This window comes from Leisingera sp. ANG-S5 (genome assembly GCF_000813925.1).
In the GTDB taxonomy this organism is placed as follows: Bacteria; Pseudomonadota; Alphaproteobacteria; order Rhodobacterales; family Rhodobacteraceae; genus Leisingera.
Window position 1 is genome coordinate 57,672 of record NZ_JWLH01000006.1, and the last position, 41,459, is coordinate 99,130.

The 41,459-nt window shown below is 63.2% G+C and carries 33 protein-coding genes and 1 pseudogene (1 of these 34 only partly in view); 24 read left to right on the forward strand and 10 right to left on the reverse strand.

Translation table 11 applies throughout. The features are described from left to right. A protein-coding gene (locus RA25_RS11760; RefSeq protein WP_039172503.1) for an OmpA family protein crosses the window boundary here: on the reverse strand, positions 1-288 show its 5' end (the start). It extends 753 nt beyond the left edge of the window; only the first 288 of its 1,041 coding nucleotides appear in the window; it begins with the start codon at positions 286-288; the stop codon falls past the left edge of the window. A gap of 188 nt (positions 289-476) precedes the next feature. Between RA25_RS11760 and RA25_RS11765 the strand changes: the two genes are divergently transcribed. After that, entirely contained in the window at positions 477-1,970 is a 1,494-nt protein-coding gene (locus RA25_RS11765; RefSeq protein ID WP_342586128.1) for a caspase family protein, read from the forward strand. Positions 1,971-2,287: 317 nt separating this feature from the next. Here RA25_RS11765 and RA25_RS11770 read toward each other — a convergent pair whose 3' ends face one another. The 6 genes from RA25_RS11770 to RA25_RS11795 form a co-directional block, all read right to left on the reverse strand. Next, positions 2,288-3,694: a DUF4384 domain-containing protein gene (locus RA25_RS11770; RefSeq protein ID WP_039172509.1), complete on the reverse strand. Its 1,407-nt coding sequence runs from the start codon at positions 3,692-3,694 to the stop codon at positions 2,288-2,290. Beyond that, positions 3,691-4,098, reverse strand: a complete 408-nt coding sequence (locus RA25_RS11775) for an ExbD/TolR family protein (protein ID WP_019294466.1) — start codon at positions 4,096-4,098, stop codon at positions 3,691-3,693. Before RA25_RS11775 ends, RA25_RS11770 begins: the two co-directional genes overlap by 4 nt. Continuing rightward, positions 4,095-4,508 (reverse strand): ExbD/TolR family protein, encoded by a 414-nt coding sequence (locus RA25_RS11780; protein ID WP_039172512.1) that lies wholly within the window; start codon positions 4,506-4,508, stop codon positions 4,095-4,097. The genes RA25_RS11775 and RA25_RS11780 overlap by 4 nt, the downstream gene beginning before the upstream one ends. 17 nt (positions 4,509-4,525) lie before the next feature. Continuing rightward, entirely contained in the window at positions 4,526-5,143 is a 618-nt protein-coding gene (locus tag RA25_RS11785) for a MotA/TolQ/ExbB proton channel family protein (protein ID WP_039172515.1), read from the reverse strand. A 3-nt stretch (positions 5,144-5,146) separates the two neighbouring features. After that, a complete protein-coding gene (locus tag RA25_RS11790) occupies positions 5,147-5,566 on the reverse strand; it encodes a hypothetical protein (RefSeq protein ID WP_039172517.1) in 420 nt (139 codons plus the stop codon). A 64-nt stretch (positions 5,567-5,630) separates the two neighbouring features. Continuing rightward, a complete protein-coding gene (locus RA25_RS11795) occupies positions 5,631-6,476 on the reverse strand; it encodes a hypothetical protein (protein ID WP_039172538.1) in 846 nt (281 codons plus the stop codon). Between the two features lie 192 nt (positions 6,477-6,668). Between RA25_RS11795 and tssA the strand changes: the two genes are divergently transcribed. The 22 genes and pseudogenes from tssA (at position 6,669) to RA25_RS11900 (ending at position 36,996) form a co-directional block, all read left to right on the forward strand. Beyond that, positions 6,669-7,736, forward strand: coding sequence for a type VI secretion system protein TssA (tssA, locus tag RA25_RS11800; RefSeq protein ID WP_019294461.1), 1,068 nt, complete (start codon positions 6,669-6,671; stop codon positions 7,734-7,736). Between the two features lie 71 nt (positions 7,737-7,807). Then, positions 7,808-8,323: a type VI secretion system contractile sheath small subunit gene (tssB, locus tag RA25_RS11805; protein ID WP_039137234.1), complete on the forward strand. Its 516-nt coding sequence runs from the start codon at positions 7,808-7,810 to the stop codon at positions 8,321-8,323. Positions 8,324-8,338: 15 nt separating this feature from the next. Further along, complete coding sequence (tssC, locus tag RA25_RS11810; RefSeq protein ID WP_039150165.1) at positions 8,339-9,835, forward strand: type VI secretion system contractile sheath large subunit; 1,497 nt, start codon at positions 8,339-8,341, stop codon at positions 9,833-9,835. Between the two features lie 79 nt (positions 9,836-9,914). Then, the gene (locus tag RA25_RS11815; protein WP_152610560.1) at positions 9,915-10,403 is read left to right on the forward strand and encodes an Hcp family type VI secretion system effector; all 489 of its coding nucleotides are present in this window, start codon (positions 9,915-9,917) and stop codon (positions 10,401-10,403) included. Between the two features lie 92 nt (positions 10,404-10,495). Beyond that, positions 10,496-11,299 (forward strand): type VI secretion system accessory protein TagJ, encoded by an 804-nt coding sequence (locus RA25_RS11820; protein WP_039150167.1) that lies wholly within the window; start codon positions 10,496-10,498, stop codon positions 11,297-11,299. Beyond that, a complete protein-coding gene (tssE, locus tag RA25_RS11825; RefSeq protein ID WP_019294622.1) occupies positions 11,292-11,789 on the forward strand; it encodes a type VI secretion system baseplate subunit TssE in 498 nt (165 codons plus the stop codon). Before RA25_RS11820 ends, tssE begins: the two co-directional genes overlap by 8 nt. Beyond that, positions 11,789-13,666 (forward strand): type VI secretion system baseplate subunit TssF, encoded by a 1,878-nt coding sequence (gene tssF / locus RA25_RS11830; RefSeq protein WP_019294623.1) that lies wholly within the window; start codon positions 11,789-11,791, stop codon positions 13,664-13,666. Before tssE ends, tssF begins: the two co-directional genes overlap by 1 nt. After that, positions 13,630-14,685: a type VI secretion system baseplate subunit TssG gene (tssG, locus tag RA25_RS11835; protein ID WP_039150170.1), complete on the forward strand. Its 1,056-nt coding sequence runs from the start codon at positions 13,630-13,632 to the stop codon at positions 14,683-14,685. Before tssF ends, tssG begins: the two co-directional genes overlap by 37 nt. A gap of 1 nt (position 14,686) precedes the next feature. Beyond that, positions 14,687-17,410 (forward strand): type VI secretion system ATPase TssH, encoded by a 2,724-nt coding sequence (gene tssH / locus RA25_RS11840; RefSeq protein ID WP_039172519.1) that lies wholly within the window; start codon positions 14,687-14,689, stop codon positions 17,408-17,410. Positions 17,411-17,446: 36 nt separating this feature from the next. Then, positions 17,447-18,694, forward strand: coding sequence for a hypothetical protein (locus tag RA25_RS11845; protein ID WP_237754623.1), 1,248 nt, complete (start codon positions 17,447-17,449; stop codon positions 18,692-18,694). A 64-nt stretch (positions 18,695-18,758) separates the two neighbouring features. Next, a complete protein-coding gene (locus RA25_RS11850) occupies positions 18,759-19,613 on the forward strand; it encodes an ion transporter (protein WP_019294627.1) in 855 nt (284 codons plus the stop codon). Then, a pseudogene (tssB, locus tag RA25_RS23255) lies at positions 19,606-20,103 on the forward strand (type VI secretion system contractile sheath small subunit); the annotation flags it as partial. The gene RA25_RS11850 and the pseudogene tssB (RA25_RS23255), both read left to right, overlap by 8 nt. Positions 20,104-21,186: 1,083 nt before the next feature. Further along, positions 21,187-24,639: a type VI secretion system contractile sheath domain-containing protein gene (locus RA25_RS23470; RefSeq protein ID WP_342586129.1), complete on the forward strand. Its 3,453-nt coding sequence runs from the start codon at positions 21,187-21,189 to the stop codon at positions 24,637-24,639. A gap of 64 nt (positions 24,640-24,703) precedes the next feature. Next, on the forward strand, positions 24,704-26,815 hold the full coding sequence (locus RA25_RS11860; RefSeq protein ID WP_039137223.1) for a type VI secretion system Vgr family protein: 2,112 nt from the start codon (positions 24,704-24,706) through the stop codon (positions 26,813-26,815). A gap of 10 nt (positions 26,816-26,825) precedes the next feature. Beyond that, entirely contained in the window at positions 26,826-27,434 is a 609-nt protein-coding gene (locus tag RA25_RS11865; protein ID WP_039137220.1) for a DUF6931 family protein, read from the forward strand. A 16-nt stretch (positions 27,435-27,450) separates the two neighbouring features. Beyond that, a complete protein-coding gene (locus RA25_RS11870; RefSeq protein WP_039137217.1) occupies positions 27,451-27,753 on the forward strand; it encodes a PAAR domain-containing protein in 303 nt (100 codons plus the stop codon). Positions 27,754-27,761: 8 nt separating this feature from the next. Continuing rightward, a complete protein-coding gene (tagH, locus tag RA25_RS11875) occupies positions 27,762-29,228 on the forward strand; it encodes a type VI secretion system-associated FHA domain protein TagH (protein ID WP_039137214.1) in 1,467 nt (488 codons plus the stop codon). Positions 29,229-29,275: 47 nt separating this feature from the next. After that, entirely contained in the window at positions 29,276-30,616 is a 1,341-nt protein-coding gene (tssK, locus tag RA25_RS11880) for a type VI secretion system baseplate subunit TssK (RefSeq protein ID WP_039137211.1), read from the forward strand. Between the two features lie 14 nt (positions 30,617-30,630). Beyond that, positions 30,631-32,058: a type VI secretion system protein TssL, long form gene (gene tssL / locus RA25_RS11885; protein WP_039137208.1), complete on the forward strand. Its 1,428-nt coding sequence runs from the start codon at positions 30,631-30,633 to the stop codon at positions 32,056-32,058. After that, a complete protein-coding gene (gene tssM, locus RA25_RS11890; protein WP_039137206.1) occupies positions 32,055-35,627 on the forward strand; it encodes a type VI secretion system membrane subunit TssM in 3,573 nt (1,190 codons plus the stop codon). Before tssL ends, tssM begins: the two co-directional genes overlap by 4 nt. Continuing rightward, entirely contained in the window at positions 35,627-36,274 is a 648-nt protein-coding gene (gene tagF / locus RA25_RS11895; RefSeq protein WP_039150189.1) for a type VI secretion system-associated protein TagF, read from the forward strand. Before tssM ends, tagF begins: the two co-directional genes overlap by 1 nt. Next, on the forward strand, positions 36,274-36,996 hold the full coding sequence (locus RA25_RS11900; RefSeq protein ID WP_052254227.1) for a PP2C family protein-serine/threonine phosphatase: 723 nt from the start codon (positions 36,274-36,276) through the stop codon (positions 36,994-36,996). Before tagF ends, RA25_RS11900 begins: the two co-directional genes overlap by 1 nt. A 37-nt stretch (positions 36,997-37,033) precedes the next feature. On the opposite strand, the gene RA25_RS11905 is transcribed toward RA25_RS11900, so the two are convergent. After that, entirely contained in the window at positions 37,034-39,208 is a 2,175-nt protein-coding gene (locus RA25_RS11905) for a serine/threonine protein kinase (RefSeq protein ID WP_039137197.1), read from the reverse strand. Between the two features lie 44 nt (positions 39,209-39,252). Next, positions 39,253-39,828 carry an OmpA family protein gene (locus RA25_RS11910; protein ID WP_039137195.1) on the reverse strand — a complete coding sequence of 192 codons (576 nt, stop codon included), beginning with the start codon at positions 39,826-39,828 and terminating at the stop codon, positions 39,253-39,255. Between the two features lie 182 nt (positions 39,829-40,010). Between RA25_RS11910 and RA25_RS11915 the strand changes: the two genes are divergently transcribed. Further along, the gene (locus tag RA25_RS11915) at positions 40,011-40,853 is read left to right on the forward strand and encodes a M15 family metallopeptidase (RefSeq protein WP_039172524.1); all 843 of its coding nucleotides are present in this window, start codon (positions 40,011-40,013) and stop codon (positions 40,851-40,853) included. Positions 40,854-40,871: 18 nt separating this feature from the next. Here the strand turns inward: RA25_RS11915 and RA25_RS22130 are convergent. Beyond that, positions 40,872-41,459 (reverse strand): hypothetical protein (locus RA25_RS22130; protein ID WP_052254224.1); only part of this gene is annotated, 588 nt, incomplete at its 5' end.

Here is a 41,459-nt window from a genome sequence, read left to right on the forward strand (position 1 = left end):
GGTGAAGGTTTCAAAGAACAGGAACCGCATCCGCACGTTGCGCAGGTCGATGGAGGTGTCGACAGAGTCCAGAGCGATGTGGATCTTGGCCTCCCCGGCCTCGGAGATGCTGCCGGAGAAGGCGGCGAAGCGGCTGGATTCCGCAATGCTGCCTTTTTTGATCGATATGAATCGGATGGCAGAGGATTCGGGGGTCAGCTGCCAGCCGCCCTCGAACGGGCCGGCGGCCAGTGCCGGACGGATGAGTAGCAGGAAAATTGTTATGATTGAAAGGGTTAAGCGGTACATGCGGGTCCATCCGGGTTTCTGGAAGTGAGGTCCCGGCCTGCGGGCCAGGGCAGAAATGATGCGCCCAGACTAACCGCAGAGTTGCTGCCGGGCGCAAGGGACGCGATAGTTTGGTAACCAAATACCCTTAAGAATTGGGAAGCAGCCCCTGCGCGGACGGATGCTGGGGCGGGAAGTGGAGCAGACAGGTGCAAGTTTTGATGATCCGGGTCCGGCTGATGCTGCTGGCAGTTGCGGCGGCCTGCTGGGGCGCGATGGCGCTGGCTGAGGAGCGGCTGGCGCTGGTGATCGGCAACTCCAGCTATGGCGCGGTCTCAGCGCTGGACAATCCGGTGCGCGATGCGCGGCTGATGGCAGAGGTGCTGGAGGGGCTGGGCTTTGACGTGACCCTGGCGGCGGATGCCAAGCAGATCGAGATGAAGCGCGCGATTGCCCAGTTCGGCCGCAAGCTGCGCAGCGCCGGCGAGGATGCGACGGGGCTGTTCTATTACGCCGGCCACGGGGTGCAGAGCTTTGGCAGCAACTACCTGCTGCCGGTTGATGTGGCGCTGGCGGATGCGGCGGATCTGGACCTTATGGCGATTGAGGCGCAGTCGGTTCTGCGGCAGATGGCCTCGGCCAGGAACCGCACCAATATCGTGATCCTGGACGCCTGCCGCAACAATCCGTTTGAGGCGGTGGCGGATCTGAATGCAAGCGGTCTTGCGGAGATGAAGGCGCCGACCGGCACCTTCCTGGCCTATGCCACCGCGCCGGGTGATGTGGCGCTGGACGGGGAGGGGGCAAACAGCCCCTTCACCGAGGCGCTGGCGCGTGAAATCTCGGTGCCGGGGGCGCCGGTGGAGCAAGTGTTCAAGCAGGTGCGCCGGGCGGTGCTGGAGCAGAGCGGCGGCAGGCAGACACCTTGGGACACGTCCTCATTGGTGAGTGACTTCACCTTTGCGGCGGCGGCGCCGGAGCCAGTGATAAGCGCGGCGGAAATGGAAGAGGCGCAGGTCTGGGCTTCGGTCAAGGCGTCGCGGGATGCGATGCAGATCATGCTGTTCCTGCGCGGCTATGGCGATGGCCGCTATGCTGATGAGGCGCGGGTGCTGCTGGCGGAGCTGGTGCAGGAGGAGCTGCAAACAGGTGGGGCGGCGGTTGCAGAGGCGCCCGCGGACCCGGTGCAGGACGCGGAGACGGCAATGTACCAGGCGGCGCAGGGGGATGGCAGCAAGGCGGCTTATGAGGCTTACCTGATGGCTTACCCTGAGGGGCAGTTCGCTGAAATGGCCGCGGCTGAGGTTGCGGCGCTGGCGGCAGGCACCGGGCAGGACCCTGCGGCGGGCGGTGACGCGCCGGCTGTGGTGCCGGAGGTGGAGCAGGAGGCGGTGCAATTGGCAGAGGCTGGGCCTGTGACCTATGCAAGCCCGCTGCACACGGGTGTTGCGGAGATTTCCGGGCTGACGCTGGCGGAGGTGGTGACCCGCTCGCCGTCGTTTCCACCCGTCGAAGGCCTGCCGGACAGCTACTGGAAGGGCCAGTCCTGCGGCAATTGCCACCAGTGGACGCGGGAGCGGCTGTGCACCCAGGGCAACACCTATCTGAGCCTCAACATGCAGCGCTCCCTGGGCAAGCAGCACCCGTTTGGCGGGGCGCTGAAACAAGTGTTGAAGAGCTGGGCCGCGGGCGGCTGCCAGTAGGTTTTCGGGTGTTGATCAAGCAGGGCAGGGGAGGGCTCCCGCCCGTGCAGGTGCATTTTGGCAAATGCGCCTTCGCAGTTGGGCGTGGCGCTGTGCTGCGCACAGCGCGGGGGCGCTTCAGCAAACCGCGTATTTCCTGGTGGAAACGGGGTTTTCCCGGCTGAGAAGCGCTTAAGGGCAGGTTTGCCCTTAAGGCGCTATGTCCATGGTGTTCCGTCCTTTTCCGCGTCAAGGGTAAACCGCGCGTGCCGCGCGGCTGCTGGCGCAGCCCTTGACCCGGAAAAGGACGGTTCTGCCGGCGCGGGAGTGCTTGGGCGTCACGGGGCGTGGGTGGTGATCAGGAAATAGACCCATTCGCCTTTGAAATCCGCGTGTTCGGCGCGGGCGGCGGCCACTTGGGCGCGCAGGAATTCCAGATAAGGTTCCGCGGGTTCGCTGAGGGGGCGGAGGCTGTCATAGAGCGGATGCGAGGCGGCGAAGGCGACGGCGATTTCCTGGCCGTAGGGCGGCGCGACGGTGATTTGCAGTCCGGGGTCTCCGGCCTCCTTGGCGCCGACGCGCAGGGCGGTTTTTGGGGCGGCTTGCGCCAGCGGCACCAGCTCGTTTGGCGACAGATGCAGCACCGCGCCGCCGGCGTCGAAGTAATCCACGTAGACATAGGCCGGGTAGTCCGGCGCGGTGAGGTCGAAAAACAGCCGCGCGCCGCCGGAATAGTCGAGAACGCGGGCGTGGGCGTCGCTGCCGACCAGCAGCGGATTGGTGATCTGGTCGGTGCTTTGCGGCAGGCCGACGTTCGAAATACCCGCCAGAGCGCCGCATTGCGGGCGGGGCAGCAGGCGCATCTGGTCCGATACCGTGATGTCAGTGCCCATCTGTGCCTGAAGGGCGGCCAGGACCGGGGAGCGGAGGCCATCCTCGGGCAGGTGGCCGCGGACCTCCAGCGTGGCGGTTTCGGGGACAAAGGCAACCTGCAGGCGGGCGCAGGGCACGGCGGCAAGGATGCCGGAGACGCCGTCGCGCAGTGGATCGCCCTCTGCCACTGCATCGCCGGGCTGCATGAAGCTTTGGAAGGCGGCGAGTGAGACCGGGTCGATGTCGCCGGAGCCGCCCTGGAACGCCAGTGCGGCCTTAATGCGGGGGGCGTCCGGGGTTGCAGGCGGGGTTTGCTGCGGATTGAGGGCAGTGCCGGGCAGGGCGGTGGCTTGCGGCTGTGCCTGGGGGCTAGGCTGGCTGGCTGGCGCGGTCTGCGGCAGGGCGGCTGTGTCCGGTTGTACGGCAGGAATGGTGGCCAGCGGAGCTGCGGTACCGGTGAGCGGCAGGGCAGGGGCCATTGCGGCGGCGGGCAGGGCGGCAGCCGCGGGGGCGGCGCTGGCGAGACGGTCTGCCGGTGCCTGGGCGGACGCGGCAGGGGGAGCCTTGGCTGCCGCCGGGGTGAGAGTGTCCGCGGCTGGGGCTTTGGGCTGCGCCTTGGACTGGGGAATGCTGCCTGCGGCGAGGCCTTGGGATTGGGCTTTGCTTTCAGGGGCTTGTTCGCTCTCTGCCGCTTGCGGCACGGCCTCAGACCTTGGGATGCGGTGGGCCTGGAGGTTGAGGCTGCTTTCGGGTGTGGGCTGCTGCGGCAGCGGGTCTGGAGTGAGTGAGATCAGCAGCGCGCCGGCGCCCGCAGCGTGGACCAGGGCAGAGGCGGCAAGCCCCAGAGCCCATATCGCCGGGGCGCGGCTCATCCGCCGGTTTCCGGGGTGACCACCAGCACCACGTCAGTGAATCCCAGTGCTTCGCCCTGGGCCACCAGCGGCAGCACGTTGCGCAGTTCGGCTGTGCGGTGGGCGTTGATGCGCAGGCGTAAGGCAGGGTCGTCTGCCAAGAGGGCTGAGAGGGCAGGGGAGAGGGCGTCGCGGGCAATCGCTTCGCCGTCGAGGGCCAGGTCGCCGCTGGCGGAGACCGCGAGGGTGATGCCGCCTGCGGGCATGTCGCGGCCTGTGACCGCAGTGGCGGGGCGCACGTCGAAGGGCGCGGTGGCGTCCATGCGGCCGATCAGCATGAAGAACACCAAGAGGAAGAACACCACGTCGATCAGGGCGATGATGGTCTCTGAATGCGGGTTTCGGGCGGGGCGGTTGAGTTTCACTGTGCCGCCTCCAGCCGCAAGACGCGCAGGCGGGTGACCCCGGCCAGTGCGGCGGCGTCCATCACGGTGATCAGCGCCTGGGTTTGCGCGGCACCGGAGGGGAGGATGACCACTTGGGTGAGGGGTTCGTTTGCGACTGCCGAAGTGAGAGTGGCCTGCAGTGTTTCGCTGTCCAGAGCGGAGCCGCGCAGCACCGGCACGCCGTCAGCGCCAAGGCGGATCATCAGGGTGCCGACCGGGGTTTGGGGACTGCCCGCGGCGGTGGCCTCGGACGGTTTCACCGCCGGGATCATGTCAAGGTTCAGATAGGTGGAGGTCACCATGAAGAACACCAAGAGGATCAGCATGACGTCAATCATCGGCACCAGCGAAATCAGGGCGCGGGGTCGGGCGGGCCGGTTGATCATCATGGCGGCGTTCCCCCGTGTCAGCGCGACCCGTCGATCAGCAGCAGGCGGCCGGCGGCGCTTTCGATGGCCTGGGCGGCGGCGTCGATGCGGGCGGCGAAAAGCCCTGCGGCGATGGCGGCGGGGATGGCGACCAGCAGGCCCGCGGCGGTGGTCAGCAGCGCCTGCCAGATACCGCCGGCCAGGACCGAGGCATTGGCGGCGCCCTGCGCCAGTTCCAGTTCCTGAAACGACTGGATCATGCCGAGGACGGTGCCGAGAAGGCCAAGCAGCGGCGAGACCATGGCGATGAGCTCCAGCAGGCGGATGAGGGAATTCATCCGGCTGACTTCCTCATTGCCGCGGCGGGTGAGTTCGTCCTGCAAGAGCGGGCCGCGCAGGCCTTCCTGCAGGGCCTGCATGGCGTAGGTCATCACCCGGTCTGCCGGGGATTTGCCGCCCGCAATGCTGTCCTGCGCCTGTTTGCGGTCGCCGTCTTTCCATCGGGTCAAGGCCTGTTCGCGGGCGTCCGCACCGGAGCGCACCGGCCAGAGCTGGATCAGTTTGACGGCAATCACCGTCAGCGACAGAAGCGACATCAGGGCCAGGATCACGATCACTGGCCCGCCGGTGCCGAGCATATCCCAGGTGCCGGCCATGGCTTATTTCACCAGCGGCGCGGCAGCGCGGGAAGTGAGCTCGAGGATCGGGAAACAGTCCATCTGATCCTCGTTCTGGGGTTGGCAGGAGGTGATGTCGTGCAGCAGGATTTCGGAGATGTTGCCGCAGGCGGTTTCCGGAATTTCGAACAGTTTGAGGGTGGTGCGCTGGACGGGCAGGGGGGCGGCGTCGATCGACAGCAGGCGGTCGATCACGCCCTGGCCATCGAGGATGGCGAGCGACATCTCGAAGCCCTCAAAGCTTTTGCCGGTCTGGTTGCGGAACAGGAAGAAGGCGCGGCAGCCGCCGCCCTCGATTTCTTCGGTCTTGTTCAGCTCAACGTGCAGCGGGCCGGTTTCCGCGGCGGCGGTGAGCGGCAGGCAGATCAGGGCGAGGGCAGTCAGTAGACGGGTCATGGGCATCACGGTCTCCGGGGTCCGGTGGATGCCCGGCCCGCAACCGCTGCGGGCCGGGCTGCGTTCGGGGTCAGACCAGGGCGGTCAGGGCCTTTTCAATCTTGTCCATCGCGTCGCGGGCAGAATCGAGGTCGCGGCGTTTCAGGTGCCGGGCGGCCACATGCAGCGCGCGGCCCAGCCGGTCGCGGACCTTGCCCGGGGCGCGGGCGACATTGGCCTGCAGAGACTGGGCGCGTTTGACCTGGGCGCCAAGGGAGCGCTGGTCCATTTCGCGCTGGCCGCGCTTCATCGATTTGGCCTCATCCTCGCGGTCGGCGCCGATGCGGGCCACGGCGCGTTCGATCACCACGATCATCGTCTCGGCCTCCTGCAGGCGGCCGTCGTTGATCAGGCTGACCGATTTGGCGAGGGCGCGTTTCAGCTTCAGCTCCAGCGGGCCGGGGGCGAGGCCGATGCGCGGCTGGATGCGTTTCAGGCGGCGCTTCAGCGGCGCGATGGCCTTGGCGTCGATGCCGGTGGCGGAAATGTCGGAGGCGTCTTCCTCTGTCACCTGGCCGCCGGAGGCCTCGGGTTTGAGGCTGTCCAGGAGGTTGCCGCCGTCATCGTAGAACAGCACGTTGACCTTGGCCGGGTTGCGCTTGAAGAATTTCTTGAGCTCGCTGACCATGCGCTGCGGCGCGCTTTCGCAGATCATCTCCATGTCGCCGGAACGCACCACATAGGTGCCCCAGGCCATGGGCGGGCCGCCGCCCGCATTCTTCATCGGTGTTTTCAGGGTTTCCGGTTTCTTACCCGGCTGAATCATCAGAAGCGGGTCCTTGCTGGCGTCCAGGCAGAAGGCGAAACTCATCCGCTTCTTCGCCCCCTCGCGAACCATCTCTTTGACTTCTTTGCCAGAAATACGATCAATACTCATCATTCAGCCGCTGTTGAATGCTTGGAAAAGGTTTGACATTAGGATGGCGATAAGGCTCTCTTGGGGTCAAGTTATTGTTTGAGGTTTCCGCAGGTTTAACCACCAGGCCCGAAAAGAGTGGCACCTGCTTTCCGTTACGTTACCACACAGGAACGTGACCAAAAAAGAATGCACCCAGGGGGGCGAAAGAAGATGGATCCTGCAGTATTGCTGCAATCCAAAGGGGATGATGCCCCTAGCGGTGAGAACCTCGAATATGACCCGGCTTTCACCGAGATGGAGCTGGCGGCCCAGCCGGGCGAAGAATCGGTGGTGGGCAACGAGACCATCGAGGCCACCGATCCCGACTACCGCGAAGTTCAGAAGAAGGCGCTTGAGGTGCTGGAGCGCAGCCACGATTTGCGCGCTGCCGTTTTCCTGGGCGACGCGCTGCTGCACTCCGAAGGGCTGCCCGGTTTTGCCGATGTGACCACCTATATCCGCGGCTGCCTGGAAGAGTTCTGGGAGACCTGCCATCCGGAGCTGGACGAGGACGACGGCGATCCGACGATGCGGATCAATGCGATCCAGGATCTGTGCGGCCAGCCGGACGGGATGGCGGGGGCTTCGCCGCTCTACCGGTCGCTGCGCCGGGCGCCGCTGAGCGAGAGCCGCGGCTTTGGCCGGTTCTGCCTGCGCGACATTGAAATTGCCGAAGGAGTGATGGCGGCGCCGGAGGACATGGAACATGTGCCGGACAGCGCCACCATCGGCGCGGCGTTTCAGGACAGCGACGAGGAAATCGTCGCGGCGCGGCTGGCTGCGGTCAAGACGGCGGAGGAGAACGTGCGCGCGATCTCTGCCGTGTTCGACGAGCAGACGCCGGGGCAGGGCCCGGACCTGAGCGCGCTGATCAAGCTGCTGCAGCAGATCGGCAAGCGGATCGGCACCTATGCCAATCTGAGCGCCGAGGATGATGCTGCGGAAGATGAGGCGGCAGAGGACGGCGCGGAGGACAGCGGCGGCGCAGCGCCGGCTGCTGGCGGGCGGGCGATGCCGTCTGCGCCGGGGGCAATCAACTCGCACGCGGATGTGTCCAACACGCTGGACCGCATCATCAGCTATTACCGGCGGGCGGAACCTTCCAGCCCGCTGCCGATCCTGCTGGAGCGGTGCAAGCGGCTGGTGGGGGCCGACTTCCTCACCATCATGAATGACATGGCCCCGCAGGGGGTGGAGAACGTCCACCTTATCGGCGGGATTGACGAAGACGACGACTGACGGACACGGGGAATTTCTGCGGCGGAACCTGCTGCGGACCCCGTGAAAGCAAGACGAGTAAGGAGACCTAGATGGCCGGAAGTTCACAGAAATTCATTGCCCGCAACCGGGCACCAAGGGTCCAGATCGAATATGACGTGGAGCTGTATGGCGCCGAGAAGAAGGTGCAGCTGCCCTTCGTGATGGGCGTGATGAGCGACCTGGTGGGCAAATCCGAAGTGGAGCAGCCCGCCGTTGCGGACCGCAAGTTCCTGGAAATCGACGTGGACAACTTCGATGACCGGATGAAGTCGATGGCGCCGCGCGCGGCCTTCACCGTGCCAAACACGCTGACCGGCGAGGGCAATCTGGCGGTCGACATCACCTTCGAGAGCATGGACGATTTCAAGCCCGCCGCGATTGCTGCCAAGGTGGAGCCGCTGCGCGAGCTGCTGGAAGCGCGCACCCAGCTCAGCAACCTGATGACCTATATGGACGGCAAGACCGGTGCCGAGGATCTGATCTCCAAGATCATCCAGGACCCGAGCCTGCTGAAAACCCTGGCCGCGCAGCCGAAACCCGGCGGCGAAGCCGACAGCGAAGAATAAGAGCGGAGGACGAAGATGGCTGAAGAAGAACTCCAGGCGGAAGCCGCTGCTGGTGAAGCCGCCTTTGGCTCTGCCGAATTCGCGAGCCTGCTGCAGAAGGAATTCCGTCCCAAGTCGGACCAGGCCAAGACCGCTGTTGAAAGCGCGGTCAAGACCCTGGCCGAGCAGGCGCTGGCTAACACCGCGCTGATTTCCGATGACGCGCTGCGCTCGATCGAGAGCATCGTTGCGGCGATTGACGAGAAGCTGACCGAGCAGGTGAACCTGATCCTGCACAACGAGGAATTCCAGCAGCTGGAAAGCGCCTGGCGCGGTTTGCATTATCTGGTCAACAACACCGAGACCGATGAGCAGCTGAAGATCCGGGTGATGCCGATCACCAAGAAGGAAATGTCGAAGACCCTGAAGAAGTTCAAGGGCACGGCATGGGATCAGTCGCCGATCTTCAAGAAGATCTATACCGAGGAATTCAGCCAGCTGGGCGGCGAGCCCTATGGCTCCCTGGTGGCCGACTATCACTTTGACCATTCGCCGCCGGATATCGAGCTGCTGGGCGAAATGTCCAAAATTGCAGCCGCCGCGCATGCGCCGCTGATCACCGGCGCCAAGCCGACGCTGTTCCAGATGGACAGCTGGGCGGAACTGTCGAACCCGCGCGATCTGACCAAGATCTTCCAGACCCCGGAATATGCCGCATGGCGCAGCTTGCGCGACAGCGAAGATGCGAAATACGTCGGGCTCGCGATGCCGCGCTTCCTGGGCCGTCTGCCTTATGGCTCCAAGACCGATCCGGTTGAGGAGTTCGCATTCGAGGAAGACACCGCAGGTGCCGGCAGCGAGAAATACGGCTGGGTCAACGCGGCCTATGGCATGGCGGTGAACATCACCCGCTCGTTCAAGATGTACGGCTGGTGCTCGCGCATCCGCGGCGTCGAGAGCGGCGGCACGCTGGAGAACCTGCCCAGCCACACCTTCCCGACCACCGATGGCGGCGTCGATCAGAAGTGCCCGACCGAGATTGCCATCGACGACCGGCGCGAGGCGGAACTGGCGAAGAACGGCATGATGCCGCTGATCCACCGCAAGAACACCGATGTTGCGACCTTCATGGGCGCGCAGTCGCTGCACAAGCCGGCCGAATACGACGATCCGGACGCCACCGCCAACGCCAATCTGGGCGCGCGGCTGCCGTATCTGTTCGCCACATGCCGGTTCGCGCACTATCTGAAGTGCATGGTGCGGGACAAAGTCGGCTCGTTCAAAAGCCGTCAGGACATGGAGTCCTGGCTGCAGGACTGGATCAACAACTATGTTGATTTCAACGCAGACATCTCTTCGGAGACCGAGAAGGCGCGCAAACCTCTGGCCGCAGCTGAAGTGGTTGTGGAAGAGGTCGAGGGCAACCCGGGGTATTACACCTCAAAATTCTTCCTGCGCCCGCATTACCAGCTGGAGGGGCTTTCCGTCTCGCTGCGTCTGGTATCGAAACTGCCCTCGGAAAAAGGAGGCTGATTTTCCACTCCCCAGCCTTAACCAAGCATAGTGCAGTAGAGTTCAATATTTTTGAAAGGATAGCAAAATGGCTGCAAACATGTTCGTACAGATCTCGGACATCGAAGGCGATGCAACCGAGGAGAACCACAAGAAGTGGATCGTGATCCAGTCGGCGAGCTGGAACGTGGAGCGCGCGGTTGAAATGACCGACCTGGGGTCCACCCAGCGGATGCACGCGAACTCGAACTTCGGCAAGATCGAGCTGACCTCGCAGATGGGCAAGGCATCGAACGATCTGGCGCTGTCGGTTGCCAACGGTACCGTCCGTCCGGAAATCATCATGCACTGGTGCCGTTCGGGTGACAGCGCCAGCCAGGGCCTGCTGGTCTATTCGGTCTGGAAGATGAAAGACGTGGTTGTCGACAGCTACTCGATCTCTGCCAGCGAAGACGGCATTCCGGAAGAAACCTGGTCGCTGGCCTATGCCGCGATTGAGCATGAGTACAAGTCGACCAACCAGAAGACTGGTAAACTCACCACTGAAGGCACCTTCAAGTGGAACGTGCAGACCGGCAAGGTCGAGTAAACCAATTGGCGGACCCCGGGTATATTACATGCCCGGGGTCCGTTTTTTCTGACGTATTTGCAGCATCCATCCCCGTTGCGGAGTAGAGCCCCATGACCCCCGAAGAGCATCTGAAAGCTGGTGATCCCAAGGCGGCGCTGGAGGCGCTGCAAGCCAAGATCCGCGCGGATGCGAGCAATCCGAAGCTGCGGGTGTTCCTGTTCCAGCTGTTGTGCGTGCTGGGCGACTGGAACCGTGCGATTGCCCAGCTGAAGGCGGCGGCGGGACTGGATGAAGGCGCCACGGTGATGGCACAGGCCTACCGCGAGGCGATCATCTGCGAGGTCTACCGCGAGAAGGTGTTTGCGGGTGAAAAGTCGCCGCTGATCCTGGGCGAGCCGGAAGAATGGCTGGCACATCTGATCGAGGCGCAGAAACTGCTGGCAACCGGCAATCCCAAAGAAGCCGCCGAGCTGCGCGCCAAGGCGTTTGATGCCGCGCCGGCCAGCCCGGGCGAAGTGAACGGCAAGCGGTTCGAATGGATTGCGGACGCCGACATGCGGCTGGGTCCGGTGCTGGAGGCGGTGATCAACGGCAAATACTACTGGCTGCCGTTTTCCAAGATCGTCGCCTTTGAGGCGGAAGAGCCGAGCGACCTGCGCGATGCGGTCTGGACAGCCGGCACGCTGACCCTGGCGGGCGGCGGTGAAGTGGCGGCAATGATCCCGACCCGTTATCCCGGCAGCGAGAAGGCCGACGGACTGTCGATGCTGGCACGCGCCACCGTGTGGGAGGATGCCGGCGAAGAAACTTATACCGGTCTGGGCCAGCGGCTGCTGGCGATCGGCGATGAGGACATTGCCATCATGGACGTGCGCACACTCCGGATGGATGGGCACGGCGAAGAGAATGGCTGACAAGACACTGGCCGAGCGCCTGCAGCCCTCGCTGCTGGACCGGCTGACCGACAATGCGCCTGGCGATCAGAAGGAAACCCGCGAGAGCCGGGTGATCGACCTTGTGCGGCTGCGGGAAATCATTCAGCGCGATCTGTCCTGGCTCTTGAACACCCAGAATGTCGAAAGCCATTTTGATGCGGAGAAATACCCGTCGGTGTCCAAGTCTGTGCTGAACTACGGGCTGATCGAGGTGGCGGGCGAGGCCTCGACCACCGAGAAGGCGGAGGCGATCCGCCGGTCGATCAAACGGGCGATTGCCACCTATGAGCCGCGGATCATCGAAGGCTCTGTCGACGTGCGCCTGCAGGATGGAACGGATGCGACCGAGATGACCGTGGGGCTGGAGATCCGCGCCGACATGTGGGCACAGCCGATGCCGCTGGAACTGTATCTGCGCAGCAAGGTTGATCTGACCACCGGCGAAGTTCAGATGGAAAGGGCCATGTGATGGATACACGGCTGCTGACCCATTACGAGAATGAGCTGAACTACCTGCGCGATATGGGCGCGGAGTTTGCTGCCGCCTATCCCAAGATTGCGGCCCGGCTGGGCATGGAAGGGGTCGAGGTTCTTGATCCTTACGTGGAGCGGCTGCTGGAAGGCGCCGCGTTTCTGACCGCGCGGGTGCAGCTGGAACTGGAGCTGCAGTATCCGAACTTCACCTCCAACCTTCTGGAAATCATCTACCCGCATTACTTGGCGCCGACGCCCTCGATGATGATCGCGGCGTTTGAGCCGGATGTGGCGAATTCGGCGGTGAAAAGCGGCTATGTGCTGAAGCGCGGATCGACCCTGCGCTCGCGGCTGACTGAGGGCGAGCAGACGCCTTGCGAGTTCCGCACCTCTGCCGATCTGACCATGTGGCCGATCCAGATCACCGAGGCGCAGTATATTGACGGGCGCGGCGAGCTGGTGGCGGCAGGGGTTGCCACCGGGTATGACGCGCGGGCAGGCATCCGGCTGCGCATCAAGCGGATCGACGGCGATCCGATCAGCAAGCTGGAGATGGACAAGCTGTCGCTGTACCTGACCGGCGAGGCGGGCAACAGCTGGCCGCTGCTGGAACTGCTGTGCACCCAGGTGCAGGGGATTGTCGCCCGCTCCACCGACCGGCGGGCCGACTGGCAGCTGCCGCTGCGCGGTGCCAAGGTGGCGCACAAGGGATTCAGCCCCGAGGAGGCGCTGCTGCCGCTGCCGCGCCGGGTCTATGACGGCTACCGGCTGCTGCAGGAATATTTTGCGATGCCGGAGCGGTTCCGCTTTGTCGAGCTGCAGGGGCTGCAGGCGGGCCTGGAGAAATCCGCGGGCGATGAGGTGGATCTTTATATCCTGCTGCGCGAAGGGATGCCGGAGATTGCGCCGATCGTGGTGCCAGAGGTGTTCAAGCTGAACGCGGTGCCGGCCGTGAACCTGTTCGAAAAGCGTTGCGACCGGGTGCGGATTTCGCCGATTGATACCGAGCATCATGTGATTCCGAACCGCACTGCGGGCCTCGATTTCGAGATTTACGGATTGCAGAGCGTGACCGGGATCAGCGGCGAGGGGGAGGATGACGTAATTTTCCGCCCGTTCTATTCCGCCAATGATTTCACCGCAGCAGGCGAGAGCCACCCGGCCTATTACACCGTCAAGCGGCGGATGCGGCAGCGGTCGGAGAAGGAGCGCCTGCGCGGGGTGCGCAGTTCCTATCTGGGATCGGAAGTGTTCCTGACGCTGGTGGACCGGGCGCAGGCGCCCTATTCCGCCGGGCTGGAGCAGCTGGCGGTCAACGCACTGTGCACCAACCGCGATCTGCCGATGCTGCTGGCGACCGGCAATGACGATGTATTCCACCTGCCCGAAGGCGGCCCGGTCAAGAAGGTGACGCTGCCGGTGTCGCCGACCCGGCCGCATCCCACCCTGGCGCAGGGCGATACCGCTTGGCGGCTGATTTCGCATCTGAGCCTTAACTATGTCTCAATCGCGGAAACCGGCAAGGGCCAGTCGGCGGAGGCGCTGCGCGAGCTGGTCGGGCTTTATGCGCCCTTGGGCGACCGGGTGACGGAAAAGCAGCTGGAGGGCATCCTGTCCGTCGGCGCCCGGCCCATCGTGCGGCGCATGACCGACGAGGTGCTGTCCACTGCGGTGCGGGGTCTCGAGATCACCCTGGGCTTTGACGAGAGTTTTTTCGAGGGCAGCAATATCTATGCGCTGGGAGCCGTGCTGGAGCGGTTCTTCCGCGGTTATGCCAGCATCAACTCGTTCACGGAGACCGTCCTGAAAACCGAAAAACGCGGGGAAATTGCCAGATGGCGACCGGAAAAGGGCCTCGGCCGGATGATCTGAGCCTCTATGGCCGGCTGGCCATGGACCCTGAAAAGCACCACGTTTTTCAGGCCCTGAGGGTATTGGAGGCGCATTTCGATGACGCCCCGCGCCTGGGCGAAAGCCGTCGGCCGCGGCAGGACCGGCTGCGTCTGGGGCAAGAGGCGGAACTGGCGTTTCCGCCCTCGACCATTGCCGCGTTCAAACCGGCGGAGGGGGACAAGCCGGCGGTGCTGACCAACCGGTTCTTCGGGCTGTTTGGCCCGCAAGGCCCGCTGCCGCTGCACCTGACCGAATACGCCCGCGACCGCAAACGCAACCACCGCGACCCGACGATGGTGGCCTTTGCCGATATGCTGACGCACCGGCTGATGAGCCTCTTGTACCGGGCCTGGACGCAAGGCTCGCCCGCGGTCAGCTTTGACCGGGCGGATGACCCGATGGCGCGCAAGGTGGCGTCGCTGATCGGTTACAACGGCTTCAAGTTCACCAGCCGCGACGACATGCCGGATCTGGCCAAGCTGCATTTTGCAGGCCATCTGGCGAAGGGGGCCAAGAACGCCGAGGGGCTGGTGTCGATCCTGTCGGCGTTTTTTGAGGTGCCGGTCTCCCTGGAGGAATATGTCGGCAGCTGGCTGGAGCTGGAGCCGGACGACCGCTGGCAGCTGGGCTATGGCGGGCTGGGGCAGACCACCAGCATCGGCGACAAGGTGTGGAGCCGCACCGCGAAATTCCGCATCCGCATCGGGCCGCTGAAACTGGAAGATTACGAACGGCTGCTGCCGGGCGGCGCGGCCCTGAACCGGCTGCGGGCAATTGTGCGGTCCTATGCCGGCGATGTGCTGGACTGGGATGTGAACCTTGTTTTGGCGGGCGACGAGGTGCCGCGGGCATCCTTGGGCGGCACCACGCGGCTGGGGCATACCAGCTGGGTGCGCTCGCGCCCGGATCCGGATGCGGATCAGCCGGATGTGAATGATTTGTACCTGTACCCGGGATTAGGCGCCGGGGCTGAGATGCCTGTAGAGGGAGGGATTTGAGATGACCGAGATCAGCCGCGTGGCGCTGTTTGGCAAATTGAACAAGCTGGGATACCAGGCCGTCGAGAGCGCAACCGTGTTCTGCAAGATGCGCGGAAACCCTTATGTGGAACTGGTGCACTGGATGCATCAGCTGCTGGCACAGCAGGACAGCGACATGCACCGGATCATCCAGCATTACGATCTGGACACCGGCAAGATTGCCAGCGAGCTGACCCGGGCGCTGGACATGCTGCCGCGAGGAGCCTCGACGATTTCGGACCTTTCGGACCATCTGATGGACGCGATGGAACGCGGCTGGGTCTGGGGCTCGCTGCTCTATTCCGCGGGCCAGGTGCGCAGCGGCCATTTGCTGCTGGGGATGCTGAAGACGCCGGCGCTGCGCAACATCCTGTCCAGCATGTCGCCGGAGCTGGCGAAGATTGGGGCTGATGACCTGGCCGATAACTTCCACGAGGCCACCGATGGCTCGCCCGAGGAACGGTTGGGGGCGCAGGACGGCTCTAATGTCACCGGCGGCGGGGCGGAACCGGGCGAGGCCTCGGGGTCGATGGCGCCGGGCGCGATGGGCAAGGGCGAGGCGCTGGAGCAGTTCTGCACCGACCTGACCGAACAGGCCCGCAATGGCGAGATCGACCCGATCGTGGGCCGGGATGAGGAAATCCGCCAGATCGTCGATATCCTGATGCGGCGGCGCCAGAACAACCCGATCCTGACCGGTGAGGCGGGCGGGGGTAAAACGGCTGTGGTCGAGGGCTTTGCGCTGCGGATCGCACGCGGCGACGTGCCGCCCGCTCTGAAGGATGTTCGCCTGTTGGTGCTGGACGTGGGTCTGCTGCAGGCCGGGGCCAGCATGAAGGGCGAGTTTGAAAACCGCCTGCGCCAGGTGATCGACGAAGTGCAGGCAAGCCCGACGCCGATTGTGATGTTTGTGGATGAAACGCACACGCTGGTCGGCGCGGGCGGCGCGGCAGGCACCGGCGATGCGGCAAACCTGCTGAAACCGGCGCTGGCGCGCGGCACCCTGCGCACCATCGGCGCCACCACCTGGGCCGAGTACAAGAAATACATCGAGAAAGACCCGGCGCTGACCCGCCGCTTCCAGGTGGTCAAGGTTGAGGAGCCGGGCATCCCGAAGGCGATCCTGATGATGCGCGGCATCGCCTCGATGCTGGAAAACCACCACCGGGTGCAGGTGCTGGACGAGGGGATCGAGGCCGCCGTCAGCCTGTCGGCGCGCTATATCCCGGCGCGGCAGCTGCCGGATAAGTCGGTGAGCCTGCTGGACACGGCCTGTGCGCGGGTCGCTGTCAGCCAGCACGCGGTGCCGGCCGAGGTCGATGACAGCCAGCGCCGGATCGAGGCGCTGACCACCGAGCTGGAGATCATCGGCCGCGACGAGACCGCGGGCTATGAGGTTGCCGACCGGCGCGAGGCGGTGGAAGCAGCCAAGGCTGCCGAAGAGGAACGGCTGGCAGGCCTGACCGAACGCTGGGACAAGGAAAAGGCGGTGGTCGAGGGCATTCTGGAACTGCGCGCCAAGCTCCGGGAGGGGGCCGCGCCCGTGGATGCTGCCCCAGATGCTGGGGACGACGCTGCGGAGGGCGCCGCCGATAGCCCGCTGTCGGATGAAGAACGCGCCAAGCTGATGCAGGAGCTGAAGGATAAGAACGCGGAGCTGGAAGCGCTGCAAGGAGACAGCGCGCTGATCCTGCCGATTGTCGACCATCAGGCGGTGGCCTCGGTCGTGGGTGACTGGACCGGCATCCCGGTGGGCCGCATGGTCAAGGACGAGATCGAGACCATCCTGAACCTGGAAGAGCGGCTGGCGCAGCGTGTGATTGGCCAGGATCACGCGATGAAGATGATCGCCAAGCGGATCCAGACCAGCCGCGCCGGGCTGGATAACCCAAACAAGCCGATTGGCGTGTTCATGCTGGCCGGTACGTCTGGCGTCGGTAAGACCGAAACCGCGCTGGCGCTGGCCGAGGTGCTGTACGGCGGGGAACAGAACGTCATCACCATAAACATGTCGGAATATCAGGAGGCCCATACCGTCAGCTCGCTGAAAGGCGCACCTCCCGGCTATGTCGGTTACGGCGAGGGCGGGGTGCTGACCGAGGCGGTGCGGCGCAAGCCCTATTCCGTGGTGCTGCTGGATGAGGTCGAGAAGGCGCACCCCGATGTGCATGAGATCTTTTTCCAGGTGTTCGACAAGGGCGTCATGGAAGACGGCGAAGGCCGCATCATCGACTTCAAAAACACGCTGATCCTGCTGACCTCCAACGTTGGCACCGAGACGATCATGGACTTGTGTTCCGATCCGGATCTGATGCCGGACCCGGAGGGCATGGCAAAGGCGCTGCGCGATCCGCTCTTGAAGGTGTTCCCGCCGGCGCTGCTGGGGCGTCTGGTGGCGATTCCGTACTATCCGCTCAGCCCGGAGATGATCGGCGAGATCACCAAGCTGCAGCTGGGCCGTATCCAGAAACGGGTGCAGGAGGCGCATGGGGTGCCGTTCGAATACACCGATGCTGTGGTCGAAGAGATCGTAAACCGCTGCCAGGAGCTGGACAGCGGCGGGCGGATGATCGACGCGATTGTCACCAACACCATGCTGCCGGAGATTTCCAATGAGTTCCTGCGCCGCCTGATGGAGGGTGCGGAGGTCGAGAAAGTCGCCATAGGCGTCAAGGACGGAGAGTTCACCTACGCATTCGAATGATCACACAATTTGGTAACAAGTGGGGAAGGAGTTCCTATGGTTAAACATGTTGTCATGGACATGAAGAACGTCGATGTCGGCGCGTCTGGGCTGGAGATGGTCAAGCCGCCCAAGCTGTCCTTCAAGGTTGTGGTCGAGCTGGACAAGAAAATGGAGAAGGGGGTCGAGAAAGACCCGCTTCTGCAGCAGGAGTTCCATGCCGGTGCCAGCGAGGTCTTTGAGCAGACCCGCGACACCATTGAGAAGAAGTGCAAGGTGTTCGACAAGGCCTTTGTCGAGATGGCCAACAAAGGCGCTGACAAGAAGGCGATGGAGAAGCAGCTGAAGGGGCTGAACGACGCCATCAAGAACGACATCAAGGTCGGCGAGAAGGCGGCGGAGCTGGCGGCGCAGAAGGCCTGGACCAATCTGCAGAAGAAAAAGAAGGAATGGTCCAAGTTTAAGATCAAGGTGGGGGTGTCAATTGCCGGCACTTTGGCCGGTCTGGCGGTGAGCATCGCGGCGATGGCAACCTCGCCGTTTTCCGGCGGTGCGGGCGCGGCCTTTGGCATCATCGGGCTGATCAAGTCCGGTGTTACGCTGGCCAAGGATATCGGCAAGCTGGCGATCAATATCGACCAGTCCAAGACCATCCTGGTGAAGAACCTGGCGGTGGTGGAAAAGGCGGCCTCCAACAAGGCGCTGAATGCCACCAACGAGGTGTCGGCGGCGGTGTTCCAGGAGTTTCTTGGCATCTCGCAGCCCTCGGTCAAGACGGTGGAGGATGCGGCGGATACGCTGAAGGCCAAGTACGCCCAGATGGTCGTCAAGATGCATGACCTGTCGAAGAACCTGAACAAGATCTTGAAGCAGCAGGAAAAGCTGAAAAAGGAGTTTCTGGCTGAGGTTGGCAAGAAGCTGAAAAAGCACCCTGTGAAGGACAAGAAGACGCAGCTGGTGATGATCAGCAAGGCGCTGGATACGGCGTTGGCGAAAAACTATGCCGAGGTGCAGAACGCGATCGACAAGATCCAGATCATGTATGCCGATGCCCGCGGCTGGGCCAACAACATCAAGGACCTGATGAAGCGGGTGAAGGCGCTGACGATCAAAGACCCCAAGGCGCTGAAGGTGTTCCGCGAAGGGCTGAAATTTGCAGCTCTGGCACTGTCGCCGATCGACGGCAACTCGATCGCCACCGGCGCCAAGGATCTGGCCCTGGGTGTGGGCGGCGCGGTGGGTGGCTACGCCTATGACAAAATCACCAGCAAGGTGCTGGACGGGACTGTGTTCGACGCGGCCTGAAACTGAAAAAGACCACCGGGCGCATTCTGCGCCCGGACAACTGAAAGACCGGTGGAGAAGTACCTTGGACAGCAGCGCGCAATCCGCAGAGACGCTTCGGGACAAGGCCCGCGAATTTGTCGAGCGCAGGTCGGTGACCAATGCCATTCTGGGCATCATCATCTTTAACGCCATCACGCTGGGCCTCGGCACCTCTGCTGCGGTGCGGGCGCATGCGGGCGGGCTGCTGGATGTGATCGACACCACCGTACTGGCAATCTTTGTGCTGGAGCTGGCGCTGAAGTTGTTTGCCTATGGCTGGCGGTTCTTTTCCTCGGCCTGGAATATCTTTGACCTTGTCGTCGTCTCCTTCGGCCTGTTCCCGGACAGCCAGGGCCTGTCGGCGCTGCGCGGCCTGCGGGTGGTGCGGGCGCTGCGGCTCTTGTCGGTCATTCCGCAGATGCGGGCGGTTGTGCAGGCACTGCTGGATGCCTTGCCGGGCATGGGCGCGGTGATTGTTATGATCTCCATCGTGTTCTACGTCTTCGGGGTGATGGCGACGATGATGTACGGCGCTGCCTTTGACGAATGGTTCGGCACGCTGGGCCGGTCGCTGTATTCGCTGTTCCAGATCATGACACTGGAAAGCTGGTCGATGGGCATCGTGCGCCCGGTGATGGAGGAGTTCCCCTTCGCCTGGTCGTTCTTTGTGCCGTTCATCGTGATCACCGCCTTTTCCGTTTTGAACCTGTTCATCGGCCTTTTGGTCAACACCATGCAATCCGCGGTGGAAGCGGATGCGGAGGCAGAGTTCGAGAAGCTGCGCGAACTGGTGAAGTCAGAGACAGATGTGGTGGATGAGCATGTCCGGGAGATGCATGAGGAGATCAAGGCGCTGCGGGCTGAGCTGGCCGAGCTGAAAGGGCAGGGCAATGGCTGACAGCTCGCAGAAATTCATCGCCCGGAACCGGGCGCCCAGGGTCCAGATTGAATATGACGTGGAGCTCTATGGCGCCGAGAAGAAGGTGCAGCTGCCCTTTGTCATGGGGGTGATGAGCGATCTGGTGGGCAAGTCCACGGTAGAGCAGCCCGCGGTGGCGGACCGCAAGTTCCTAGAGATCGACGTTGATAATTTTGATGAGCGGATGAAGGGCCTGGCGCCGCGCGCCGCCTTCACCGTGCCCAACACGCTGACCGGCGAGGGCAACCTGGCGGTGGATCTGACGTTTGAGAGCATGGCGGATTTCGCGCCCGGTGCGATTGCCGCCAAGGTGGATGCGCTGCGCCCGCTGCTGGAGGCGCGCATCCAGCTGCAGAACCTGATGGCCTATATGGACGGCAAAACCGGGGCCGAGACGCTGATCGAGACGATCCTGAACGACCCGTCGCTGCTGGCGGCGGTGTCTGCACCCGCCGCGGATGCAGAGAGTGCCGCGGCGCTGGACAGCCTGCGCAATCTGGAACTGCCGGAGGAAGAGGCGGACACCACGGGTGACGTGCTGGCCGGCCTTGCCGCGCAGGCGCCAGAAGATACCGCGCCTGAGGACACATCCGGCGGGGTTCTGGATGCGCTGCGCGACGCCGCGCCGGAAGCTGCGGAGCCGGAAGACACGTCAGCGGACGTGCTGGCCGGTTTGAGCGCGGCGGCGCCTGAGGACACAGACCAGCCGGATGAAGCCGCAGATGCCCTGGCGTCGCTGGCCGCGGCTGAGGTTCCGGAGACTGTTGAGGAAGATACCTCTGCGTCGGTGCTGGAGGGGCTGGCCCAGGCTGACCTTCCGGAAGAAGAGGAAGACACGTCCGGTGAGGTGCTGGCCGGGCTTTCCGCACAGGCCCCGGAAGAAGCTGAAGCAGAGGATGGGTCCGGCAGCGTTCTGGATGACTTGCGGGCTGCTGAGCCTGAGCAGGCTGAAACGGATGATGGGTCCGCTGATGTGCTGGCGGGCCTGAGCGCTGCCGCACCCGAAGAAGAAGACCAGGGCGATGAGGCCGGAGAGGCGCTGGCCTCGCTCGCGGGCGCTGAGGTTCCTGAGGCTGAAGAGGACGATCAGACGGATTCTGTCCTCGAAGGGCTGGCGCAGGCGGACCTCCCCGAAGAGGACGAGGACACCTCTGGCGATGTGCTGGCCGGGCTGGCGGCGCAGGATGTGGAGGAGGCGGCCGAAGAAGATACCGCGGGAGCGGCGCTGGAAAGCCTGGCGTCCGTTGAAGTGACTGACGCGGAAGACGAGGATCACGCTGGTGTGCTGGATGCGTTGGCGGATCTGGATGTGCCGGAAGAAGCCGATACGGCGGCTGATGATGCGCTGGAGAGCCTCGCCTCTGTCGAGATTGCGGAGGATGGCGAAGAAGACCATTCCGGCGTGCTGGATGCGTTGGCAGATGCAGCGGTGGAAGAGGATGAAGACACCGCAGCGGAGGATGCGCTCGAAAGCTTGGCCGCTTTGGAGACCGGCGATGACGCGGAAGAAGACACTGCGGGCGCAGCTTTGGAGAGCCTTGCGGCTGCGGATGTGCCGGACGCTGACGAGGAAGAGGACCATGCCTCGGTTCTGGATGAGCTGGCCGCGATCGAGGTGAAGGATGAGGCCGGTGATGCTGCGGGCGTCGCGCTGGAGAGCCTTGCAGCCGCAGAGGTGGCTGAGACTGAAGATGAGGACCATTCGGACATTCTGGAGGGGCTGGCAGATCTGGAACCGGACGCGGCTGAGGAGGAGGATGACTCTGGTGCGGCTTTGGAAAGCCTGGCTGCGGTGGATGTTGCCGAAGACGAAGATGACGATGTTTCCGATGTTCTGACCGGGCTTGCAGATACGGATCTGGCAGAGGAAGACAGCGGCGAAGAGGCCGCTGCGGCCCTGGAGAGCCTGGCGGACGCGGTTGTGTCCGATGATGAAGAAGACGCCGGACTGGACGATGTGCTTGATGGGCTGCTGCAGGAGGCGCCCGGGGAGGACGAAACCGCCAGCGATACCGAAGATGCGCTGGAAAGCCTCGCCGCAGTTGAGATCGAAGATGCGGAAGATGACGGCTCCGATGATATTCTGGACGGTCTGCTTGACGCTGCGCCAGAAGAGGAAGACGCGGAAGGCGACGATCTGAGCGCTGTTCTGGACGGTCTTGATGCGCCCGAAGAAACCGGAGAGGCGGAGGATGCCGGGGATATCCTGGCCGGGCTGGCAGAGGGCGCGCCTGAGGAAGACACTAATGCTGGCACTGATCTGGATGACATCCTGGGCGGTCTTGAGGAACCGGAGGACGACGCCGGCGAAGAGGATCTGAGCGCGGCGCTGGATACGCTGGAGGCTCCTGAAGACGCTGAAGCAGACGACGGCGGTCTGGATGATCTGCTTGCGGATCTTGGTAGTGATGAACCGGAAGAGGCCGCGGAGGATGGCGCTGATGATGTGCTGGCAGGCCTCGCGGAGGCTGGCGTTGAAGATGAGGCGGAAGAAACCGCCGAAGACAGCGATCTGGACAGCCTTTTGGGAGACCTGGGCGGCGAGGATGATGCCGCGGACGAACTTGATGCGCTTATGAGCGGTGCAGAGGAAGAGACCGTAACTGAGGCCGCTGACGGCGAAGACAGTTTGGATGATCTTCTGGGCAGTCTGGATGCGGCTGAAGAGGAAGACACAGACAGTTCTGATCTTGATGCGCTTTTGGCTGGCGATGAGGACTCCGCAGGCGCGGAGGATGATCTGGACGCCTTGCTGGGCGGATTGGACGAGCCGGAAGAGAGTGCCCCGGAAGAAACGGATAGCAGCGCGGACGCCGGTGAGGATGACCTGGACGCGCTGCTTGGCGGTCTGGATGAGGACGAGGCCGGCGGGGACGCCAGCCTGGATGACCTGCTGGGCGATCTTGGCAGCGATGAGGAAGACGACGGCGATCTGGATGGTCTGCTGGCAGGGCTTGGCGAGGAAGCGGAAGCCGAAGAGGCAGAGGACGCGGACAGTGCCGAAGACGACCTCGATGCGCTGCTGGGCGGTCTGGGGGACGCAGATGCGGATCTTGACAGCCTGATGGGCGGTGACAGCGGGGATATGGACCTGGATGATCTGCTTGGCGATTTAGGCGGTGACGACGAGGACACCGCCGAGGCCGGCGGCGATGATCTGGATGCGCTGCTTGGGGATCTGGACGAGGGCGGCGATGAACCGGCTGAGGCAGAGGCCTCAGATGAGCCAGAGTTTGCCTATGGCACCATGAGCGCGGAGCGGCCGGCTGCGCAGAAGCTTGAGCGCAAGCGGTTCCGGATGGCGATCCTGGGCGACTTCTCAGGCCGCGCGGCCAAGGGGATTATCGAAACTGGCGATGCGCTGGCAGCGCGCAAGGCGGTGCTGCTGGATCCGGATACGGTTGAGGACGTGATCGAGAGCTTCGCCACCGAACTGGTGCTGCCGATCGGCAAGGACGGTGCGGGCATTGCGGTCAAGCTGGAGGACCTGGACGGGCTGCACCCGGATGAGCTGTATGAAAACGTGGAGCTGTTTTCCGAGCTGGTTGGCCTGCGCAAGCAATTGCAAAGCGGTGCAACGGCGGATCATGCGGCGGGGACGCTGAAAGCCTGGGCGGAGAAATTCGGCACCAAGGCGCGGGCGCCGAAACGGACTTCAGCCGGGAATTCGGTGCCGGCTGACAAGCGGCTGAGCGCCTTCCAGCAACTGATCGGTGATACCGGCAACACGCTGCGCGAGGCCTCGCCGGTGGAGGATTTGCTGGCGCGCGTTGTGGGGCCGCATATCCGGGTGCTGCCGGACCCTGATGTCACGGCGATGCAGAAGGCAGTGGATGAGGCGCTGTCAGATGCGATGCGGCTGGTGCTGCATCACCCGGAGTTCCAGTCGGTGGAAGCGCAGTGGCGCTCGCTGGATCTGATGGCGCGGTCGATCGAGGCGGACGATACGCTGGATGTGATGCTCTATGACATCTCGGCAGAGGAGCTGGCGGCGGATCTGGCCGCCGAAGACGACTTGTCCAAGACCGGTTTCGTGCGGCTGTTGACCGAGGAACCCCTGGACGAGGAGAACGGGCGCGGCGGCTATTCGGCGCTGATCGGGATGTATCAGTTCGAGGAAACCCCGCCGCATGCCGAATTGCTGGGCCGGATCGCGCGGGTGGCGGCGCATGTGGACGCGCCTTTCTTTGCCTCCATTTCGCCGGAGTTCCTGAAAACGCCCAAGGCGGAGCGTCCCAAGCTAGTGGCCGATGCCTGGAACACGCTACAGGGGATGGCGGAGGCAGGCCATCTGGGGTTGGCCAGCCCGCGGTTCCTGCTGCGCAGGCCTTATGGTGAAAAAACCGATCCCTGCTATGAGTTTGATTTCGAGGAGTTTACCGAAACGGAAGGCCTGAAGGGTATGCTTTGGGCCAATCCGGTGGTGCTGGTGGCGATCCTGCTGGGGCGGTCGTTCACGGAACACGGGCCGTCGCTGCAGCTGGGTAAAATTATGTCTCTGGGAGGGATGCCCTATCATTATGTGAACGACAAGTTCGGCGACCAGGTGGCGCTGCCCTGCACCGAGCGCAATATCGATCTGGACAAGATCGCATTGGCGCAGGAACGCGGGTTCATGGCGGTGAGCGCGGTCAAGGGGCGGGACGAGGTGCGGCTGACCTCGTTCAACTCTCTGAAGGGCGGCGAGATTCTGGGGCCCTGGACCGGATTGCCGGCGCCGGAGCCCTCGCCGCCGGATCCGCGCGGGCTGCCGAAGCCCAAACCGCCTGCGGATAGCGGCGGTGATGAAGACGAAGACCTGGATCTTGATTTGGATTTGGGCGGAGACGATGAGGACGATCTCGGCCTGGATGATCTTGATTTCGGAGGCGATGACGGGGATGACGATGGCCTCGGGGATCTGGATGACTTGTTGTCGTCGTTTGGGGATGACGATGATGACGACGGTGGGGATGATGATGACGAAATGGATGCGGACCTCGCCGCGCTTTTGGATGATTTGTGATGCGAATGTTTGAGAACACTGCCGGCGATTACCGGCTCCGTTCCCGTCACGGAAAGGAGGAGACATGGTTGTAAGCAAGGGCCATGAAAATGACCTCGCCTGGATGTCGGGGACATATTCCACCGACGGCCTGATGATGAGCCGGGCGATTGTGCGCGAAGGGCTTAGCAAGCTCACCGAGACAACGATCGAGTTTGCTGCGACCAAGGCCCAGCCCAAGCTGGAAGACCTGGTCGGCAAGCAGATGAACGTGCATGTGATGCGCCAGCAGACGGAGCATCAGTTCAACGGCATCTGCGTTTCGGTTGAGCATCTGGGGTTCCGCAATGGGTACGAGATGTTCGTGGCCGAGGTGCGCCCCTGGTTCTGGATGCTGACGCGGACCTGCGATTTGCGGGTGTACCAGGACAAGAGCACGGTCGAGATCATCAAGCAGCTGTTCGGCGAATACGGCTTCAGCGATTTTACTGACAAGCTGAGCGATAGCTATGAGAAGCGGGAATATTGCCTGCAGTACCGCGAGAGCGACTTTGATTTCCTGTGCCGCCTGATGGAGGAAGAGGGGATCTACTACTACTTTGAGAGCCCGGTCGGGGAGACTTCGCGCGAGAAGCTTATTCTGTGCGACGGGGTCAGCGGCCATTCTCCGATCAGCGGCGGATCAACCGTTGAATTTCACGCCCGCGATGACAGCGACAGGCGGCGCGAAGAGCATATTTCCGAGTGGACCAAGGATGAGCGCGTGACCCGCGGCAAGGTTACGCTGAACGATTTTGACTTCCTGACGCCGTCAGCGGATCTCAAGGCCACATCGTCTATCCAGAAGGGCCAGCATTCCTACAAGAGTTACGAGGTCTACGACTACCAGGGGCATTACCGGAAGAATTCCGGCCTGGGCAACAAGCTGGCGCGGGTGCAAATGGAGGCCGAGGCCATCAAGCACATCCGCTGGCGCGGAGCCTCCAGCGTGCCGACTTTGGTCACGGGCTGCACCTTTACCATGAAAGAGCACCCGGTGAGCGAAAACAACAAGGAGTACCTGGTGATTGATGCGGAGCATCACATCAAGGTGGCTTGGGACTATGGCGAGCGGGAAAGCCAGAAGAAGAAGGAAGTTGCGACCAAAGGCGCGATGCGCCGCGACCTGAAGCCGAGGAACATGGAAGTGCCGGAGGAGATGGAGCACGATGTCTATGCCTCCACCTTTGGTGCGATCCTGAAAGCCGATCAGTTCCGGGCGCCGCTGGTGACACCCTGGCCCGAGGTGCAGGGTCTGCAGACGGCCACCGTGGTGGGCCAGAGCGGCGAGGAAATCTGGACCGACGAGCATGGCCGCATCAAGATTCAGTTCCATTGGGACCGCGAGGGCAAGAAAAACGAAACATCCTCGTGCTTTGTTCGGGTGATGACGCCTTGGTCCGGCAAGAATTGGGGCATGGTGGCCGTTCCGCGGATGGGACAGGAGGTTGTGATCCAGTTCGAGGACGGCAACCCTGACCGGCCGATCTGCACCGGCATGCTTTACAATGCCGAAACGATGCCGCCCTATACCTACCCCGCTGATCAGACCCAGCTGGGGATTAAGACCAATTCGTCAAAGGGCGGGGGCGGCTATAACGAGCTGATGTTCGACGACAAGAAAGACAGCGAACTGATGCGGGTGCAGGCCGAGAAGGATCACCAGATGCTGGTCAAGGACCGCTCAACGGTGACGGTGGGGCTGGATGCGCCCGACCCCGAAGTGACCTCTGCGGATGAGAAGAGCTATGTGTTCACGGTCCAGCAGCATATGACTGAAACCGTGCACCAGGGCGACCGGACTGAAGTCGTTGAGACCGGCGACAAGTCCGAGACCATCCAGACCGGCAACATGACCCTGGATGTGGATACCGGCAATCTGACCGAGACCATCGCCAAGGGGAACCATTCGGAAACCGTGTCGCTGGGCAATCTGACAGTGGATGTGACCGCGGGCAAGATCGCGATGAGCGCGGGCCAGGAGATCAAGCTGACCGTGGGTGCGTCGGAGGTGAAGATCGACAACTCCGGGGTCAGTATCAAAGGGCCGATGATCAAGATCGAAGGCACCGGTATGGTTGAGGCAAAAGCGCCGATGACCACCGTCAAAGGCGAGGCCATGCTGACCCTGAAGGGCGGCCTCACGATGATCAACTAGGCGGGTGCAGATGTCGGCAAGATTTGAAAAGCTGGTGAAAATGCCTGCTGACCCGGTGGCCAAGCTGCTGTCGCGGGCAAATGTCATCCTGAAGACCCCGCTGGAGGCGCCGCCTACGGCGCTGGCGGGGGTTGTGCTGGAAGAGCTGGAGCGCAAGGGCGCATTGGTCGATCTCTTGCGCACGCTGGCGGTGCTGCTGCCCCCGCGGGAGCGGGTGTGGTGGGCCTGCCTGGCAGCGCGCGATTACATCGGGCCGCGCTCCGACAAGGACCCTGCCTCGCTGACCGCGTCGGAGGCCTGGGTGTTCGATCCCACGGAAGAGAACCGCGACAAGGCGCGGATCACCCTGGATCATGCCTATGTGGATGATGACACAGTGAATTGCGCGCTGGCGGTGCTCTATGCGGCCGGAACGCTGGGACCCGGAGAATTGAATCAATATCCTGCCCCGGCAGGGGCCTCTGAGGCGGCTGCCTTTGCCATGAATATGGTGGCCTTGGGTCAATTGTCTGATAAGTTTGAAGAACACGGCGCCGTTCTAATAGAGCGGGCGCTGGATATTGCGCGCGGCGGCAAAGGGCAGGTGATCGAGGTCCCGCTGCACGCCGCGCAGGACTGAAAGGGAGGATGAACAGATGGGAATGCCACAGGCCCGGGTGACGGATCTGCATGCCTGCATGCTGCCCTCCACCCCGCCGCCGCCGGTGCTGCCGGTGCCGACACCGATTCTGCCGCCTTGCGCGGTGACTGTGCTGGTGGCCAATCTGCCGGCCGCGCGGCTTACCGACATGTGCACCGCAGCGCCATCACCGCACCCGATCATCAAGGGGTCGGCAACGGTGCTGATCAACAACCTGCCGGCCGCGCGCATCCTCGACAGCACCGCCTGCGGCGGCATGGTTGCCAAGGGTGAAGTCACCGTTCTGGTGGGAGGATAAGCCCAGGCATGGGAGTGACACTGAAATTCCAGAGCTCGGGCGCGATGCCCGGCGATGCGGCCCCTGTTCCGATGCGGGGGCCGAGCCTGACGGTGGGGCGCGGTGCCAGCTGTGACTTGGTGCTGCCGGACCCGGACCAGATGCTGTCGCGCAATCACTGTGTGATCGAGGATCACAATGGCAATGTGGTGGTGGTCGACCTTAGCTCCAACGGCACCTTTCTGAACTATTCGAAGATCCCGCTGGGCCGCACCCCGACGCCGCTGAACAACGGCGATGTGCTGTGCGTCGGCAATTATGAGCTGGTGGTGGAAATCCGCGATGACCTGGCCGATGTCGGCGACATGATCGCGGCACCCGCGGCGCAAGGGGCAGCCTCGCACGGGAATGCGGCCAATGCGCCTGACCCCTTGCAGCTGCTTGAGGATGCGGGTCCGGGCGGCGATTTCCTGGATGACTTGCTGGGCGAAGGGCCGAAGGGGCCTGCGCAGTTCACCCCGGTGGACCCGATCGACGAGCTTTTGCCGCCCTTGGGTGAGGACGAGGATCCATTCTTCCAGAAGGCCAGCGACGGGCGCGAAGGGGAGGGGGCGAGCCTGCCCAATCACAATCCGACCGCCTCGGACGGGTTTTCAGCACCCGCGTCGCAGTCCAGCCTGATCCCCGACGATTGGGATGATGATTTCCTGTCCGGCATCGGCGAGCCGGAAAATCCGGTTCCCCAGCCGGACCCTCAGCCTGCACAGCCCCCGCGCGAGGTGCCGCAGCCGCCAACCGAGGTCCCGCCCACGGCCCCGCCGCAAGAAGCACCGCCCGCGCCGCCGCAGGAGATCCCGCCGCAGCAGGACACAGCAGAGAAGACAATCGCGCCTGCCGCTGCGCCTTCGCAAGAGGCACAGGAAGCGGTAGAAGCGTTTCTAAAAGGGGTCGGCGCAGACGTCGGCCTCGATCCGGCGGAGCACGCCAGCACCATGGCGCGGATGGGCCGGGTGATGAAGACGCTGGTCACGGGCCTGCGTGAAATCCTGATGACGCGGACCTCAATCAAATCCGAGTTCCGCATTGAGCAGACGATGATTTCTGCCGGCGGAAACAACCCGCTGAAATTCTCGATCACGCCGGAGCAGGCCATCGAGGCGATGGTGCGCCCGGCGACCAAGGGCTACCTGTCGCCTGAGACTGCCGCCGAAGAGGCGCTGCGGGATATCAAGGCGCATGAAGTAGCGATGGTCACCGGCATGGAGGCAGCGCTGAAAGGCGTGCTGAAGCGGCTCGACCCCAAGGCGCTGGAAGCGCAGATCGAGGACAAGGGCGGCTTTACCGGCCTCTTGCGCGGCAAGAAGGCGCGGTACTGGGATGTATACGAGCAGCTTTATGCGGAGATTTCCGACCAGGCTGAGAATGATTTTCACGACCTGTTCAGCCGCGAATTTGCGCGGGCCTACAAGGACCAGCTGGACAGGCTGAAGGAATGACCGGCACCGCGCCCTGCGCGTGTGCCCGCAAGTAAGAGGAGATCCCGGTGTCCTGGGACAGCAAGGTACTTTGGACGGAGGGGCTGTTTCTGCAGCCGCACCATTTCCAGCAGTCCGACCGCTACAATGAGGCGCTGGTCAGCGGACTGGCGCGGCGGCTGAGCCCCTATGCCTGGGGCGTGAACGGGCTGGAAATCGACCATGAGGCGCTGAAGATCGGCCAGTTCGCGGTGAAGTCCTGCGAGGGGCTGACCCATGACGGCACCGTGTTCCGGGTGCCGATGGCGGACCCGCATCCGCCGGCGATGGAAGTGCCGACCACCGTCAAGGACTGCATTGTCTACCTGACCGTGCCGCAGCGCCGGCAGGGGGCGACCGAGGTGGATCTGAGCGGCGCCGAACGCTCAGCCAGCCGCCTGCGCCCCGACAAGGTTGAAGTGACCGACGTGACCTCGACCGAGCGCAAGCCGGTGGAGCTGGACGTGGGGAAGATGCGCCTGCAGTTTGCGCTGGAGGTGGATGATCTGGCTGATCTGCTGGCGGTCCCGGTGGCGCGCATCATCGAGGTGCGCCCCGACAAGGAGATCGTGCTGGATCAGGCATTCATCCCGTCTTGTCTGGACATCAGGGCGTCGCAGGCGCTCAGCGGTTTCCTGCGTGAGCTGGAGGGGCTTCTGGCGCACCGGATGGAGGCGCTGGCGGGCCGCCTGTCAGAGGCGGGCGGCGCCCGCGGTGTGGCGGATGTGTCGGATTTCATGCTGCTGGCAGTGGTGAACCGGATGCTGCCGCAGGTGCGCCACCTGCGCAACATCGAGAACCTGCACCCGGAACGGCTGTTCACCACCTGCGCAGGCATGGCGGGCGAGCTGTCGGTGTTCATGTCGACGGAAAAACAGGCGCCGGAATTTCCGCCCTATACCCACGACAATCTGGTCGAGTGCTTTGCGCCGGTGATCCGGGTGCTGCGCCAGTATCTGAGCTCTGTGCTGGAGCAGACCGCAATTCCGATCAAGCTGGAAGCGCGCAAATACGGCATCTCGGTGGGGGTCATCGCCGACCGCAAGCTGTTGGGCAACGCAGGCTTTGTACTGGCGGTCAGTGCCGACATCCCGGCCGAGGACGTGCGCAAGCATTTCTCGGGCCAGGCCAAGATCGGCCCCGTCGAGGAAATCCGCCAGCTGGTGAACTCGGCCCTGCCGGGGATCACCCTGCGCCCCTTGCCGGTGGCGCCGCGGCAGATCCCCTATCATTCCGGCGTGGTCTATTTCGAGATGGATGCGGACAGCCCCTATTGGCGCAAGATGACCACCTCGGGCGGTATCGCGGTGCATGTGTCGGGACAGTATCCGGGGCTCAAGATGGAGCTTTGGGCGATCCGTAATGCATAAGGGAAGGCGCTGAAATGGCTGATTATGACGATCCCTTTGCTGAACCGGGGGATACCGACAAGACGGTGATCAAGCCGAACCCGGGCGGGCGGCGCACGGCCACGCCGATGCAGCAGCCGGAGGTGCCGCAGCAGACCCAGCCAGTGCCTGAGCAGCCAGCGGAGCCGGATCTGGATGCCTATGGCGTCCCGCAGGCGGCAGCCCCAAAACCGCAGGCTGCCGCGGGCGGGGCTAAGGCGCCGAAGATGGCGCTGACGGGGATGAACCAGCTGACGGCCTGCGCCTCAACCCTGTTTGCGCTGATTTCCCGTATCCGCAACCGTGCCCAGCACATGGACCCGGATGGCTTGCGCAAGAACGTGGTGGCCGAGGTGCGCGCGTTTGAGAACCGCGCCCTGCAGGCGGGCATTGCGGCGCAGACCGTGAAGGTTGCGCGCTATGCGCTGTGCGCGACGCTGGACGACGTGGTGCTGAATACTCCTTGGGGCGGGCAGTCCGCCTGGGGGCTGCAATCGATGGTGGCAACCTTCCACCGCGAGGTTGTCGGCGGTGACCGGTTTTATGACCTTTTGGCGCGGCTGGAGAAGGAGCCTGGTGCCAACATCGACATGCTCGAGTTTCTCTATATGTGCCTGTCACTGGGGTTCGAGGGGCGCCTGCGGGTGGAGCAGGGCGGTTCGGAAAAACATCTGCAGATCCGCGGTGCGCTGGCCCGGATCATCCGCAACCAGAGGGGCCCGGTAGAGCGCGATCTGTCGCCGCACTGGGAAGGCATCGTCAAACCGTTCAAGGCGCTGTCGGTCTGGCGGCTGGTGTGGATCACCATGGCCGCGACCCTGGCCATCCTGGCACTGCAGTTTTTAGGGCTAAGCTGGATGCTGTCGAACCAGACCGAAAATGTGGTCGGGCAGCTGACGATCGTGGATTCCGGCCCCAAGGCAGAGCTGGAACGGCGCGCGCCGCCGCCGCCGCCGCCGCCATTGGCGCCAACGACCGAGGAACAGGTCGCCAAGGTTTCTGGCTTCCTGGAACCTGAGATCAAGGAAGGCATCGTGCAGGTCTTCCAGAAGGGCAACACGCTCATCATCCGGCTGACCGGCTCCGGCATGTTCGGCTCCGGTTCGGACCAGCTGAGCAAGGCGTTCCGTAATCCCGTGAACCGGGTGGCCGAAGCGCTGAATGACGAAAAGGGCAAGATCATCGTGGCAGGGCATTCCGACAACGTGCCGATCCGTTCCTCGCGGTTCCCGTCCAACATGGCGCTGTCGCTGGCACGGGCAAAGTCGGTGATGGCAGGCATGGCCAAGGTCATGACAGACCCGGACCGGCTGTCGGCCGAGGGCCGTGCTGACAAGGAACCGATAGCAGACAACAGCACCCGCGCCGGGCGGGCCAAGAACCGCAGGATTGAAATTCTGCTGGTTCAGGAGGTTCAAGGATGATCCGCCGTTATATCTTTCCCCTGTTCCGGTCGATCTACACCATCCTGCTGATCCTGGCCGCGGTGCTGTCGGCCTGTGTGTGGTATTTTGCACCTTTCATCGGCAGCGATGACTGGCGGCCGTTTGACGGCGTGATGGCGCGGCTGATCACCATCGGGGTGATCTTCCTGCTGTATTTCATCATCATCGGCATCATCTTCTGGCGCCGCCGCCGCAAGGACAAGGAGATGACCGAGGAGATGGCGGAGGCCGTTGATACCTCGGAAGATGATGTCTTGTCCGAGGAAATCGGCGAGCTGCGCGGCAAGTTCAAGGACGCGATGAAGGAGCTGCGCAAGTCCAAGGGCGGGCGGCGGCACCTGAACGACTTGCCGTGGTACATCATGATCGGCCCGCCGGGTGCCGGTAAGACCACTGCCATTGTGAACTCAGGCCTGCAGTTCCCGCTGGCTGAGAAGATGGGCAAGGCCGCCATCGGCGGCGTCGGCGGCACCCGTAACTGCGATTGGTGGTTCACCAATGAGGCGGTGCTGATCGACACCGCCGGGCGCTACACCACGCAGGAAAGCGATGCCGAGGCGGATAATGCGGCCTGGCTTGGCTTCCTCGGGCTGTTGAAGAAATACCGCAAGCGGCAGCCGATCAACGGTGCGATCATCGCGATCTCGCTGTCAGACCTGTCGCTGCAGGATGAGATCACCCAGAAAAGCCACGCCGCCGCCGTGCGCCGCCGGCTGGCGGAGCTGCGCGAGAAACTGGGCGTGCGCTTCCCGGTCTATGTGCTGTTCACCAAGGCCGACCTGATTGCCGGCTTCCAGGAGTTCCATGACTCTTTAGGCAAGGAGGACCGCGAGCAGGTCTGGGGCTTCACGCTGCCCTTGCCCAAGGGCAAGAAAGAACAGCCGCCAATTGCCGGGTTTGACGAGGAATTCGGCCTGCTGCTGGGGCAGATCAACGCGCAGCTGCTGGAGAAGATGCAGACCGAGACCGACCATCAGCGCCGGGCGCTGATTGCGGGCTTCCCGGCGCAGGTCGCCTCCATGCGCGCAGTTGCGCGCGAGTTCCTGATGGAGGTGTTCCAGGACAACCGTTATGAGCAGCGCCAGATGCTGCGCGGGGTCTATTTCACCTCCGGCACCCAGGAAGGCACGCCGATCGACCGGCTGATGCTGGGTATGGCGCAGACCTTTGGCATCGGGCGCCAAGCGATTGGCACGGGGCAGGGCACGGGGCGCAGTTTCTTCCTGACCCGCTTGTTCGAGAGCGTGATGTTCCCCGAGGCCGGTCTGGTATCGGCGGATGACAAGGTCGAGCGCCGCTACCGCTGGACCCGCCGGATTGCGATTACTGCCACAGTGCTGGTGGCAATTGCGATGGGGGCGCTGTGGGTGCGGTCTTATCTCAAGAACACCGATCTGATTGCTCAGGCTGAAGGCCAGGTTGCGGCCTATCAGGCTGCCGCGGCGCAGCTTCCGCCCAGTCCGGTCGGCGATACCGATCTGGTGCCGGTAGCCGCCGCGCTGAACAACTTGCGCGACATGCCCGGCAACCCGGTGTTGTCCGATCCGGAGCCTGACGGGGCCATGACCTATGGGTTGTATCAGGGCGAAGTGATCGGCACCCAGGCGGCGCAGACCTACCGCGGGGCGCTGAACCGGCGTCTGCTGCCGCGGCTGCTGGTGCGCCTGGAGCAGCAGATTGAGGGGAATATGAACAACCCCGACACGCTGTATGAGGCGCTGAAGATCTATCTGATGCTGGGCCTTCAAGGGCCAATGAACCCCGATCTGGTCAAGGAGTGGATGCGCCTTGACTGGGAGAACATTGCCTATCCCGGTATCGCTCGCAACCAGTTGCGCGCTGATCTGACGGATCACCTCACCGCGCTGCTGTCGCAGCCGATGGAGGAAATCGCGCTCAACGGCCCGCTGATCGAGCAGGCACAGAACATCCTGTCGGAGATGCCCCTGGCCCAACGGGTCTATAACGGCATCCTGAATTCACAGCAGGCGACGGCGCTGCCGAAATGGCGGATCACCGATGTTGGCGGCCCGTCGGTCAAGCGGGTGCTGGTGCGTAGCTCCGGCAAGCCGCTGAACGACGGGATCGAAGGGATCTTTACCTTTGACGGTTTCCACAACGTGTTCCTGCCGGAGGCGGTCAGCGTTGCCGAACGGGTCCACCGTGAGGCCTGGGTGCTCGGCGATAACAATGAAGCGTCCCAGAACGAGGCGGTTCTGCTGAAGCTCAGCCGCGATGTGCTGGATCTCTACTATAACGATTACATCAGCCGCTATGATCAGATCTTGGGCGACATCGACATTGTGCCGCTGGAGTCGCTGTCGCATGCGGTAGAAGTCACCAATGTGCTGTCGGGGCCGACTTCGCCGATCGTCAATATCCTGACCGACGTCAGCAACGAGACCCGGCTGAACGAGGATAAATCCGTTCTGGATGCGGGCACTTTGGCCGCGGGTGCCCAGAACGTGGCAGCGATTGAGGCGCGTTCGAACCTGTCGATCCAGGGACAGATTCTGCTGGAGGCGCTGGTCGGCTCTGCCGAAAATGCGCCCGGCCAGGCGGCCAAGCCGCCGGGTGCCTATGTGCAGGAACGGTTCCAGTGGCTGTATGACCTGGTCAACCGGCCCGAAGGGCAGCCGTCGCAGCTGGACGACCTGATGGGACAGCTGCAGCTCGTCTATCAGGAGCTGAACAAGATGTCCTTCTCTGGCGTCGCCACGGGCGGCCAGAGCGGTCAAGCGCTGTTGCAGTTCCAGCAGACCGCCAGCCGGATGGGCGGGCCGCTGCCCCGCTGGGCAACGCAGATTTCGGCCGGATCGTCGGGCATCACGTCGGAAGGCACCCGGGCTTCGATCAACGCGCGCTGGCAATCGGCGGTGCTGCCGTTCTGCGAGAAAGCACTGGCGAACCGCTATCCCTTCAACCGCTCGGCACGTGCCGATGTGGCGATGGCGGATTTTGCCAAGCTGTTCTCCCCGAACGGGATGATCGACAGTTTCTTCAATGAGCATCTGCTGAAATACGTCGACACCCGCAGCCGTCCCTGGACCTGGAAGCGCGTCAACGACGTGGACCTGGGCATCAGCCCGGCGGTGCTGCAGCAGATGCAATATGCGTCAGAGATCAAGGAGGCCTTCTTTGCCGGCGGGGCGCAGCCTGCGGTGAACTTCCAGATTACTGTCAACGCGCTGGACCCCAAGGCCAAGGAAGTGCTGCTGGAAATCGACGGCACCAAGGTGGCCTACAACCACCGCTCTGGTGCACCGACGCCGGTGGCGGTGACCTGGCCGGGCTCTGTCGGTCTGGCACGGCTGACTTTACTGCCGCAAAAACGGGATAGCGAGAACGTGCTGTCGCGGGACGGGCCCTGGGCCTGGTTCCGGCTGCTGGATGCGGCGGAGGTGCGGCGCACCAATGTCTCTGACCGGCGGCGGGTGAACTTCCGCGTCGGCGGGCGACTGGCGCTGTTCGAGTTGCAGTCCGGGTCCGTTATCAACCCCTTCGCCCTGCCTGCCATGGCGAAATTCAGCTGCCCGAAGTCAATGTGATGGCGGGGTTCGGCGCATTCGGCAAGATGCCTTCAGCCGGGGATTTCTTCCGGCTGAACACGCCTGGCGGCTTTGTGCGGGTCTGGGACGCCTGGCTGCAGCAGGTTATGCTGGATGGCAAAGCGGTCTACGGCGCAGGCTTCGATGCGCATTACATGACTGCGCCGATCTGGCGGTTCACGCTGCCGGCGGGTCTTGCAGGTGCCGCATCCGTCTGGGGCGTGATGATGCCGTCGGTCGATCGGGTTGGGCGGCGGTTTCCGCTGACCCTGATGGAGGCGCTGCCTAAATCCGGCCCGCCGGCACTGGGCCATCTAAGCGCCGAACCGCTGTTTGAAGGGCTGGAGGATCTGGCGCTGGATGCATTGGAGGACACCATGACCAAAGACAGCTTGGCTGAACGGCTTGCAGCAATGCCAGTCCCTGACGGTGTTCAGCCAGCGGCAACGGACGTGGTGATGGCTGGGCCGCTAGGCCCGGAGCGGCTGAAGCAATCAGACCCGCGACTGGCGGGCTGCAGCCTGTGGACGGCAGTGCTGGATGGGGAGCCCCGGACGCTGGCGTGCAGGGGGCTGCCAGCGGGAGTAACAGCATTGGCACTTTTCGACCTGGGCGCGCCGGTCTGGGCAGGGGTTGAGGCCGCATGATGAACCAGCTGCGCAAATACCGCTATACCGCGCAGACCCATGTGGGGCTGAAGCGCAAGGTCAACGAGGACTCCGTTCTGGCGCTTCCGGAACATGACATCTGGCTGGTGGCAGATGGTATGGGCGGACATGATGCAGGTGATTTTGCCAGCCGGCTGATTGCCGATGCAGTGGCGATGATACCGCTGGGCCTGGACCCGGCGGCGCGGATGCATGCGCTGCGCGATGCGATCCAAAACGCGCATAAGGCGATCCGCACCGAGGCTGAGGCCCGCGGCGGCGGCACCATCGGGTCAACCGTTGCGGCGCTGATAATGGCGAACCAGCATTTTGTCGGCCTGTGGGCCGGGGACAGCCGGATTTACCGGCTGCGCGATGGCCATATCGAGATGCTGACCGAGGATCACTCCGCGGTGGCGGAGTATGTTCTGGCCGGCAAGATGACCTGGGATGAGGCAGAACAGCATCCGCATTCCAATGCGATCACCCGTGCTGTCGGGGTAGGGGAGGAGCTGGAGATCGACAAGATCCGCGGCGACACGGAACCAGGCGACCGGTTCCTGATCTGCTCTGACGGGCTGACCAAATACGCGACCTTCCAAATTCTGGAGGACGTTCTGGGCAGTGCGCCCCTGGAGACTGTCGGCGACCAGCTGATCCAGATCGCGTTGACGGGAGGCGGCGCGGATAACATCACGGCCATTGTCATCGACGTTTTGTAGGCGGAGGTTTCCCCTGAAGGGAAACCTCGAAAGCCGGTCAGGGTTTGGCCGTCACCAGAATGCGGCTGTCGAGCGAGCGGATGCGGCTGGAGTCCGCCTCATAGCTGGCCTTCAGAGCCTCAGCAAATCCTACAGCACTTTCCGAGGTCGGGCGCATGCCGTCAAACAACGGCTCCGCGGAGTGCAGTACCAGCACCTTGCTTTTGCCCAATGTGCTGTCGTCGACCTTGAAGGCGATGCCGCCATTGGCCGCCGATTCTTCCAGGCTGTAAGCCACCCGCACAGGGACATCCCCGGCTTCGCCGCCCCGGAGGCTTGAGACTGCGTTGTCCTCGCGCGAGATGTTGGGCAGCAGGTGGAACACATTGCCCGATACATCCAGGATCGAAACCGTCAGATAGCCATCTGTCACATCGTTTGGCAGCACCACGTCGATCACCGGGTTTTCGCCGACAAAGAAACGCCCGGAGGGGTTTGGTTCCACGGGCGTTCCACCCACTGCGAATTCCACTTCGGCACCGCCTGGAGGTGCCTTGGGCAGATGCTGTTCAACCACGCAGAGCGAGTCGTTCAGGACTTCCACATCCAGCACCACCTGCCTTTCATGGGCCAGCGCGCGCAGGGCATCAAACAACTCCAGCCGGGTGGCGGTGCTGGCAACCCGGCCGCTGATCAGGATCGGATCCGTGGGGCCGTAACCTTCAATATGGCCGTTGCCGTCGCGAACCAGCGGGCCGCAGTCGGCGAAGGTGTCCATAATCGCCTTGACTTCCGCAACGGGTAGAACCGGCAGTTCAAACCGGATTTCAGCCTTGCCCTCCAGCGCGCCCGGCAGGCCGTTGCGGAACATTTCATTGAGCATTTCTGCGACGTTGGGGTCATCGGTGCTGCCGCTGAGGCGGGCCTTGTTATTGCTGATCACCAGACGCCATTCGCGCAGGCCTTCCAGCGGCCGCACGGTGTCCAGAACATCGGCGCCCCAGGTCTCGGCAATGGCGCCGGTGGCCAGGGTCAGGTCAGCCTCCTGCGACAGTGCGGCCAATTCGTTGCGCACGGTTTCGGACGGTACATTGCCGACGATTTGCACTGGGCCATCGGGCTGCTTTTCGGCAATCAGCGAATAGGGGCGCACCTCCGGGTAGCTGGGCCCGATGAAACTGTCGAGGAAACCGCCGAAATAAGCGCCGGCTCCGCCGCCGCCCAGCAGCAAGAGAACCGCCAAAGCTGCCCAAAGGCCTTTGCCGCCGCTCTTCTTTGCATCTGCCGGTGCCGGTTTGGAAGAAGGCGGGGGAGGCGGTGCCGGTTTGCTGGTCTGCGGCACGATGATGGTGGCGTCTTCATTCGGTGCATCCAGCACATCGGCCAGGCTGCCGCCATCAGAACCGCTGTCAGGGTTGTCGAGAAACGCCAGTACTTCGCCCGCGTTCTGGAACCGGTCAGCCGGATCCGGCGCGCACATCCGGTCAATCAGAGATTTCAGGGGTTCGGGGACACCTTCGGTGTCCAGCGGCTTTTGCTTGTTTTCAACTACTTCCATCGGGTTTGCACCCAATTTGGGCGCGGCACCGCGGAAGTTGGCCAAGAGCAGGGCCCCCAGCGAGTAAATATCCGAACGGGCATCGGTATTGCCGCTCATCTGCTCCGGCGCGGCATAGGAGTACTTGCCGGCAAATTCATTGCCGACAATGGTTTGGGCACCGGGATTGGTGTCCTTGGCGATGCCGAAATCGATGATCACCGCCTCTGCTGGGTCGCCGCCGCGCAGGATGATGTTGTCGGGGCTGAGGTCGCGGTGAACGATGTTGCGCGCGTGCGCCGCCTGCAGGCCCTGTACCACCCGGCGGCAGACAACCAGCAGATCTTCGGCCGGCATCGGCCCCTGCTTCAGGCGCTTGTCGAGGCCGGGGCCGTCGACATAGTCCATCAGCAGGTAAATATGTCCGTCCGGCGTGCGGTGGTTCTCCGAATAACGCACCACGGCAGCGTGGCGGATTTCGCGGATGTTTTCCTCGCGCGCCATCAGGACGGTGAAATCCTCGTTGGCGGCGAGTTCCTGCTTCAACACCTTAAGTGCAACCAGGTTACCGGAAATTTCCGACCGCGCCTTGTAGACGTCGGAGGTTCCGCCACGACCCAGCAGGCATTCAATCCTGTAGGTATTGTTCAGCAGATCACCCGGCTGGAACAGGTCGCCAGGGCGCGATTCAAGCATGGAAGTCTCCCTGGCCTTTGATCCGGCGCGGGTCCGGGCTGTTCTTAGCCCAGAGCCTGGAATTCTACGCGGCGGTTTTCATCGGCGCGTGTGTTATCTTGGTTGAACGGGGCGGTTTCGCCCATGCCGATCGCTTTCAGCATATCCTCCGGCACGCCGCAGGAGCTGATCAGATGGCGGCGCACTTCCTGCGCGCGCAACAGCGACAGCCGTTCGTTATAAGCTGCCGAGCCAGAGCTGTCGGTGTGGCCGATGATCTGGAACACAGTGCCATCCAGAGCCTTCATCGAGGCACACATATTTGCCAGTTTCGGCTCCTGATCGGCGCGCAGGGCGGCGCTGTCGAAGTCAAAGGAGATCTGGACATTGATCTGAGTCTGGCGGTCAACCGGATTGTACTCCTCAGACGCCGCAGCCACGGTTGCGGTCTCCTCAGCTGCGGTTTCGGCTGTGCCGCCGCTGCTGGGCACAATGACCAGGCCGCGGGTCTTCTGCTTCTTGAACGCTTCGGTGATTTCTTCGACCGACAGTTCGCTGCTGTCGGACTGTGCTTGCGCCATCGGCGCGAAAATCAGGCCGGCACCCAGAACACTTGTGAAAATACCTTTCAGGCGGATCATGCTCTGCGCCCTCCCCTACCGTTTCAACATTGCTGGCAGTCTATACCAGCGCTATCTGCCTGCCAATGCCGGGCAGAGCCAAGCGCCGGAAAAAAACACGGTGTTTCCGGCAAGTTGTAAACAGGGGGTTTACTGCCGGGCGGCTAAAGATTGAAATGGGCGCAAACGTACCGGGAGGGAAAATGCGGGTTTTGCCAGCTGTGATAATCGCCATCGGCCTAGTGCTGGCGCCGGCGATCTGGTTCGGTCTCAGCTGGCTGCTGAGCGAAGAGGATTACCAGGGGGCTGGCGGTGTGGATTCCACGGCGCGGATTGAAATCGAGATGCTGCGCCAGCAGGTGGAGGATCTTCAAGCCCGGATGACAGATCTGCAAAATGAGGTTGCCAGCCTGCCTGCCGGAGGGGCAGGCGCCGGAAGCCCTTTCACTGATGACGCAGCCGGCGAGGCTGCGATCTGGAACCAGACCGGCGGTGCTGATCTTGATTATGCGCAGGTGGTGCTGATTGCCGACCGGCTGAACGTGAACCGCGGGCTGCGGGTCACGGGCGGCAAATACCTGACCGAGAGGCTGGGCCGCCCGCGCGAGGATCTGAACGACACCTGCCAGCCGATGACCAACCCGGACTTGAAGGAAAAGCTGGTGACCGAACAGGTTGGGCCGATCCGGGTCAGTATGCTGCGCCCCGCAATTGAAAGCCTGAAAGTGGTGTTTGAGAACATCCGCCAGGCCGACCCGGACCTTTATGCCCGCATCAACACTGCCGGGGCACTGTGCGTGCGGCGGATCCGCGGCACCACCAACTCGCTGTCCACACACAGTTACGGGCTGGCGGTGGACCTGAACATTGACGGCAAGCTGGACAATTTCACCGATGGCAAAACCCAGCTGGGCCTCACCATCATGGCGGACTTCTTTTACGATCAGGGGTGGGTCTGGGGGGCCGGCTTCCGGCGCGAGGACAGCATGCACTTTGAGATCAGCCGCCGCCAGCTGGACGCGTGGATCGCTGACGGTCAGCTGTAAAAGGCGTTGCTGTTCTGCTTAGACAGACCGCAACAGCACCTTGCTGGAATCGATCGCAGCTGCGATCCGCTGATAACGCACAACCGACCTTGTGGGTGAGCTTTCAGCTGAGCGCAACAGTTTGGTCTGGGTCTCCTCCAGCACAGCCAATGCCTGAGCGACTGCAGTTGCCTGCCGCTCCGGTGCCACGGCCACAATCGGGCGGTGCGACTTGTCCGTGCTGTTGACGGATCGTGCCTTGCCCCGGGGCTTTGAGGGGTCGCGGTTTTCCCGCGCAATCTGCCGCAGATCGCGGGCAGTGTCTTTGAGAATGGCGCGCAAGGGTTCATGTCCTGGCAAGCCGGCCAAGTCTTTTTCCAGCGCTTCAAACCGCTCAGCCAGACAATCGATCAGATAAGGGCCCACGATGCCGCAGAGATCCTGGAAACCGGCGACCCGGTCCACCACTTGATCGGCAGAGCGAATGCGGTTTCCAAAGAACCGGCCGCTGCCGGACGAACCGCCGAACGTGCTGCCGTCACCCTCGCCGCCGTCACCACCACCACGTGAGCTGACCCCGCCGCCACCGCCGCCACCACCATCGCCACCGCCGCCACCACCACCGCC

Excerpts from the sequence above, each read along its gene's own strand:
- tssL (WP_039137208.1), top strand. The coding sequence starts at position 30,631 with ATGGCTGATTATGACGATCCCTTTGCTGAACCGGGGGATACCGACAAG.
- RA25_RS11870 (WP_039137217.1), top strand. The coding sequence starts at position 27,451 with ATGGGAATGCCACAGGCCCGGGTGACGGATCTGCATGCCTGCATGCTG.
- RA25_RS11795 (WP_039172538.1), bottom strand. The coding sequence starts at position 6,476 with ATGAGTATTGATCGTATTTCTGGCAAAGAAGTCAAAGAGATGGTTCGC.
- RA25_RS11905 (WP_039137197.1), bottom strand. The coding sequence starts at position 39,208 with ATGCTTGAATCGCGCCCTGGCGACCTGTTCCAGCCGGGTGATCTGCTG.
- RA25_RS11915 (WP_039172524.1), top strand. The coding sequence starts at position 40,011 with ATGCGGGTTTTGCCAGCTGTGATAATCGCCATCGGCCTAGTGCTGGCG.
- RA25_RS11780 (WP_039172512.1), bottom strand. The coding sequence starts at position 4,508 with ATGATGATCAACCGGCCCGCCCGACCCCGCGCCCTGATTTCGCTGGTG.
- RA25_RS11815 (WP_152610560.1), top strand. The coding sequence starts at position 9,915 with ATGTTCGTACAGATCTCGGACATCGAAGGCGATGCAACCGAGGAGAAC.
- RA25_RS11845 (WP_237754623.1), top strand. The coding sequence starts at position 17,447 with ATGGTTAAACATGTTGTCATGGACATGAAGAACGTCGATGTCGGCGCG.
- RA25_RS11910 (WP_039137195.1), bottom strand. The coding sequence starts at position 39,828 with ATGATCCGCCTGAAAGGTATTTTCACAAGTGTTCTGGGTGCCGGCCTG.
- RA25_RS11770 (WP_039172509.1), bottom strand. The coding sequence starts at position 3,694 with ATGAGCCGCGCCCCGGCGATATGGGCTCTGGGGCTTGCCGCCTCTGCC.
- RA25_RS11860 (WP_039137223.1), top strand. The coding sequence starts at position 24,704 with ATGGTTGTAAGCAAGGGCCATGAAAATGACCTCGCCTGGATGTCGGGG.
- RA25_RS11820 (WP_039150167.1), top strand. The coding sequence starts at position 10,496 with ATGACCCCCGAAGAGCATCTGAAAGCTGGTGATCCCAAGGCGGCGCTG.
- tssF (WP_019294623.1), top strand. The coding sequence starts at position 11,789 with ATGGATACACGGCTGCTGACCCATTACGAGAATGAGCTGAACTACCTG.
- tssG (WP_039150170.1), top strand. The coding sequence starts at position 13,630 with ATGGCGACCGGAAAAGGGCCTCGGCCGGATGATCTGAGCCTCTATGGC.
- RA25_RS11785 (WP_039172515.1), bottom strand. The coding sequence starts at position 5,143 with ATGGCCGGCACCTGGGATATGCTCGGCACCGGCGGGCCAGTGATCGTG.
- tssM (WP_039137206.1), top strand. The coding sequence starts at position 32,055 with ATGATCCGCCGTTATATCTTTCCCCTGTTCCGGTCGATCTACACCATC.
- tssH (WP_039172519.1), top strand. The coding sequence starts at position 14,687 with ATGACCGAGATCAGCCGCGTGGCGCTGTTTGGCAAATTGAACAAGCTG.
- tssB (WP_039137234.1), top strand. The coding sequence starts at position 7,808 with ATGGCCGGAAGTTCACAGAAATTCATTGCCCGCAACCGGGCACCAAGG.
- RA25_RS11900 (WP_052254227.1), top strand. The coding sequence starts at position 36,274 with ATGAACCAGCTGCGCAAATACCGCTATACCGCGCAGACCCATGTGGGG.
- tssA (WP_019294461.1), top strand. The coding sequence starts at position 6,669 with ATGGATCCTGCAGTATTGCTGCAATCCAAAGGGGATGATGCCCCTAGC.
- tssC (WP_039150165.1), top strand. The coding sequence starts at position 8,339 with ATGGCTGAAGAAGAACTCCAGGCGGAAGCCGCTGCTGGTGAAGCCGCC.
- tagH (WP_039137214.1), top strand. The coding sequence starts at position 27,762 with ATGGGAGTGACACTGAAATTCCAGAGCTCGGGCGCGATGCCCGGCGAT.
- tagF (WP_039150189.1), top strand. The coding sequence starts at position 35,627 with ATGGCGGGGTTCGGCGCATTCGGCAAGATGCCTTCAGCCGGGGATTTC.
- RA25_RS11790 (WP_039172517.1), bottom strand. The coding sequence starts at position 5,566 with ATGCCCATGACCCGTCTACTGACTGCCCTCGCCCTGATCTGCCTGCCG.
- RA25_RS11865 (WP_039137220.1), top strand. The coding sequence starts at position 26,826 with ATGTCGGCAAGATTTGAAAAGCTGGTGAAAATGCCTGCTGACCCGGTG.
- tssE (WP_019294622.1), top strand. The coding sequence starts at position 11,292 with ATGGCTGACAAGACACTGGCCGAGCGCCTGCAGCCCTCGCTGCTGGAC.